Annotated in this window: 55 protein-coding genes (2 of these 55 only partly in view); 28 read left to right on the top strand and 27 right to left on the bottom strand. The window is 62.0% G+C overall.

Features of this window, described 5'->3' with window-relative positions; genetic code table 11:
• Positions 1-455, bottom strand: the 5' end (the start) of a protein-coding gene (hemE, locus tag VH564_RS20975) for a uroporphyrinogen decarboxylase (RefSeq protein WP_423341796.1). Its footprint begins 556 nt before the window's first position; the window shows 455 of its 1011 coding nt (coding positions 1-455); it begins with the start codon at positions 453-455; its stop codon lies beyond the left edge, outside the window.
• 425 nt (positions 456-880) lie between these two features.
• Here hemE and VH564_RS20970 point away from each other — a divergent pair, with 425 nt between their 5' ends.
• From VH564_RS20970 to dnaQ, 5 genes are read left to right on the top strand one after another with little or no spacing between them, the layout of a single operon-like run.
• A complete protein-coding gene (locus VH564_RS20970; RefSeq protein WP_423341795.1) occupies positions 881-1702 on the top strand; it encodes a pyruvate, water dikinase regulatory protein in 822 nt (273 codons plus the stop codon).
• A 34-nt stretch (positions 1703-1736) separates the two neighbouring features.
• A complete protein-coding gene (locus VH564_RS20965; protein WP_423341794.1) occupies positions 1737-2336 on the top strand; it encodes a Maf-like protein in 600 nt (199 codons plus the stop codon).
• The gene (locus VH564_RS20960) at positions 2329-3189 is read left to right on the top strand and encodes a shikimate dehydrogenase (protein ID WP_423341793.1); all 861 of its coding nucleotides are present in this window, start codon (positions 2329-2331) and stop codon (positions 3187-3189) included. Before VH564_RS20965 ends, VH564_RS20960 begins: the two co-directional genes overlap by 8 nt.
• Entirely contained in the window at positions 3186-3788 is a 603-nt protein-coding gene (gene coaE, locus VH564_RS20955; protein ID WP_423341792.1) for a dephospho-CoA kinase, read from the top strand. Before VH564_RS20960 ends, coaE begins: the two co-directional genes overlap by 4 nt.
• Before the next feature lies 1 nt (position 3789).
• The gene (gene dnaQ, locus VH564_RS20950) at positions 3790-4512 is read left to right on the top strand and encodes a DNA polymerase III subunit epsilon (RefSeq protein WP_423341791.1); all 723 of its coding nucleotides are present in this window, start codon (positions 3790-3792) and stop codon (positions 4510-4512) included.
• Positions 4513-4560: 48 nt separating this feature from the next.
• On the opposite strand, the gene secB is transcribed toward dnaQ, so the two are convergent.
• Both secB and VH564_RS20940 read right to left on the bottom strand, forming a co-directional pair.
• Complete coding sequence (secB, locus tag VH564_RS20945) at positions 4561-5037, bottom strand: protein-export chaperone SecB (protein WP_111222128.1); 477 nt, start codon at positions 5035-5037, stop codon at positions 4561-4563.
• A 91-nt stretch (positions 5038-5128) separates the two neighbouring features.
• Positions 5129-5638 carry an FxsA family protein gene (locus VH564_RS20940; protein WP_423341790.1) on the bottom strand — a complete coding sequence of 170 codons (510 nt, stop codon included), beginning with the start codon at positions 5636-5638 and terminating at the stop codon, positions 5129-5131.
• A gap of 143 nt (positions 5639-5781) precedes the next feature.
• Between VH564_RS20940 and VH564_RS20935 the strand changes: the two genes are divergently transcribed.
• From VH564_RS20935 to gyrB, 5 genes are all read left to right on the top strand, one after another.
• Entirely contained in the window at positions 5782-6483 is a 702-nt protein-coding gene (locus VH564_RS20935) for a Tim44/TimA family putative adaptor protein (RefSeq protein WP_423341789.1), read from the top strand.
• Positions 6480-7598, top strand: a complete 1119-nt coding sequence (locus VH564_RS20930; protein ID WP_423341788.1) for a murein transglycosylase A — start codon at positions 6480-6482, stop codon at positions 7596-7598. The genes VH564_RS20935 and VH564_RS20930 overlap by 4 nt, the downstream gene beginning before the upstream one ends.
• Positions 7598-8173, top strand: coding sequence for a Smr/MutS family protein (locus VH564_RS20925; RefSeq protein ID WP_423341787.1), 576 nt, complete (start codon positions 7598-7600; stop codon positions 8171-8173). The genes VH564_RS20930 and VH564_RS20925 overlap by 1 nt, the downstream gene beginning before the upstream one ends.
• Positions 8170-8535, top strand: coding sequence for a helix-turn-helix domain-containing protein (locus VH564_RS20920; protein ID WP_423341786.1), 366 nt, complete (start codon positions 8170-8172; stop codon positions 8533-8535). Before VH564_RS20925 ends, VH564_RS20920 begins: the two co-directional genes overlap by 4 nt.
• 144 nt (positions 8536-8679) lie before the next feature.
• Positions 8680-11115 (top strand): DNA topoisomerase (ATP-hydrolyzing) subunit B, encoded by a 2436-nt coding sequence (gyrB, locus tag VH564_RS20915; RefSeq protein ID WP_423341785.1) that lies wholly within the window; start codon positions 8680-8682, stop codon positions 11113-11115.
• 75 nt (positions 11116-11190) lie between these two features.
• Here gyrB and VH564_RS20910 read toward each other — a convergent pair whose 3' ends face one another.
• Entirely contained in the window at positions 11191-11790 is a 600-nt protein-coding gene (locus tag VH564_RS20910) for a nitroreductase family protein (protein WP_423341784.1), read from the bottom strand.
• A gap of 212 nt (positions 11791-12002) precedes the next feature.
• Here VH564_RS20910 and VH564_RS20905 point away from each other — a divergent pair, with 212 nt between their 5' ends.
• The 10 genes from VH564_RS20905 to VH564_RS20860 all read left to right on the top strand — a co-directional run bounded on the left by VH564_RS20905 (position 12003) and on the right by VH564_RS20860 (position 21994).
• Positions 12003-12956: a glutathione S-transferase family protein gene (locus VH564_RS20905; protein ID WP_423341783.1), complete on the top strand. Its 954-nt coding sequence runs from the start codon at positions 12003-12005 to the stop codon at positions 12954-12956.
• Between the two features lie 183 nt (positions 12957-13139).
• Positions 13140-13982 (top strand): fumarylacetoacetate hydrolase family protein, encoded by an 843-nt coding sequence (locus VH564_RS20900; protein ID WP_423341782.1) that lies wholly within the window; start codon positions 13140-13142, stop codon positions 13980-13982.
• A gap of 173 nt (positions 13983-14155) precedes the next feature.
• Positions 14156-15403, top strand: coding sequence for a polyhydroxyalkanoate depolymerase (locus VH564_RS20895; RefSeq protein WP_423341821.1), 1248 nt, complete (start codon positions 14156-14158; stop codon positions 15401-15403).
• A gap of 168 nt (positions 15404-15571) precedes the next feature.
• Positions 15572-16006: a DUF2852 domain-containing protein gene (locus VH564_RS20890; RefSeq protein WP_423341820.1), complete on the top strand. Its 435-nt coding sequence runs from the start codon at positions 15572-15574 to the stop codon at positions 16004-16006.
• 76 nt (positions 16007-16082) lie between these two features.
• Positions 16083-16844 (top strand): M48 family metallopeptidase, encoded by a 762-nt coding sequence (locus VH564_RS20885; RefSeq protein WP_423341781.1) that lies wholly within the window; start codon positions 16083-16085, stop codon positions 16842-16844.
• A gap of 76 nt (positions 16845-16920) precedes the next feature.
• On the top strand, positions 16921-17589 hold the full coding sequence (locus VH564_RS20880; protein WP_423341780.1) for a phosphoribosylanthranilate isomerase: 669 nt from the start codon (positions 16921-16923) through the stop codon (positions 17587-17589).
• Positions 17590-17600: 11 nt separating this feature from the next.
• A complete protein-coding gene (gene trpB / locus VH564_RS20875; RefSeq protein WP_423341819.1) occupies positions 17601-18812 on the top strand; it encodes a tryptophan synthase subunit beta in 1212 nt (403 codons plus the stop codon).
• A 1-nt stretch (position 18813) separates the two neighbouring features.
• Entirely contained in the window at positions 18814-19653 is an 840-nt protein-coding gene (gene trpA / locus VH564_RS20870) for a tryptophan synthase subunit alpha (protein WP_423341779.1), read from the top strand.
• Positions 19654-19701: 48 nt separating this feature from the next.
• Positions 19702-20610 carry an acetyl-CoA carboxylase, carboxyltransferase subunit beta gene (gene accD / locus VH564_RS20865; RefSeq protein ID WP_423341778.1) on the top strand — a complete coding sequence of 303 codons (909 nt, stop codon included), beginning with the start codon at positions 19702-19704 and terminating at the stop codon, positions 20608-20610.
• A 31-nt stretch (positions 20611-20641) separates the two neighbouring features.
• Positions 20642-21994: a bifunctional folylpolyglutamate synthase/dihydrofolate synthase gene (locus VH564_RS20860; RefSeq protein WP_423341777.1), complete on the top strand. Its 1353-nt coding sequence runs from the start codon at positions 20642-20644 to the stop codon at positions 21992-21994.
• A 49-nt stretch (positions 21995-22043) separates the two neighbouring features.
• Here the strand turns inward: VH564_RS20860 and trxA are convergent, their stop codons facing one another.
• From trxA to VH564_RS20800, 12 genes are all read right to left on the bottom strand, one after another.
• On the bottom strand, positions 22044-22364 hold the full coding sequence (gene trxA, locus VH564_RS20855; RefSeq protein WP_423341776.1) for a thioredoxin: 321 nt from the start codon (positions 22362-22364) through the stop codon (positions 22044-22046).
• A gap of 75 nt (positions 22365-22439) precedes the next feature.
• The gene (addA, locus tag VH564_RS20850) at positions 22440-25991 is read right to left on the bottom strand and encodes a double-strand break repair helicase AddA (RefSeq protein ID WP_423341775.1); all 3552 of its coding nucleotides are present in this window, start codon (positions 25989-25991) and stop codon (positions 22440-22442) included.
• On the bottom strand, positions 25984-29181 hold the full coding sequence (gene addB / locus VH564_RS20845) for a double-strand break repair protein AddB (protein ID WP_423341774.1): 3198 nt from the start codon (positions 29179-29181) through the stop codon (positions 25984-25986). The genes addA and addB overlap by 8 nt, the downstream gene beginning before the upstream one ends.
• Positions 29178-29915, bottom strand: a complete 738-nt coding sequence (locus VH564_RS20840) for a nucleotidyltransferase family protein (protein ID WP_423341773.1) — start codon at positions 29913-29915, stop codon at positions 29178-29180. The genes addB and VH564_RS20840 overlap by 4 nt, the downstream gene beginning before the upstream one ends.
• A gap of 12 nt (positions 29916-29927) precedes the next feature.
• Complete coding sequence (tsaE, locus tag VH564_RS20835) at positions 29928-31436, bottom strand: tRNA (adenosine(37)-N6)-threonylcarbamoyltransferase complex ATPase subunit type 1 TsaE (RefSeq protein ID WP_423341772.1); 1509 nt, start codon at positions 31434-31436, stop codon at positions 29928-29930.
• Between the two features lie 5 nt (positions 31437-31441).
• Positions 31442-34021 (bottom strand): ATP-binding protein, encoded by a 2580-nt coding sequence (locus tag VH564_RS20830; protein WP_423341771.1) that lies wholly within the window; start codon positions 34019-34021, stop codon positions 31442-31444.
• A gap of 203 nt (positions 34022-34224) precedes the next feature.
• Positions 34225-35625, bottom strand: coding sequence for an adenosylhomocysteinase (ahcY, locus tag VH564_RS20825; protein ID WP_423341770.1), 1401 nt, complete (start codon positions 35623-35625; stop codon positions 34225-34227).
• 165 nt (positions 35626-35790) lie between these two features.
• On the bottom strand, positions 35791-36066 hold the full coding sequence (locus VH564_RS20820; RefSeq protein ID WP_423341769.1) for an HPr family phosphocarrier protein: 276 nt from the start codon (positions 36064-36066) through the stop codon (positions 35791-35793).
• Between the two features lie 19 nt (positions 36067-36085).
• On the bottom strand, positions 36086-36487 hold the full coding sequence (locus VH564_RS20815; protein ID WP_423341768.1) for a PTS sugar transporter subunit IIA: 402 nt from the start codon (positions 36485-36487) through the stop codon (positions 36086-36088).
• 154 nt (positions 36488-36641) lie between these two features.
• Positions 36642-37088: an HPr kinase/phosphorylase gene (locus VH564_RS20810; RefSeq protein WP_423341767.1), complete on the bottom strand. Its 447-nt coding sequence runs from the start codon at positions 37086-37088 to the stop codon at positions 36642-36644.
• A complete protein-coding gene (locus VH564_RS20805; protein ID WP_423341766.1) occupies positions 37088-38875 on the bottom strand; it encodes a stimulus-sensing domain-containing protein in 1788 nt (595 codons plus the stop codon). Before VH564_RS20805 ends, VH564_RS20810 begins: the two co-directional genes overlap by 1 nt.
• 75 nt (positions 38876-38950) lie before the next feature.
• Positions 38951-39685 (bottom strand): response regulator transcription factor, encoded by a 735-nt coding sequence (locus VH564_RS20800; RefSeq protein WP_423341818.1) that lies wholly within the window; start codon positions 39683-39685, stop codon positions 38951-38953.
• A gap of 355 nt (positions 39686-40040) precedes the next feature.
• Between VH564_RS20800 and VH564_RS20795 the strand changes: the two genes are divergently transcribed.
• The 3 genes from VH564_RS20795 to VH564_RS20785 all read left to right on the top strand — a co-directional run bounded on the left by VH564_RS20795 (position 40041) and on the right by VH564_RS20785 (position 42878).
• Positions 40041-41651: a phosphoenolpyruvate carboxykinase gene (locus tag VH564_RS20795; protein WP_423341765.1), complete on the top strand. Its 1611-nt coding sequence runs from the start codon at positions 40041-40043 to the stop codon at positions 41649-41651.
• A gap of 117 nt (positions 41652-41768) precedes the next feature.
• On the top strand, positions 41769-42206 hold the full coding sequence (arfB, locus tag VH564_RS20790) for an alternative ribosome rescue aminoacyl-tRNA hydrolase ArfB (RefSeq protein ID WP_423341764.1): 438 nt from the start codon (positions 41769-41771) through the stop codon (positions 42204-42206).
• A gap of 63 nt (positions 42207-42269) precedes the next feature.
• Positions 42270-42878: an alpha-ketoglutarate-dependent dioxygenase AlkB family protein gene (locus VH564_RS20785; RefSeq protein WP_423341763.1), complete on the top strand. Its 609-nt coding sequence runs from the start codon at positions 42270-42272 to the stop codon at positions 42876-42878.
• 23 nt (positions 42879-42901) lie between these two features.
• Here VH564_RS20785 and coaA read toward each other — a convergent pair whose 3' ends face one another.
• The 7 genes from coaA to hisB are packed head-to-tail and all read right to left on the bottom strand — an operon-like array spanning position 42902 to position 47552.
• Entirely contained in the window at positions 42902-43897 is a 996-nt protein-coding gene (coaA, locus tag VH564_RS20780; RefSeq protein ID WP_423341762.1) for a type I pantothenate kinase, read from the bottom strand.
• Entirely contained in the window at positions 43894-44217 is a 324-nt protein-coding gene (locus tag VH564_RS20775; protein ID WP_423341761.1) for a phosphoribosyl-ATP diphosphatase, read from the bottom strand. The genes coaA and VH564_RS20775 overlap by 4 nt, the downstream gene beginning before the upstream one ends.
• Before the next feature lie 17 nt (positions 44218-44234).
• Positions 44235-45011 (bottom strand): imidazole glycerol phosphate synthase subunit HisF, encoded by a 777-nt coding sequence (gene hisF, locus VH564_RS20770; protein WP_423341760.1) that lies wholly within the window; start codon positions 45009-45011, stop codon positions 44235-44237.
• Complete coding sequence (hisA, locus tag VH564_RS20765) at positions 45008-45757, bottom strand: 1-(5-phosphoribosyl)-5-[(5-phosphoribosylamino)methylideneamino]imidazole-4-carboxamide isomerase (RefSeq protein ID WP_423341759.1); 750 nt, start codon at positions 45755-45757, stop codon at positions 45008-45010. The genes hisF and hisA overlap by 4 nt, the downstream gene beginning before the upstream one ends.
• Before the next feature lie 28 nt (positions 45758-45785).
• Positions 45786-46436, bottom strand: coding sequence for an imidazole glycerol phosphate synthase subunit HisH (hisH, locus tag VH564_RS20760; RefSeq protein WP_423341758.1), 651 nt, complete (start codon positions 46434-46436; stop codon positions 45786-45788).
• Positions 46437-46438: 2 nt separating this feature from the next.
• Positions 46439-46918 (bottom strand): DUF2628 domain-containing protein, encoded by a 480-nt coding sequence (locus VH564_RS20755; protein WP_423341757.1) that lies wholly within the window; start codon positions 46916-46918, stop codon positions 46439-46441.
• A gap of 25 nt (positions 46919-46943) precedes the next feature.
• A complete protein-coding gene (gene hisB / locus VH564_RS20750; RefSeq protein WP_423341756.1) occupies positions 46944-47552 on the bottom strand; it encodes an imidazoleglycerol-phosphate dehydratase HisB in 609 nt (202 codons plus the stop codon).
• 207 nt (positions 47553-47759) lie between these two features.
• Between hisB and hslV the strand changes: the two genes are divergently transcribed.
• From hslV to VH564_RS20730, 4 genes are all read left to right on the top strand, one after another.
• Positions 47760-48290, top strand: a complete 531-nt coding sequence (gene hslV / locus VH564_RS20745) for an ATP-dependent protease subunit HslV (protein WP_423341755.1) — start codon at positions 47760-47762, stop codon at positions 48288-48290.
• A 46-nt stretch (positions 48291-48336) separates the two neighbouring features.
• On the top strand, positions 48337-49644 hold the full coding sequence (gene hslU / locus VH564_RS20740; RefSeq protein WP_423341754.1) for an ATP-dependent protease ATPase subunit HslU: 1308 nt from the start codon (positions 48337-48339) through the stop codon (positions 49642-49644).
• Positions 49645-49807: 163 nt separating this feature from the next.
• Positions 49808-50176 carry a hypothetical protein gene (locus VH564_RS20735; protein ID WP_423341753.1) on the top strand — a complete coding sequence of 123 codons (369 nt, stop codon included), beginning with the start codon at positions 49808-49810 and terminating at the stop codon, positions 50174-50176.
• A 292-nt stretch (positions 50177-50468) separates the two neighbouring features.
• Positions 50469-51422 (top strand): DUF1402 family protein, encoded by a 954-nt coding sequence (locus VH564_RS20730; RefSeq protein WP_423341752.1) that lies wholly within the window; start codon positions 50469-50471, stop codon positions 51420-51422.
• A gap of 139 nt (positions 51423-51561) precedes the next feature.
• Here VH564_RS20730 and VH564_RS20725 read toward each other — a convergent pair whose 3' ends face one another.
• Positions 51562-52236 carry a L,D-transpeptidase gene (locus tag VH564_RS20725; protein ID WP_423341751.1) on the bottom strand — a complete coding sequence of 225 codons (675 nt, stop codon included), beginning with the start codon at positions 52234-52236 and terminating at the stop codon, positions 51562-51564.
• Between the two features lie 175 nt (positions 52237-52411).
• Here VH564_RS20725 and VH564_RS20720 point away from each other — a divergent pair, with 175 nt between their 5' ends.
• Positions 52412-52900: an MmcB family DNA repair protein gene (locus VH564_RS20720; protein ID WP_423341750.1), complete on the top strand. Its 489-nt coding sequence runs from the start codon at positions 52412-52414 to the stop codon at positions 52898-52900.
• A 7-nt stretch (positions 52901-52907) separates the two neighbouring features.
• Here the strand turns inward: VH564_RS20720 and VH564_RS20715 are convergent, their stop codons facing one another.
• The 3 genes from VH564_RS20715 to hrpB all read right to left on the bottom strand — a co-directional run.
• Positions 52908-53489 carry an ActR/PrrA/RegA family redox response regulator transcription factor gene (locus tag VH564_RS20715; RefSeq protein WP_423341749.1) on the bottom strand — a complete coding sequence of 194 codons (582 nt, stop codon included), beginning with the start codon at positions 53487-53489 and terminating at the stop codon, positions 52908-52910.
• 65 nt (positions 53490-53554) lie between these two features.
• Positions 53555-54865, bottom strand: a complete 1311-nt coding sequence (locus tag VH564_RS20710) for an ActS/PrrB/RegB family redox-sensitive histidine kinase (RefSeq protein WP_423341748.1) — start codon at positions 54863-54865, stop codon at positions 53555-53557.
• 25 nt (positions 54866-54890) lie between these two features.
• Positions 54891-56696, bottom strand: the 3' portion of a protein-coding gene (gene hrpB, locus VH564_RS20705) for an ATP-dependent helicase HrpB (protein WP_423341747.1). Its footprint extends 663 nt past the window's final position; only the last 1806 of its 2469 coding nucleotides appear in the window; its start codon lies beyond the right edge, outside the window — the gene reads right to left on this strand; its stop codon occupies positions 54891-54893.

The raw sequence follows: 56696 nt of genomic DNA, 5'->3' as shown, positions 1-56696 counted from the left end.
TCGGGCGTACCGTGTCCAGCGATCATGTAGGTCGCAACGGTCCAGGGCGCGCCACAGAAGCCGAGCAGCGTCGTTTGCGCAGGCAACTCGGCCCGCAGCCTCCGGACCGTCTCAAACACCGGCTGCAGATGCGCCAGCACGTCCTTGGGTTCCAGAGCCAGAATACCTGCTTCGTCGATCGGGTCCATCTGCGGTCCATGCCCTTCGGTGAACCGCACGTTCCTGTGCAAAGCATCGGGAATGACGAGGATGTCGGAAAACAGGATGGCAGCGTCAAAGCCGTATCGACGGATTGGCTGTAGTGTCACTTCAACAGCATGGTCCGGAGAATAACAGAGATCGAGAAAGCTTCCGGCCTCTGCCCTCGTGGCCTTGTATTCCGGGAGATAGCGACCCGCCTGCCGCATCAGCCAAACCGGCGGAGGTGTGAGCGTTTCTCCCGCCAACACTCTCATAATTGCCCTGCGATCTGCGGTCAAATGCCTCTTCCCTATAAAAATATATAAGATCTTCTTAAGGTTTCTATTTCTAAGAGTCGGTGACTATCAAGGATTATCAATCATCCACAAAAAGCCGGTTTCCGCTTCCTATCGCAATTTTGCCTGGAGGAAAATTGCGGCATCTTGACGTGATATGGGGAGATCATCGATTTCATCAATTGTCTCCGATGGTTATCGCGCTCGGATTTTTGGCTATCCTGTGGAAAAGCCCTGGATGACAACGGCTCAAGCCTGCTTTATCCCCAGTCTTCACAGACCCTCTTTTCAAGAGACGGCAAAATTCCGATTGTGGACAACTTGGCACTTATCCCAGCGCCTCCTCCCTCCCGGTGCATAAGTTTTTTTTCCTCCCCGGTTATCAACAGACGATGGAAAACAACGTGGAGAACAGAATAAATTTCTTTCATCTGCACCTCATATCTGACTCAACCGGAGAGACTCTCATCTCGGCCGGCCGCGCCGCCTCGGTGCAGTTCCAGGCGAGCCAGCCGATCGAGCATGTCTATCCGCTAATCCGCAATCGACGCCAACTTCTGCCGGTGTTGGAGGCGATCGATGCCGCACCAGGGATCGTTCTCTATACCATCGTCGACCGCGAGCTTGCCGATCTCATCGACGAGCGTTGCAAGGCAATGGGGGTTCCCTGCGTGGCGGTGCTAGAACCGGTCCTGAACGTCTTCCAGACCTATCTCGGTGCCGTCTCCCGCCGCCGCGTCGGCGCGCAGCACGTGATGAATGCCGACTACTTCGCCCGCATCGAGGCATTGAATTTTACGATGGACCATGATGATGGACAGATGCCGGATGATTATAATGACGCCGATGTCGTCCTTATCGGTATCAGTCGGACGTCGAAAACCCCGACCAGCATCTATCTTGCCAATCGCGGCATCAAGACCGCCAACATCCCGATCGTCTTTGGCGTACCGTTGCCACCCAGCCTGATTGCGGCGACCAAGCCACTGATCGTCGGGCTGATCGCCACCACCGACCGGATTTCCCAGGTCCGCGAGAACCGCATTCTCGGAAGCACACCGGGTTTCGATCGCGGTCACTACACCGATAGGGCAACGATCTCCGAGGAGCTGAAATATGCGCGTGCGCTGTGTGGGCGGCACAATTGGCCTGTCATCGACGTCACGCGCCGGTCGATCGAGGAAACGGCTGCCGCCATCGTTGCTCTCAGACCCAAGCTGCGCTAAGCGCGATCGACCGAAGCGATTGGAAGGATCTCTCATGACATCGCCGCTCATCCTCGCCTCGTCGAGTCCATTCCGCCGCATGCTGATGGAAAATGCCGGCCTGCGCTTCGAGGCAATCGCCGCCGCTATCGATGAGCGCGCCATCGAGGCCCCCTTGGAGGCATCCGGGGCCGGACCCGACGCTATCGCGCTCGTCCTCGCCAAGACCAAGGCGGTTTCCGTCAGTGAGGTAAACAGGGGAGCTCTGGTGATCGGGTCAGACCAGACGATGTCGCTGGGACCAAGGGTGTTCCACAAGCCCCGCGATGTCACCGAAGCAGAGAGCCATCTCCGGGCGCTTTCCGGCAAGACCCACCGTCTGAACAGTGCAATTGCCATCGCTCGTGATGGCGACATTCTCTGGGAACACCTGTCGCACGCCGAGCTGACGATGCGGGATCTCGAGCCGGAATTCATCCATAGGCATATCGGACGCGTCGGAGACAAGGCACTCACCAGTGTCGGCGCTTACCAGCTCGAGGGGGAGGGCATCCAACTGTTCTCGCGGATAGAAGGTGATTACTTCACCATATTGGGCCTTCCCATGCTGCCGCTGCTGGCCCAGTTGCGGGCGCTGGAGGCGATTGATGGATGATTCACGTGAAACAATGGCGCCCCGCGCCTTCGTCACAGGCTACCCCGTTAGCCATTCACGCTCGCCGCTGATCCATGGTCACTGGCTGAAAACCCTGGGTCTTGCCGGCAGCTACCGGGCGCATGCGGTAGCACCGGAGGATTTTACTGATTTCATCACCTCGCTGAAGGACGGCAGCTCCGGCTTCGTCGGCGGCAACGTCACCATCCCGCACAAAGAACTTGCCTTCAAGCTGGCCGACCGGCCGACTGAACTCGCTCAGGAGTTGGGCGCGGCCAATACTCTCTGGCTCGAAGACGGTGCGGTGATGGCGACCAACACTGACGGCCATGGCTTCGTTGCCAATCTCGACGCCCGCCACCCAGGCTGGGATAAAGCCGAGACCGCCGTCATTCTTGGCGCCGGCGGCGCCAGCCGCGCCATCATCCAGGCCGTCCGCGATCGCGGTATCGGCACGATCCATGTGGTCAACCGAACGGTGGAACGCGCCCGGGAACTCGCCGACCGCTTTGGAGATCGCGTGCACGCCCATCGCGACGTCGCGCTGCCCGATGTCATGCAGGGGGCGGGTGTCTTCATCAACACCACCTCCCTCGGCATGGACGGCGGTGCTGTCCCCAGGATCGATTTCTCGCCGCTCGCCAGCACAGCCCTTGTCACCGACATAGTCTATGTTCCGCTCCGCACGCCGATCCTCGCCCAGGCAGAGGAGCAGGGCTTTGCCACCGTCGACGGTCTCGGCATGCTGCTGCATCAGGCGGCACCGGGCTTCGAAAAATGGTTCGGCAGGCGCCCTGTCGTTGACGAGACGCTGCGTGCCCTTGTCATTGCCGACATGGATGCGCACCGATGATCCGCCTTGGCCTCACAGGTTCGATCGGCATGGGAAAGACAACGACGGCCGGATTGTTTGCCGCCGCCGGCATTCCCGTGAATGACGCCGACCAGGTGGTGCATGACCTCTATGCAGGGGATGCGGCCCCGCTCGTCGAGGCCGCGTTTCCCGGCACCGTCGTCGACGGTGTCGTCGATCGGCAGCGCCTGTCCCGGCATCTCGCCGCCCATCCCGCCGATTTCCAGAAACTGGAGGCGATCATCCATCCTCTGGTGAGAAGCCGCGAAGCCCGGTTTCTCGCAGACCAGTCCGAGGCTGGAGCCGATATTGTCGTTCTCGACATTCCCCTGCTGTTCGAGACGGGGGCTACGGACCGCGTTGACAAGGTCGCCGTGGTGACCTGCGATCCACAGGTTCAGCGCCAGAGGGTCCTTGCGCGGCCCGGCATGACGGAGGAGAAGTTCAATATGATTCTCTCTCGCCAGCTTCCTGATTCCGAAAAGCGGGCCAGGGCGGATTTCTTGATTGATACCGGCGATGGCATCGAGGCGGCTCGCAGCCAGGTCGGTGCGATCATCGCGGCGCTGAAGGCGCAAAAGACGGACGGGGCTCTCTGACATGCGTGAAATCATCTTCGATACCGAAACCACCGGTCTCGACAGCCGTACCGACCGCATCATCGAAATTGGCGGCATCGAGCTGTTCAACCATTTCCCGACGGGTCGGACCTTCCACATGTACGTCAACCCGGCTGGCCAGAAGGTCCATCCGGACGCCCTGGCGGTGCATGGCATCACCGACGAATTCCTGAAGGACAAGCCACCTTTCTCGGAAGTGGCCGAACCCATGCTCGAGTTTTTCGGCGATGCGAAGTGGATCGCGCACAATGCCAACTTCGACATGGGCTTTATCAACGCTGAGCTGGCACGGCTCAACAGGCCGCCGATCCTGCCCGACATGGTAATCGACACCCTGTCGCTGGCCCGCCGCAAAAACCCCATGGGCCCTAATTCGCTGGATGCGCTCTGCCGACGCTACGGCATCGACAACACCCATCGCACCAAGCACGGAGCTTTGCTCGACTCCGAATTGCTGGCGGAAGTCTATATCGAGATGATCGGCGGCCGTCAGACCGCACTCGGCCTTAGTGCCGACAGTGGCAGGGCACGCGGCTCGGACAGGCAGTCGGAAAACGAGGACACGGTCATCGCCGTATTGTCCCGGCCGTCGCCGTTGCCGAACCGGATAAGCGATGCGGAACGCGAGGCCCATCGGGCGCTGCTGACCCAGCTCGGTGAAAACAGCATCTGGCGGAAATACGGCTCCGTCCAGCAGCCATAAAAAATGCCCGGTCAAGCCGGGCATTTTCATAACAGAATGGATCGAGGCTCAGTTCGGGACGGAGCTTACCTGCGCGCGGGTCTGTTCCTCGGCGACGCGCTGGGTGAACATCGTCGCGAAATCGATGGGGTCGATGATCAGCGGCGGGAAGCCGCCGTTGCGCGTCACGTCGGCAATGATCTGACGGGCGAACGGGAACAGCAGGCGCGGGCATTCGATGAACAGCAGCGGCAGCATGTGCTCCTGCGGGAAACCGACGACACGGAAGACGCCGCCATAGACCAGCTCGGTATGGAACACGGTCTTTCCGTCATCCTTGGCATCGGCATTCAGCGTCAGCACGACGTCGAAGTCGGTATCCGACAGCGGGTTGGCATTGACGTTGACGTTGATGTTGATTTCCGGCGGCTTGTCGCGCGACTGCAGCGAGCGTGGCGCGCCGGGATTTTCGAAGGACAGATCCTTCGTGTACTGGGCAAGAACGGATAGGCTGGGGGCGGTCTCGCCGTTGATTTCGTCGGCCATGGCACTTCCTCGCGGCTCAAAATGGTGTCGCCATCTACCATTTCAGATCGGGGCTTACAACCCTTGCGGCCCGGCCTTCGCGGCGGGCTTCTCAGTCTTTCAAGCGCTTGGGGTCAGACCATGGCGAGTTCGGGTTAGGGCCGCGACGAAAATCATCGGCATGGAGGTCGACAACCGGCCCACTGCCGTTCGACTTTTCCGGCGGCGCGCCGCGCGAGCGGTTGAAGGCGGGTGACGAGGTCATGACGATGATGCGCCGACTGAGATATTTCCAGGCCAGGTCGCGCACGCCGGGGATGAAGAGCAGCAGGCCCAGTATGTCTGTGATGAAGCCCGGCACAAGCAGCAGGAAAGCGGCGATCACGACCATGACGCCGTGCACTAGATCGCGTCCTGGCACGCCGCCGTCGCGGCTTGCCAGGGACATCCGGCGCAGGATGCTCAGTCCCTGGGCCCGCAGCAGCACGGCACCGACAAGCACGCTGAGTATCACCAGCCCAAGGGTAGCCCAGATACCGATCGCCTTGCCGACCACCACGAAGCCGGCAATCTCGGCCAGCGGCAGCAATAGGATGAAGGCAGGAATAAGCGATTGGCGCATGGTTTCTCTCCAGGGGACAGGCGGCTCGAACGGCATTCGAAGGTAGCATGGCACAAAGATAAGGACCTGCTATTTGAATGATGGCACTATGCAGACTATATGGGTGTTGAAACTGCGAATGTGAACAGTGGTGCCGGAGCGATATGGGTTCGAATGACTTTGTGACGATTTTCTTTCTGGTCGCAGCGGTGCTGATCTTCCTTCAGCTGCGCAGCGTCCTTGGTCGCCGCACGGGAACGGAGAAACCTCCGCGTGATCTCTACTCACCGCGCGACGCGGCCACAGGCCCCGATTCTCCCGACTCCGGCAAGGTCGTGACGCTGCCGAAGCGCGATGCCGTCGACGACGAAAACCGTTTTGCGGCCGTCGATGCCTATGCCAAGCTAGAGACGCCGCTCAACGCCTCGCTCCGCGAAGTGGTCAAGATCGACCCGTCCTTCGACCCGAAGGAGTTCGTCAAGGGCGCCCGGATGGCCTACGAGATGATCGTCATGGCCTTTGCCGACGGCGACCGGAACGCGCTGAAGGGTCTGTTGTCGACGGAAGTCTACGAGGGTTTCGATGCTGCGATCAGCGAGCGTGAATCGCGCGGCGAAAGGGTCAAGTCCAGCTTCGTCGGCATCGACAAGAGCGACATCATGAATGCCGAGGTCAAGGACACGGAAGCGCTGGTGACGGTCCGCATCGTCAGCCAGATGATCTCTGCCACCTACGACAAGGCCGATGTTCTGGTCGATGGCGACGCCGAGCAGGTCACCGAGGTCAGCGATCTCTGGACCTTCGCCCGTGACACGCGCTCGCGCGATCCGAACTGGAAACTTGTGGCGACCGAATCTGAGCAATGAGTGTCCGATCCGACGAGTTTTTGCTGGAGCCGACGACCTTTGACGAACTGAAGGGCTGGGGGGATGACGATCCCTCCGGCCTTTTTGATGCGATGCGGGCCTGCCATCGGCATGTGACAGAGGCCAAACCCTACCGTACGGGTTCGCTCGGACTGACCACGACCGATCTGCTGCCGCTGCTGGAAGCGGCGCAGGACGTCATGCCGGAGAGCGCCGCCGATGCCCGTGCCTTTTTCGAGGCGCACTGCCGGCCGTTTCTTATCCGCCGCAGCGAAGACCGGCAGGGTTTCGTCACCGCCTTCTTCGAGCCGGAAATCGACGTGTCGGAGACGGCAGACTCGGTCTATCGCTATCCGTTCTATCGGCGCCCTGACGATCTGATCGATCTCGACGATACAAATCGCCCCGCAAACCTCGATCCCTCCTACATGTTCGCCCGTCTGCGGGACGGCATCATCGATGCGTATCCGGACCGCGGCGAGATCTCGGCAGGCTATCTGGATGGCAAGGGCCTGGAGATCGCCTGGGCAAAATCCAAGGTCGACGTCTTCTTCGTTCACGTCCAGGGTGCTGCGCGACTGCGCTACCCGGACGGTCGGCTGGGGCGCATCACCTATGCTGCCAAGGCCGGGCATCCTTTCTCGGCGGTCGGCCGGTTGCTGATCGATCGCGGCGAACTCGACCGCGCGACGATCTCGATGCAAACCATCCGGGACTGGCTCTATGCCCATCCCGACGAGGTCGACGCGGTCCTCGCGCACAATCGCTCGTACATTTTCTTCCGGGAGGCCGATGTCGCCGATCCGCAGGCGGGTCCGATTGCTGCGGCCAAGGTACCGCTGGTGGCGGGCCGGTCGCTGGCCGTCGACAGGCTGATCCACACCTTCGGGTCTCCGTTCTTCATCCGCGCGGAAGAACTCACCCATCTCGACGGCGGCAAGCCGTTCCAGCGGCTGATGCTGGCCCTCGACACCGGCTCGGCGATCGTCGGCCCGGCGCGCGGCGATATCTTCACGGGCTCCGGATACGATGCCGGCGAACTGGCGGGCACGGTTCGCCACGACGCTGATTTCCATATCCTGCTTCCCAAGGCCGCTGCCGCGAGGTTTGGCTGATGGCGAAGGATCGCAAGCTCAGCCCCGAGGAACGGGTTCTCTGGAGCAAGGTTGCCAAGAGCACCCGGCCGTTGCCGCAGCACATGGGCCAGATGAAGGCACTCGACCTGTTCCTCGCCGAACAGCAGGCCGCCGAAGAGGCGAGCCGCGAGCCACCGGTCAACCCGGCCAAAATTCCGATTTCCCACCAGCCGCTGCCCATGCCGCAGAAGCCGCAGCCATCGCTGAAGCAGCACCAGCCGCTGGAGCGCCCGGTCAAGCGCAAGATCGCCAAGGGCCGCCTGCCGCTCGAGGCCCGCATCGACCTGCACGGGCTCTATCAGGACGAGGCGCATGACCTACTGCTCGACTTCCTGGTCCGGGCGCATATGCGCGGGCTGCGCCATGTGCTCGTTATCACCGGCAAGGGCAGCTCGATGGGCAGCGAAGGCGCGCTCAAGCGGGCCGCGCCCCTTTGGTTCTCGAAGCCGGATTTCCGCTACCTGATCTCGTCCTATGAATCGGCCGCCCAGCATCATGGCGGCGAGGGTGCGCTCTATATCCGCCTCGCCCGTCGGCCCGGAGACGGCCCATGACGCCGTTCGGCGAAGCGGTCCGCAAGCTTCGGGAACGCAAGGGTGTGACGCAGAAGGAAATGGCGGCGGCGCTCGATGTGACGCCTTCCTACCTCTCGGCGCTGGAGCACGGCAAGCGCGGCCTGCCGACCTTTGCGCTGCTGCAGCGGATCGCCGGCTATTTCAATATCATCTGGGACGAGGCCGAGGAGTTGTTCATGCTGGCGCGCGGTTCTGACCCCCGTGTCGTCATCGACACCTCGGGAATGGAGCCCCATTACACGGCGCTCGCCAACCGGCTGGCCGGACAATTTCGCTTTCTCGATCGGGATGCTGTAGAAGCACTGGACGCCATCCTCGAGAGGGCTCGGAAATCCGGCTGAAATCAGCCGTAATCCCCTGCTTAATCCGTGGTTTCGAGGCCATATATTTGGCATTGACTATGAAATGCCCCTATAGTCCGGGGAGGTAAATCGATGATTCGCAAGGATCGTCGCGCCCTGCGATAACACGAAAGACTTCAAGACATGACCGATATTCCCGCGACCGAAAATGCCGCCAGTCCTGAGTATGGCGCAGACTCCATCAAGGTCCTGAAGGGCCTCGATGCTGTGCGCAAGCGCCCGGGCATGTATATCGGCGACACGGATGACGGCTCCGGCCTGCATCACATGGTCTATGAAGTGGTGGACAACGCCATCGACGAAGCGCTCGGCGGCCACGCCGACCTCGTCACGGTGACACTGAACCCCGATGGCTCGGTGACGGTGACCGACAACGGTCGCGGTATCCCGACGGATATCCACACCGGCGAGGGCATATCCGCTGCCGAAGTGATCATGACCCAGCTGCATGCCGGCGGCAAATTCGACCAGAACTCCTACAAGGTGTCCGGCGGTCTGCACGGCGTCGGCGTCTCCGTCGTCAACGCGCTGTCGGTCTGGCTCAAGCTGCGCATCAAGCGTCAGGGCAAGATCCATGAGATCAGCTTCAGCCACGGCGTTGCCGACGCTCCGCTGGTGACGCTCGGCGACAGCGGCGGCGAGACCGGCACGGAAGTGACCTTCCAGCCGAGCACCGAAACATTCACGATGATCGAATTCGATTTCGCCACGCTGGAGCACCGGCTGCGCGAACTCGCCTTCCTGAATTCCGGCGTCCGCATCCTCTTGACCGACAAGCGTCATTCCGACGTCAAGCAGGTCGAGATGCTCTATGACGGCGGCCTCGAAGCTTTCGTCGTCTACCTCGATCGCGCCAAGAAGCCGCTGGTCGACAAGCCCGTCGCCATCCGCGGCGAAAAGGACGGCATCGTCGTCGAAGTGGCGATGTGGTGGAACGACAGCTACCACGAAAACGTGCTGTGCTTCACCAACAACATCCCCCAGCGCGACGGCGGCACCCATATGGCCGGCTTCCGCGGCGCCCTGACCCGGCAGATCACGTCCTATGGCGAGACCTCGGGCATCAGCAAGCGCGAGAAAGTGACGCTGACGGCCGATGACTGCCGCGAGGGCCTGACGGCCGTTCTGTCGGTGAAAGTGCCGGACCCGAAGTTCTCCTCGCAGACCAAGGACAAGCTGGTTTCGTCAGAAGTCCGCCCTGTCGTCGAAAGCCTCGTCAACGAAGCGCTCGGCACCTGGCTCGAAGAACACCCGACCGAGGCCAAGATCCTGATCGGCAAGGTGGCCGAAGCCGCCATGGCCCGCGAAGCCGCCAAGAAGGCCCGCGAACTGACCCGCCGCAAGGGCGCCCTCGACATCGCCTCGCTTCCCGGCAAGCTCGCCGACTGCTCCGAGCGCGATCCGACCAAGTCCGAAGTCTTCCTCGTCGAAGGGGATTCCGCCGGCGGCTCAGCCAAGCAGGGTCGTTCGCGTGAAAACCAGGCCATCCTGCCGCTGCGTGGTAAAATCCTCAACGTCGAGCGCGCCCGTTTCGACAAGATGCTCGGCAGCCAGGAAATCGGCACGCTGATCATCGCGCTCGGTACCGGCATCGGTAAGGACGAGTTCAACGCCGACAAGCTGCGCTACCACAAGATCATCATCATGACGGACGCCGACGTCGACGGCGCCCATATCCGCACATTGCTGCTGACCTTCTTCTTCCGGCAGATGCCTGAGTTGATCGAGCGCGGCCATATCTACATCGCCCAGCCGCCGCTCTACAAAGTCTCGCGCGGCAAATCGATCCAGTACCTGAAGGACGAGAAGGCGCTGGAAGAATATCTGATCGGCCAGGGCCTCGACGATGCCAGCCTGCGGCTCGGCAGCGGCGAAGTTCGCTCCGGCCAGGACCTGCGCGAAGTCATCCAGGATGCGCTGCGCCTGCGGGCGCTGCTCGAAAACCTGCATTCGCGCTACAACCGCGCCGTCGTCGAGCAGGCGGCGATTGCCGGTGCGCTGAACGCCGACGTGGTCAGCGATCCCGTCCGGGCAGCAACCATCGTCGCCGAAGTGGCGCGGCGCCTCGATATCATCGCCGAGGAGACCGAACGCGGCTGGATCGGCGACATGACCTCCGAAGGCGGTCTGCGCCTGGAACGCACCGTGCGCGGCGTCAAGGAAGTCATCACCCTCGACATGGCGCTGATCGGATCGTCCGACGCTCGCCACATCGATCAGCTCGGCCCGCGCCTGAAGGAAATCTACGACGTGCCGCCGAAGCTCGTGCGCCGCGACGGCGAAACGGAAATTTCGGGCGCCCGCGCGCTGTTGGAAGCTGTCTTTGCCAGCGGCCGCAAGGGCCTGTCGATGCAGCGCTATAAGGGTCTTGGCGAGATGAATGCCGAGCAGCTCTGGGAAACGACGCTCGATCCGAACGTCCGCTCGCTGCTGCAGGTGCGCGTCAACGATGCCGTCGATGCCGACAGCCTGTTTGCCCGCCTGATGGGCGACGAAGTCGAGCCGCGCCGCGAGTTCATCCAGGACAACGCGCTCAACGTCGCCAACCTCGACATCTGAGGCTCGTCCAAATCCAGTCATGAAAAAGCCTGCGCCGCAAGATCTGCAGCGCGGGCTTTTCAATGGGCGGCGACCTTACTTGGCGACGAACTTGCCGTTGAAGGCGACTTCCGAAAGAGGCTTGCGCGGGCTTGGAACTTCGCGCTCGCGCAGGCCTTCCGGCAGCTGGCTCTTGTCGCCGATCTTGCCGATGGCAACGGCGCATTCGACGCGGAAGCCGTCCGGAATGCCGAGGGCGCCCGGAACCTTGTCAAAATGGACGCCGGTCATGCCGTGCGCTGCATAGCCGGAGAGATGCGCCTGCAGGGCGACATAGCCCGATGCGGTGCCGGCGTCGAAGGAATGGCTGTAGATCGGCTTCTGGTCATCCGAGCCGAGTTCGCCGGAGTGGGTGCGCGAGACGATAAACAACAGCGCGGCGGCCGACTTCACCCAGCCCTGGTTGAAGTCGATCAGCAGGCTCATGAAGGTATCCCACTGCTCCGAGCCGCGCAGCGCATAGACGAAACGCCAGGGCTGGTGGTTGTAGGAAGAAGCAGCCCAGTGGCCAGCCTCGAGGATCGTCAGGAGATCGGCTTCGGGCATCGTTTCGTTGCTGAAGGCGCGGGGAGACCAACGATCGAGGAAAAGCGGTTCGATCGGATAGTTGGATTCGCGGCTGTTGCTGCTGGTCATGATGTTCTCTCTCGAAACGGTCGGCACTTCGGGTAAGTGCGTCCTTGTTTGGGCAGAATGCCTGACGAGGTATAGCGTGCGAACCGTTATAGTCCAGATCATAGCCGCTTCCGATCGCTCTCCGTGGGTGACGGTCTGTTTCAACAATGTGTGATTTCTCTTTCGGATAGAGCGGCTAGAACAGGGTTCTCGCGCGCGTGGAGGAGAAGGCGATGCTGATCGATGGTAAGTGGACGGAAGACTGGCAGCCTGTGCAGGCAAAGGATGAAAAGGGCGGCTTCGTTCGCCAGACGTCGAGCTTCCGCAACTGGGTGACGCCTGATGGCAGCGCCGGCCCGACAGGCACCGATGGTTTTGCCGCGCAGGCCGGTCGCTACCATCTCTATGTGGCGTTGATCTGCCCCTGGGCGTCGCGCACGCTGATCGGCCGCGTGCTGAAGGGCCTGGAGACTGTCATCGATATCTCGGTGGTCGAGCCGGCCCTCACCAAGCAAGGCTGGCAGTTTGGCGATTATCCCGGCGCCACCGACGATCCGGTCAACGGCGCCCGTTACATGCACGAGATCTACACCCGCGCCGATCCGCACTTTACCGGACGGGCAACGGTGCCCGTCCTCTGGGACAAGCAGACCGGGACCATCGTCAACAACGAGTCCTCCGACATCCTCAGGATGATGAACGACGGCTTCGGTGACCTCGCATCCAATTCGATCGATCTTTATCCGGCAAACCGCCGAGAAGAGATCGACGCCTTCAACGCCCGCATCTATCCCGCACTCAACAACGGCGTCTATCGTACGGGCTTTGCCACCACGCAGGTCGCCTACGAAGAGGGATTTGCCGACGTATTCGGCTGCCTCGACTGGGTGGAGGCGGAACTTGACGGAAAACCTTTCCTGTTTGCCGACCACCCGACCGAAGCCGATATCCGCCTATTCGTCACGCTCGTGCGCTTCGATGTCGCCTATCACGGCATCTTCAAATGCAATCTCCGCCGCCTGTCGGATTATGCCAACCTGAGCGCTTTCTGCCGGCGCATGCTCGACTGGCCGGGTATCGCCGAGACCGTCAGTTTCGACCACATCAAACGCGGCTACTATTCGATCGAGACCCTGAACCCAACCCGGATCGTGCCGCTTGGACCTGCTCTCGAGGAGCTGTTCTAAGCGCATTTTAGAGTGAATATTCTCGTCGGATGTATGGGATATCCGACATGAAAATCTGTAGGATGTTGCCAAGGGAAAGGGTCGGCGTAGAGTCACACCGAAATCCTCGGATGACACAGGTGAATGTTTCGTTCATATGTGGCTGAGCACCATTGCGAAGAGAATGGCAGGAAGGACAAGACCATGAAACTGATGCGCGTCGGCGAGCCCGGCAAGGAAAAGCCGGCCCTTCTGGACAAGGAAGGCAAGATTCGCGATCTCTCTGCCCACGTCGCCGACATCGGCGGCGCGGCAATCCATCCCGACAGCCTCGCCAAACTGGCGGCGATCGACCCTTCCAGCCTGCCCGAGCTGGCGGCCGGCCGGATCGGCGCCTGCGTTGCGGGCACGGGCAAGTTCATCTGCATCGGCCTCAATTTCTCCGACCATGCTGCCGAGACCGGCGCCACCGTGCCGCCTGAGCCGATCATCTTCATGAAAGCCAGCTCCGCCATCGTCGGCCCTAACGATACCGTGCTTATCCCCCGCGGATCGGAAAAGACCGATTGGGAAGTCGAGTTGGGTGTCGTCATCGGCAAGACGGCGAAATATGTCAGCGAAGCTGACGCACTGGATTACATTGCCGGCTATTGTGTCTCGCATGACGTCTCCGAGCGTGCCTTCCAGACGGAACGCGCCGGCCAATGGACCAAGGGCAAGTCCTGCGACACATTCGGCCCGATCGGCCCCTGGCTGGTGACCAAGGACGAGGTCGCCGACCCGCAGAACCTCGGCATGTGGCTGAAGGTCAACGGCAAGACGATGCAGGATGGCTCAACGAAGACCATGGTCTACGGCGTCGCCTACCTGGTCTCCTACCTCAGCCAGTTCATGTCGCTGCATCCGGGCGATGTCATCTCGACAGGAACGCCTCCCGGGGTCGGCATGGGCATGAAGCCACCGCAATACCTCAAGCCGGGTGACGTCGTAGAACTCGGTATCGAAGGTCTCGGCGACCAGCGCCAGACGTTCCAGGCCGATCGCTAAGATCAACCAAGGCCACAGTCCTATGCCGGAGATCATTTCTCCGGCATTTTATGTTTTTTGGAGCAGTAACTGTGTCTGGCTCCAACAAAAGATGCTAATGAAACAGGCAATACCGACCTGGGCGCTCACGAGCGTGCTGTCTTTCGGCCTCAGTCGAAAAGGTAATGCCGATCATGTTCTATCACCTCTATGAACTGAACCATGCGGTCATGGTACCGTTCCGCGCAGCCGCCGGGATGATGCGCCAGGCTTACGACAATCCGCTCAACCCGCTGGCCGAAACGCCCTTCGGCAGGACCATCGCCGCCAGCCTAGAGGTTTTCGAGCGCAGCACGCGCCGGTATGGCAAGCCGGAGTTCGGGTTGAAGCAGACCCTCATCGATGGCAAGGCCGTGAAGGCAGAGGAAAATATCGTCTGGCAGAAGCCTTTCTGCCGCTTGATCCATTTCAAAAGGGCATTGCCAGAAGGCCATCCGCCAGACCCGCGGATCCTGATCGTCGCGCCGATGTCGGGCCACTACGCGACGCTGCTGCGCGGCACGGTCGAGGCCCTACTCCCCGCCGCCGAAGTCTACATCACCGACTGGACGGATGCCCGCATGGTGCCGATGGAAGAAGGGGATTTCGATCTAGACGATTACATCGACTATATCATCGCCATGCTGCACCACCTCGGGCATGACACCCATGTGGTCGCCGTTTGCCAGCCATCCGTGCCTGTCCTGGCGGCCGCAGCGCTGATGGAGGAGGCCGGCGATCCGATGTCGCCATCCTCGATGACGTTGATGGGCGGTCCGATCGACACCCGCATCAATCCGACTGGGGTCAACAAGCTCGCAATGGACAAGCCGATCGAGTGGTTTGCCGAGAATGTGGTGATGAATGTTCCCTGGCCGCTGCCGGGCTTCGGCCGACCGGTCTATCCGGGCTTTCTGCAGCTCTCCGGCTTCATGTCGATGAACCTAGACAGGCACGTCATCGCCCAGAAGGATTTCTTCATGCACCTCGTCAAGAATGACGGGGAGCCGGAAAAACACCGCGAATTCTACGACGAATACCTGGCCGTCATGGACCTCACCTCGCAGTTCTACCTGCAGACGGTCGAGGAGGTCTTCATGAAGCATTCTTTGCCGAAGGGGGAGTTGCACCATCGGGGCCACCGCGTCGACCCATCCGCCATCCGCAAGGTGGCGCTGTTGACGGTCGAGGGCGAAAACGACGACATCTCCGGCGTCGGCCAGACTGAGGCGGCCCAAACCATCTGCAGCAATATTCCGGATGCCATGCGCATGCATTACCTGCAGCCCGATGTCGGCCACTACGGTGTCTTCAACGGCTCACGCTTCCGCCGCGAGATAGCGCCGCGCATTCTGGCATTTGCGAAAACCCATTCCCGCGGTGCCGGGCCGACTGGGGTCTGATAAAAGGCTGAAAGTTGGCCGGAGACCGGCGAAACCGTGATTTCGTATCGTCAAGGCAGCCCAAGGGTCGAATTCCCGGCGGTCTGTATTGAAGCTGCACGCAGCCATTCCCACATCGATTCCAGCGGTTCCGGCATTCAGCCGGCCGCATTATCGAGGTACCTCACGATGAATCAGTCTGCATTGATTCGGCCGGAGTGGACACCGGCAACCATCGCGCTCATGGTTCTCGGCTTTGTGGTCTTCTGGCCGCTGGGTCTTGCCATGCTCGCCTATATCCTTTTCGGCGAACGCCTGAGAGGCTTCAAGAGAGACATCAACCAAGCCACCGATGGCATGTTCTGCGGCTTCCGCCGCAACAGCCGCCGTTATCGCCAGCACTTCAACAGCGACAATGTCGTCTTCGACGACTGGCGGCAGGCCGAGCTCGACCGTCTCGAGCAGGAACGCCGCAAGCTGGATGAAATGCGCGCCGAGTTCGATAGCTATGTGCGCGAATTGCGCCGTGCCAAGGACCAGGAAGAGTTCGACCGTTTCATGCGCGAACGCAACGCGGTGAAACGCCCGGGCGAAGGTCAGGGGCCCGAGTTCCAGACCCCCTGATCGACAGATCAACCGGCATCGCGAGATGCCGGTTTTTCTTTGCCAGACGTCGCCTCGAATCATATAAGTGGAGCCGATGTTTCCGCTTCTTTCAAAAGCCCGCAGATCAGTTCGGACACCGCCGGCGCCGGAAACGCGTACGCTCGACCTCAACGGCCGGCTGATGCCCCTTACCATCCGCAAGAACGAGCGCGCCACGCGCATCACGCTGCGCATCGAGCCCGGCGGGCGGGCGCTGAAGATGACGGTGCCGCACGGTGTGCCTTCGCGCGAAATCAATGCTTTCCTCGACCGTCACCAGGGATGGCTGATCACCAAGCTCGCGAAATTCGAGCTCGATACCAAGCTTGGCGAAGGCAGCGAGATCCTGATCCGCGGTATCCCCCACCAGATCGAGCACTCCGGGAGCCTGCGCGGGATCACCGAGGCCTTGCATCTCGACGGCGAGCGCATCCTGCGGGTCAGCGGCCTGCCGGAGCATGCGGGGCGGCGGATCGCTACCTTCCTCAAAAAGGAAGCTCGAACCGATCTCGAGCGGCTGGTGAAGCTGCACGCGGCCACGATCGGCGCAAAGGTCGCGTCGATCACCATGAAGGACACACGCAGTCGCTGGGGCTCCTGCTCCTCGCAAGGCAATCTGAGCTTTTCCTGGCGCATCCTGATGGCGCCGCCTGAAGTCATCGATTACCTCGCCGCCCATGAGGTGGCGCATTTGAAGGAAATGAATCACGGACCGCGTTTCTGGACCCTCTGCAAAAAGCTGTGCCCGCACATGGAAGATGCGAAATCCTGGCTGAAGCGACATGGAAGCCAGCTGCACGCCATTGATTTCAGTTAGCCCCACAGGCGTCCGAAATGCCGCACTCCTTGCGAAGAGGCTCGACTCTTCAGCCATTTCGTGTCACTTGCCTGCCATGAAACCCGATATCAAGATTTGCGGATTGAAGACGGCCGAGACGGTCGATCGCGCTGTCGAGCGCGGCGCCACCCACATCGGTTTCATCTTCTTCGAAAAAAGCCCGCGCTATATCGAGCCCGATCTGGCCGGAGCGCTGGCCGATCGCGTGCGCGGTAAGGCTTTGATTGTCGCCGTCGTCGTCGATCCCGACAATGACGACCTCGACGAGATCATGGCGCTGGTTCGCCCAGACATATTGCAGCTGCACGGCCACGAGAGCCCGGAGCGGGTGCTGACCATCAAGGCGCTCTATAATGTGATCGTCATGAAGGCCTTTTCCGTTCGCGATGCGGAAGATCTGCGCCGCGTCGAGGCCTATATCGGCATTGCCGATCGCTTCCTGTTCGACGCCAAGGCACCGAAGGGATCGGAACTGCCGGGCGGAAACGGCGTTGCTTTCGATTGGAGCCTGATGGCCTGGCTTGACGGCCGCGTGGATTACATGCTTTCCGGTGGCCTGAACAAGGACAATGTCGCCCTTGCGCTCGCCTCGACCAAGGCATCCGGTATTGATATCTCGTCGGGTGTGGAGACGGCACCGGGCGTGAAGGATCTGACGATGATCGACGAATTTTTCGACGCCGTTGCCGCAGCGCGCATGCCGGCAACAGCCTCAGGGAGCTGACAGTGAACGAGATGCCAAACGTGAATTCCTACCGAGCCGGACCCGATGAAGACGGCCGCTTCGGTATCTTCGGCGGACGCTTCGTCGCCGAGACGCTGATGCCGTTGATCCTCGACCTGCAGGCCGAATGGGAAAATGCCAAGACCGATCCGACCTTCAAGGCCGAGCTCGACTATCTCAACACCCATTATATCGGTCGCCCGAGCCCGCTCTATTTTGCCGAGCGCCTGACCGCCGAGCTTGGCGGCGCGAAGATCTATTTCAAGCGCGACGAGCTCAACCACACCGGTTCGCACAAGATCAACAATTGCATCGGCCAGATCCTTTTGGCCAAGCGCATGGGCAAGACCCGTATCATCGCCGAGACCGGCGCCGGACAGCATGGCGTGGCCTCCGCCACCGTCGCCGCCCGTTTCGGTCTGCCCTGCGTGGTCTACATGGGCGCCACCGACGTTGAGCGCCAGGCACCGAACGTGTTCCGCATGAAGCTGCTCGGCGCCGAGGTCGTGCCGGTGTCCTCCGGTCACGGCACCCTGAAGGACGCCATGAACGAGGCGCTGCGCGACTGGGTCACCAATGTCGACGACACCTACTACATGATCGGCACTGCAGCCGGCCCGCACCCCTATCCGGAAATGGTCCGCGATTTCCAGTCTGTGATGGGCAAGGAAGCCAAGGAACAGATGATGGCCGCCGAAGGCCGCCTGCCGGACATGCTGGTCGCAGCCGTCGGTGGCGGATCAAACGCCATCGGTCTCTTCCATCCGTTCCTCGACGATCCGAGCGTCAAGATCGTCGGCGTCGAAGCCGGCGGCAAGGGCCTTGAGGGTGAGGAGCACTGCGCCTCGCTGACCGCCGGTTCGCCAGGCGTCCTGCACGGCAACCGCACCTACCTGCTTCAGGACCGCGACGGCCAGATCAAGGAAGGCCATTCGATCTCGGCCGGCCTCGATTATCCCGGCATCGGCCCCGAACATTCCTGGCTGAAGGACATGGGTCGCGTCGAATACGTGCCAATCATGGACACAGAGGCGCTCGCCGCCTTCCAGATGCTGACCCGCCTCGAGGGCATCATCCCGGCGCTCGAGCCGGCCCATGCCCTGGCCGAGGTCATCAAGCGCGCTCCGAAAATGGACAAGGACCAGATCATCGTGATGAATCTCTGTGGCCGCGGCGACAAGGACATCTTCACGGTCGGCAAAATTCTAGGCGTGGAGCTCTGACATGACCGCACGTATGGACAAACGCTTCGCAGACCTGAAAGCCGAGGGCCGTCCGGCGCTCGTCACCTATTTCATGGCCGGCGATCCCGACTACGATACGTCGCTCGGCATCATGAAGGCCCTGCCGGAAGCCGGCTCCGACGTCATCGAACTCGGCATGCCCTTTTCCGACCCTATGGCCGATGGTCCGGCCATCCAGATGGCTGGCCAGCGTGCGCTGAAAGCCGGGCAGACGCTGAAGAAGACGCTGCAGCTCGCCGCAGACTTCCGCAAGACAGATGACACAACGCCGATCGTGCTGATGGGCTATTACAATCCCATCTACATTTACGGTGTCGAACAGTTCCTCGACGACGCGCTGGCATCCGGCATTGACGGCCTGATCGTCGTCGACCTGCCGCCCGAGATGGACGACGAACTCTGCATCCCGGCGATCCGTAAGGGCGTCAACTTCATCCGCCTGGCAACCCCGACCACCGATGACAAGCGCCTGCCGATGGTGCTGCGCAACACCTCCGGCTTCGTCTACTATGTTTCGATGAACGGCATCACCGGGTCCGCCATGGCTGATCCGAGCATGGTCTCGGCTGCGGTTCGCCGCATCAAGAGCCATACCGACCTGCCGGTCTGCGTCGGCTTCGGCGTCAAGACTGCAGAGCACGCCAAGGTCATCGGCGCTGCCGCCGATGGCGTCGTGGTCGGCACCGCGATCGTCAATCAGGTCGCCAATTCGCTGACCAAGGATGGCAAGGCAACCGCCGATACCGTACAGGCGGTGGCGACCCTCGTCCGTGGTCTATCAACCGGAACCCGTTCGGCGCGCCTTGTTGCTGCCGAATAGTGTCCCCACATTGGCTTCGGTCAATTCAGTCATTCAGGAGACGTCGATTTGAACTGGATCACGAATTACGTTCGCCCGCGGATCAATTCCATGCTGGGCCGTCGCGACGATATCGCTGAAAATCTCTGGATCAAATGCCCGGAGACCGGCGAAATGGTCTTTCACAAGGATCTGGAAGACAACAAATGGGTCATTCCCGCTTCCGGCTTCCATATGAAGATGCCGGCCAAGGCGCGTCTGCTCGACCTGTTCGACAATGGCGAATATGAAGCGCTGGTGCAGCCTAAGGTCGCCCAGGACCCGCTGAAATTCCGCGATTCCAAGAAATACAGCGATCGCCTCAAGGACAGCCGCGTCAAGACAGAGCAGGAAGACACGATTCTTGCCGGTGTCGGAAAGCTGCAGGGCCTGAAGATCGTTGCCGTCGTGCACGAGTTCAATTTCATGGGCGGCTCTCTCGGCCTTGCTGCGGGTGAAGCGATCGTCAAGGCATTCGAACGCGCCATCGCCGAGAAATGCCCGCTCGTTATGTTCCCGGCCTCCGGTGGGGCGCGCATGCAGGAAGGCATCCTGTCGCTGATGCAGCTGCCGCGCACGACCGTTGCCGTCGACATGCTGAAGGAAGCCGGCCAGCCCTATATCGTCGTGCTGACCAACCCGACCACGGGCGGCGTTACCGCTTCCTACGCTATGCTGGGCGACGTCCATCTGGCCGAACCGGGCGCCGAGATCTGCTTTGCCGGCAAGCGCGTTATCGAGCAGACGATCCGCGAAAAACTGCCGGAAGGCTTCCAGACCTCGGAATATCTGCTTGAGCATGGCATGGTCGACATGGTCATCAAGCGCCATGACATCCCTGAGATGCTGGCCCGGCTTCTGAAGATCCTGACCAAACAGCCGGCAAGCGCTTCGGCCCATCAGGGCGAAGTCATGCTGCCGATGGCCGCCCACGCCTGAGCGACGGGCGGCCGAACAGCGGAGGTGCGCAATGAGCTCCATGGATCAATCGACCACAAGTGAGGCAGAACGGGAGATAGACAAGCTCCTCGGTCTGCATCCCAAGGGGTTCGACCTCTCGCTCGAGCGCATCACCGGGCTGCTGGAGATTCTCGGCAATCCGCAGAAGAAACTGCCGCCGGTGATCCATGTCGCCGGCACCAACGGCAAGGGCTCCGTCACCGCCTTCTGCCGCGCGCTTCTCGAGGCGGGCGGCAAGAGCGTCCACGTCCATACCTCGCCGCATCTGGTCAACTGGCACGAACGCTACCGCATCGGCGTCAAGGGCGGCCGTGGCCAGCTGGTGGATGATGCCGTCTTCGCAGAGGCGCTGCGTCGCGTTGCCGATGCCAATGCCGGCCAGAAGATCACCGTCTTCGAAATCCTGACCGCGGTGACGTTCCTGCTGTTTTCGGAGCATCCGGCCGATGCGGCGATTATCGAGGTTGGCCTCGGCGGCCGTTTCGATGCCACCAACGTCATCTCCGATCCCGCCGTCTCCGTCATCATGCCGATCTCGCTCGATCACCAGCCCTATCTCGGTGATAGGGTCGAGCTGATCGCCGCCGAAAAGGCGGGTATCATGAAGCGCGGCATTCCTGTCGTCATCGGTCACCAGCAATATGACGCGGCGCTTGACGTGCTGACGACGACGGCCGAGCGTTTGCATTGCCCAACGGCCGTGTTCGGCCAGGATTTTTCGGCCCATGAGGAATATGGGCGGCTCGTCTACCAGGACGAATTCGGTCTTGCCGATCTGTCCTTGCCGCGATTGCCTGGGCGCCATCAGCATGCCAATGCCGCCGCCGCGATCCGCGCCGTCAAGGCAGCCGGTTTCATCGTCACCGATGCGATGATGGAGAAGGCGATGACCACGGTCGAATGGCCGGGCCGTCTGCAACGCCTGACGGAGGGCAAGCTTTTTGCCCGGGCGCCTGCTGGCGCGGAAATATGGGTAGATGGCGGCCACAATCCCGGCGCCGGCGAGGTGATTGCCGAGGCGATCGCCAATTTCGAGGAACGCCAGCCCCGGCCGCTGTTCCTGATCACCGGCATGATCAACACCAAGGACCCGATCGGTTACTTCAAGGCCTTTGCGGGCCTTGCGGAAAAGGTCTTCTGCGTGCCGATCAAGCACAGCGATGCGATGATCGACCCGGTCATCCTCGCCCACGCTGCTTACGATGCTGGACTGGTGGCGGAGCCAATGTCGTCAGTGGGCGAAGCACTGGATTCGATCGCCGCCAGCCTGCAGCCCGATAGTCTGCCGCCGCGAATCCTGATTGGCGGTTCACTCTATCTTGTCGGCGATGTGCTTGCCGACAACGGTACACCACCAAAATAGCAAAAAGCCCGGCATGCCGGGCTTTTCGATGTCTAACGAATGAATAGTATCAGGCGGCGTTGGAAATCCAGCTCGACAAGGCCGACTTCGGTGCGGCACCGACCTTGATGTCAGCAACTTCGCCGGCCTTGAACAGCGCCAGCGTCGGGATCGAGCGCACGCCAAACTTGGCGGCAAGCTCGGGATTCTCGTCGATGTTGAGCTTAACCACCTTGACCTTGCCGGCCATCTCGACGGAAATTTCCTCGAGGCTTGGCGCGATCATCTTGCATGGTCCGCACCATTCAGCCCAGAAATCAACGACGACGGGTTCTGCGGAATCCAGAACTTCCGACTGGAAATTCGAGTTATCGACCTTCACGGTAGCCATAAAAATGCTCCTTAACGGGATTTATTGTTGAACCACATGTGATGGTGCGGTGCCAAAGTTTCAAGCATTGGTATTTCACTTTGTCTTGAGTTCGGCAAGCGCCGATCGGAGGACTTGCTCCGTCAGGGTGTGGACTGTGGCGTCTTCCGAGTAGACCAGAACGCAGTCGATGCGCTTGCCCAGATAGAGCGGCGCCAGGATCTCGCGGTAGATTGCCAGCTGTGCCTTGTGGGCAAAAGGAATGGCCTCCAGCGTCGCCGGCGGTACGCGGTTGGTCTTGTAATCGAGGATGACGACGCGGTCCTCCAGGACGGCCAAACGGTCGACGCGCCCGGAAACAGCATAGGATTGCTCGCCCAACTGCAGCGTGCCCATGATCGAGACTTCGGCCTGGGCGTGGCTGGTGAAAACACCCTGCAGCGCGTCATGCGCGATCAAGGCCAGTACGGAACTCACCAGGGCTTGCCGTTCCTCGGCTGGCCAGTAGCGCGTCGTGCGCTCGGCATAGCGTTGTGCAGCAGCGCTGCGCTCCTGCGGCGGGATATCCGGGAGCATCTGCAGCATCCGGTGCACAAGCCGGCCCTTCTCGAGTGCGCGATCGGAGGCACCCTTGTCGCCGAACAGCTTGGAGGCGACCGTAAGATTGCCGGCTTCGTCATCGATGATGGTGCCGGCGCCCGAAGGGCTCAATGGCCTTGGCAGGTGGCGCGGTGCGGGCAGGGGCCGCGACAAAGCGGCTGGAAGTGCGGCCCGGTCGGCCTTCGCCTCGGTCGCAGCTGTCTGTTCGAAGACCTGCGCAGCGCCGCCGACCCGCCAGCGCAATCCCGTCCATTCCCCATCCGGACCTGAAAAAGTGGCTTCGCTACAGCGCTCGGCATGTTGTCCAAGCGCAGTTGCGATCATGGTGTGCCAGATATCCGGGTTCTGACGAACGCCGCGATAGCCGCAGATGATGAGCCGGTCGGCGGCCCGCGTCATGCCGACATAAAGCAGGCGCCGATACTCTTCCTCCGCCTGACCTTGAATGCGGGCGGCATCTGCCTGGGTCAGCGAGTTGCCGAGCGCGCTCAGAGGCAGCCAGGCCGGCATCGGCACCTCGTCGCCCCGCCCCTCGAGCATCCGAAGCTTCGGCAAATGGCTCGATGTAAAGGATTTCGAGCCGCCATCGACCAGGAAGACGATTGGCGCCTCCAGCCCCTTGGCAGCGTGCACCGTCATGATCCGGACTTCGTTGCGCCCCTTATCCTGCTCGCGCTTGACGACGGGCGCTTCCAGTTCGAGCGTCGAGATGAAGGCCTGCAGGCCGGGCAGCCCGGAGGTCTCGTGGTCGAGTGCGAAGGTCAGGAACTCGTCGAGGATATCGCTGACCTCGGTTCCAAGGCGTGCCAGGAACTGGCGCCTGCCCCCGTGGCTGCCAAGGATACGGGCGAAGAGGTCATGGACCGAATAGGTCTTCGACAGGGCCATGAACAGCCTTAGCCGCTCGACGGCCGCCATGCAGGTCTCGTTGCCATCCGCGGCGAATGCCTGCAGATGGCGCCAGACGCTGGTGCCCTCGCTGCGCAACGCCGCCACCATGAAGACGTCGTCCTCGGAGAGGTTGAACAACGGGCTCTTCAGCACCGCCGCCAGCGACAGGTCGTCTTCCGGCAACAGCAGGAAGCGCCCGAGCGCCAGCAGATCCTGGATGGCGATGTGGCTGGTCAGCACCAGTCGGTCGGCGCCGGCCACGGGAATGTTGCCGCGCTTCTTCAAGGCGCGGGTCAGCGCGTTGACGAAGGCGTCGCGCTTGCGCACCAGAACCAGGATGTCGCCGGCTTCGATAACCCGGCTTTTTCCTTGGTGGATGATCGTTTCATGGCCGACCAGCCTGTCCATGACATCGGCCATGCGCCGCGCCAGGATTGCTGCCGGCGCGCTTTCCGGCGTCGCATCGAAGGGTGCCGTCCAGTCCTCTTCCCGGGCGGCGGGCTCCGGCGCGATCATGTGCCAGAGGTCGACTTCGCCGGGATGGCCGATGCGGCTCGACCGGTGGACGACGGCCTCGTCGGTGGCGCTGAGGCCCCGCGCATTGTCCGGCGTTGAGAAGACATGGTCGACGGCCGACAGCACGTCCGATGTGGAGCGGAAGGACAGCGGCAGCCGCACCGGCGAAAATGCCTGACCGCTGGCAAGAACGCGCCGCCGCGTGCGGTCGCTTTCCTCGGAAAAACGCTCCGGCCGTGCACCCTGGAAGGAATAGATCGACTGCTTTTCGTCGCCGACGGCAAATAGCGTCCTCAGGGTCGGCCGGGCACTGGCGCCGGAGAAAAAATCTTCCGCCAGAGACTGGATAACGCTCCATTGGATCGGGCTTGTGTCCTGCGCCTCATCGACGAGAATATGGTCAATGCCCTGGTCCAGCTTGTAATGGATCCACGGTCCGACGCCGCTTCGTGTCAGGAGTTCGGCGGTGCGGGTGATCAGGTCCTCGAAATCCAGCTGGCTGCGCTGTTTCTTCAGCTCCGCGTAGTCCTCGTTGAGCCGGTCTGCGAGCGTCAGTGCTGCTCGCGTCGCCCGGTACATGCGCATGCGCTTCAGTCTGTCCCGGCAGGCGCTCACATGGTCCCGGGCGCTGGCAATGGCATTGGTAAGGTCAGGCGCCTCGGCCAGCATTGCCTTGACGACAAACTGCCCGTCGGCCTTCGGCTCGCCTTTGGCGGTCAGCATCACCTTTTCGAGAATGCTGGCGCGCTCCATCGGATCGATCTCGCGCATCGCCAATCTGAGACCGTAGGCGACTTCCAGCGCCTTGCTGCCCCCCTTGCTGTCAGCAAGCTCGAGGTATCGGTCGAGCGTCGCGCCCGAGAGACCCGGCAACGGCCAGAACTGATGGGCAATGCCAGTTTCGGTCTCCTCGGCGGAGAGCCCGAGCCGTTGTCGCATCACGGCATCGAGACCGCCGCGCTGTGCCGCGTCGAGCGCGAAGCGGCGGATGGCATTGCGATGGGCGATGATCTCGCCGAGCAGCGTCTCCAGCCCGGATTCATCGCCGAGATCGAGCACATAGGCAAAAGCCTCGGCCAGGTCGGCATCCTCCTCAGGCGTGGTTGCGGTCAGCAGCGAGCGCCGCGCGTCGGCGAGCAATGTGGTGGCGGCGCGGTCATCCAGCACCGAGAAATGACCGGCGACATTGGCTTCGAGCGGAAACTGATGCAGCAGCGCTTCGCAAAAGGCATGGATCGTCTGGATCTTCAGACCGCCCGGCGTCTCCAGCGCCTTGGCAAAAAGCCGCCTTGCCTCGGCCAGTTTGAAGACATCGGGCACTGCCCCCTCGACATCGGTGATACGTTTGGTGAGCGCCTCATCGGACAGCGTCGCCCATTCGGCCAGCCGGTCGAAGACGCGGTTCGACATCTCGGATGCCGCCGCCTTGGTGTAGGTCAGGCAGAGGATGGCCGACGGCCGCGCCCCGGCGAGCAGCAGCCGGATCACACGCTGCGTCAGGACGTGGGTCTTGCCGGAGCCGGCATTGGCCGAAACCCAGGCTGACCGGGTCGGATCTGAGGCCAGCGATTGCTGCACCGTCGTCCAGCCGATCCAGGTGCCGGCATCGTCGCCGGTGGGAAGCTCCGCCAGTTCACTCATCGTCGGCAGCCTCCTCCGCCTCGGCCGTCGACCATTCCGATACGCGCGCAAGATGATCGTAATCGCCGCCGAATTCCTGTTGCTGGGCGGGGATCAGTCGCGACGCAAACCCCTTCTCGCCGGAGCGCAGCAGAAGCACGAACTGGCTGAGCTGCTCAATGGACTCGTGCCCGAGGTCCAGCGCCGACTTGGGTTGGGTCCGGGCGCTGGCCTTTGCAAGTTCGTTGTTCACCTGGTCTTCCTTGAACCGATCGCCGGGCCGAAGCCGGACATAAAGCAGGTTATCGGGGCTCAGCGAACCGATATCGCGAAAGCCGCCGGCCTGCAGGGCATAGGCCTCGAGAGCCAGCTGCGGATCGAGCAGGGCCCGAGCCTGCTGGGGCGTCGGGTTGAACCCGGTCTTGTAGTCGATGATGTCGGCGGCTTTGCCCCCCTTCAGATCGATGCGGTCGGCAACGCCGGTGAGGCGGATACCCGCGCTGTCAAGATCGACAGCGGCGCGTACCTCGGTGAATGTTTGTCGGATCTGCGGCTGCCGGTCCTTTTCCCAATTCAGGAAGGCCCGCGCCACCTCGCGAAAGCGCGGTCGCCAGACGGCATCGATATGCGGCGGCAACTGTTCCGCGTCGAAAAGCTCGGTGAGGATGCGTTCCATCGCCCGCAATGCATCCGGTGCCGAGGCGAGATGTCCCTCGCGCGTGAAACGGTCGACGATGCGATGGTAGAGCGTACCGCGCTCGGCCGCACCCGGGTCGCTGTTGAAGGGATTGATGGGATCGAGACGGAGAATCCGCCGCGCATAGATGGCGTAGGGATCGCGCCGCAGCCGCCCGACTTCGCTGAAGGAATAGCTTTTTGGTTGCAGCGCGGCGGGCGGCTTCGGTGCCGGGCGCTGCGCGGGATCCTGGCGTTCGCCGGCATCGATCAGCGCCGCCCAGTCGCGGAAGCGGTCGCCGCGGCTCTTCAGTTCGGCCGCAAAGTCCTTGCCACCGAGCGCCATCAGCCGCTGCAGCCAGCGCGAAGCAACCGTCGGCGTCGACCCCTGCCGCAGCGCCCGCGCGTAGATCAGATCCGTCGTGCCGTTCGCCATCTCGAAGTCGTGGGCCAGCTGGCCGATGCGGCGCTCTGGCGGTTCGAGGCCGATCTCGGTCTTCATGCTGCGCGAGACGAAGGGATTGTTAGCCGTCTGTCCCGGCCAGGAGCCCTCGTTGAGACCGCCGAGGATGAGCGTATCGACGCTCTGCAGCCGAGCTTCCAGCGTCCCGAAGATGAACAGGCGGGGGTGGCTGAGCGCGCGTGGCTTGACGGCCTGGCCGGCCGACAGCGCCATCATGATGTCGATCCACTGCGGTCCATCGGCTTCCATCTGGCCGTCGGTTGCCATGACTTCGCGCAGCACGGTCGCCAATGCATCGCCTGCCTCAGCCGACCAGAGCGCGGAGAGATCGCCGTTTTCGTCGGCGACAACGGCTTCGAGCGCGCGCCCGGTCCGCTCCGCCCATTCCGACAGGGTAAAGCTGGTCGTCAGCCGCCGATCCTCCGGCCGCCGCCGAACCAGCGCTGAGGCCAGCGGCTCGGTTGCCTCAGTGACGCAGCGGGCAAGGCGGGCCGCTAGTTCGCCGGCTTCAGGCGGCAGGCTGTCGCGCCATTCAGGCGCATAGCGATTGTTCTCCTGCTCAACCAGCCGCTGTTGCAGCAGCGGTTCGAGCGAATTGATGTCGACTTCGCCGACACCACCGCGCAGTGCCAGCAGTTCCAGCCCGCCGACGGCCTGATCCAACGTCGCGCGATCGAGCCCGAAGCGCGCCAGGGGATGCTTGAGCAGGCTGACGATGGCGACCGGATCGCCAGGTCTCAGCGTCGCCTCGAGCAGAAGCGTCAGCAGACTGCCCTGCGGGGTTGAAGAGAGCGGTGTCCCGGCCGAATCGTCGGCGATGATGCCGAAGCGTGCGAGTTCGGCTGTCACCCGCCGTGCCAGATTGCGGTCGGGCGTGATCAGCGCCGCCTGGCTCTCCTTGCCGTCGCGACCCGGCTTCTCCAAAGCCAGCCGCAGCGCGATTGCGATTGCCGTGGCCTCCTCCCGCTCGCTTGCCGCCTCGATCAGCGAAACATCGGCAAATACCTCGCGGATAGCGCCTGAAGGCAGTGTCTTCTGCCACTCACCCCAGCCACTCGTCGCCGTGGCCGGCGCAAGCGCGCGGGACAGCACCTCGGCACGACGTTGCAACATCGGGGACGCGGTCTCGATCGTCTCGACCTCGTCCCGCTCGACATTCAGCTGCCTCAGCAGTTGCGCCAAGCCATATTGCGGATGGCTGCGGCTTGCCGGATCGACGCGGTCGGAGAGGCTAGGCAAAGGTGCGACCGTCGCCCAGTCTTCATTGGACATCGTCGTGTCGAGGCCCGGCAGCACGATGACGCCCTGCGGCAGGGCGGCCACGGCGGCAATGAGTTCGGCAGTCGCCGGGACAGAGCCTGTCGAGCCTGCGATGATAATTGGGCCAGTGGGCTGAGCGGTGGCGAGCCGCTTGGCTTCGGCCCGCAGGATGGCATTGCGGTGCCGCGCCGGGGACGATCGGCCGAGCTCGTCGAGCCGGGCGGGCCAGAAGGCGCTGGCGATCTGGAGAAACTCCGCCGTCAGTTGCCACCACAGCGCATGATCCTGCGCATCGAGCTTGGCGAGGTCCGCCCAGTCGCGATCCTCGGTCTCGATCGAATCGATCAGCTCCGCCAGGTTTCGGGCCAGCCAGATAGCATCGGCCGGGCTTGCCGGCGCCACCAGCGGTGAATCCGAATGGATATCGCGGACGATCTGCGGCAGCTTGTTGCGCCAGGCAAGGATCAGCCGCGCCAGCTCCAACAGCCGTGCCGTGTTGGACAGGGGTTGCAGCAGGTCGGCGGTGGCAGGCAGATTCTCGTCAAAATAGCCGCTGTCGTCATCGGTTTCGCCGAGCGGCCGGATAACCGGAAGGATAGCCGACTGTCCACCGAGCAGATCGACGAAAGCCGATCGTAGAACACGCGCCGCGCGCCGCGTCGGAAGATAGATCGTCACCTTGGCGAGAGACAGGGGGTCGGCGGCATCGTGGCGATAATGATCCGTCAGCCTGCCATCGCAAAGCGCTGCAGCGAGCGTCGCCAGGAATGGCAATCCGGCCGGGATCGTCAGGATGCGCTGGCGGCTCCTCATGTCATCTCGCTTCGTGCCACTCGGCGGATCGTTTCGTCTGCGGCATCGATGGCGTCGGGCGTGCCGACCGTCAGCCACTCGCCATCGAGGATCAGCCCGTAAAGCCGACCGTTAGCGATAGCGCGGTCGAAATAGATGTTGAGGTTGAAGGCATCGTCCGGCGCGTCGTCGAACAATCCCGGTTTCAACACGATGGCGCCGGCATAGACGACGGGCGCGGGCGCCCCTTCGCTATAGCGTGTCAGCCGGCCGTCGGCTGCCAAGGAAAAATCCTTCTTGCCGTTATGGCCTGTGGTCCGATCCAGTTCCACGCAGAGGAGCGCCATATCCATAGTTTCAGCATCGAAGAAATCCGCCAACCGCGCAAGGTTGGTCGGCCGGCCCGCCGTTTCGCCGATCCAGAAGAGATCCGCATTCATGACGAAGACCGGATCGCGGTCGAGCAGCTTCAGGCCCTTCGCAAGCCCTCCACCGGAGTTCATCAGTGCCTGCGTCTCGTCGGAGACGACGATCTCAAGGGCCTTGTAGGAGTGGAGATGCGCCAGCATCTGGTCGGCATGGTGGTGGACGTTGACGACGGCTTTTTCGACCCCCGCAGCCGCAAGCAGGTCCAGCCCGTAGTCGAGCATCGCCTTGCCGCCGATCTTCACCAGCGGCTTAGGAATGCGATCGGTGATCGGGCGCATGCGGGTGCCAAGGCCCGCCGCCAGTACCATGGCCTGTTTGATGGTCATCTGATCCGGAACTTATGATTCGATTGCGCCTATACCAGCCCTTGCGCACCATTCGCGCAAGGGGGCAAGCGCTTCGTGCTCGAATGCAGTCTCCAGATAGGCGAGGGTGCGCGGCATATGCTTGAGATAGCCCGCCTTTCCGTCCCGCTGCTTCAACCGCACCCAAAGGCCGGCGAGCTTGCAATTGCGCTGCGCCGACATGATGGCCCAGCTCTTCAGAAACATCTGTTCGTCGAAGCCAGGCTGATCGCGGCGGAGGGCCAGATAGTCGTCCATCAACTGCCGGAAGAGTGGTGGCTCCACGGTGACGCGGGCGTCCTGAACCAGCGACGCAAGATCATAAGCGGTCGGCCCGATCATCGCATCCTGAAAGTCGATCAGTCCGACACGGCGAATGCCCGCCTCCGCGCCGCGCCAGATGATGTTGGGAGAGTGCAGGTCGCGCAGCAGCAGGCTCTTTTCCGCCTGATTCAATTGATCGATGAGCCAGTCCCAGATCGAAAGATAGTCGTCGCGTTCGGCATCGCTGGCGGGCTCTCCGCGCTTCCATGGTAAATACCAGTCGAGCAGCAACCGCGCTTCCATCCGCATCGCGGTGCGATCGAAATCCGGGATGTGATGCACATGGCTCGGCGTCACCGGGATATCCTGCGGAATATTCATCCCATGAAGCTTGGCAAGGCAGGCAACAGCCGCGCGATAGCGTTCCGGCATCGGCTCACCATCGGCATCGAGGACGCCGTCCGCGCCGAGGTCCTCGATCAGCAGAATCCCCTGCTCGTAGTCGACGCTGAAGATATCAGGCGCCAAAAATCCGTTTTCGCGCAGCAGGATGGCGATGGCGACGAAAGGATAGGCGTCTTCGGCCAGATGAGCCACCTTGGGATAGGGCTTTCCATCGAGGACGGCAGGCCCCTCGGGACGGCGCGGCCAGTCCATCAGGATAACGCGGCTGCCACCGTCGGCGGGATAGATCGCCTCGTAGGCGCGCATCGATGCATCGCCCGTCAGAAAACGACGCTCGGCTCCCCGATAGCCATTGCGGTCGAGGAACTCCCGGATCGCTAGCACGCGCCGAATGCGGTCGGCCTGCATTGCCGGCGCTGTCATAATTGCGCGCCGACCGACGCCCTCCGTTTCCAGCCGCAACGTGATCCGCCCGACCGGTAGTTCGGCATCGGCCATTTCAGGCCACTCGACCAGGCAGATACCGTTTTCAAGCGCCTCGTCGAAGCCCAGTTCGACGAGTTCGCTGGGGTCTCCCAAACGGTAGAGATCGAAATGCGAGACGGGGATGCGAAGCGGATAGGACTGCACCAGTGTGAAGGTCGGGCTCGGCACCTCCAGGCCTTCGTCATCTGCCATCGCCCGCAGAAAGGCGCGCGCCAGCGCCGACTTGCCGGCGCCTAGATCGCCGCTTAGCGCCAGGCAGTCGCCGACGCCCAGGGCAAGCGCCAGATCCTCGCCGAGCTGACGGGTGGCGGCATCATCCTGGAGAAAAACCGAGATTTGGGCGTCCATCGCCGTCACTGGGCTGCGGCGATCGATTGCGCTGCGTCGGCCGAAGGAATGCGGCAGGTCACGATGGTGCCCTTGCCGGGCTGGCTATCGATCGACACCTGGCCGCTGTGCAGGCTGACGAAGCTTTCGACGATGGACAGGCCGAGGCCCGCACCGCTGCGCTTGCCGCCCTTGCCGCCCGAGGCAAAGCGCTTGAACACCGTGCGCATCATCTCCTCGGGAATACCGGGGCCATGATCGGCGACGGAGAACAGGAAGTCGCTCCCTTCGCGTGCGCATGTCAACGAGATGACGGAGCCCTCAGGTGCGAAATTGGCTGCATTGTTGAGCAGCTTCAACAGGATCTGCTTGAGCCGCTGCTGGTCGGCGACGACACTTCCGAGCTGCGCCGGCACGATTATTTCCAGGGCGACGCCACTTTCCTGCAGCCGGTCGGCGATCTGCAGCGACACGTCATCGAGGAGATCGTCGAGCAGGACGTTGGTGTAGTTCAGCCGCATGATGCCGGCGTCGACGGTCGCAAGATCGAGGATGTCGTTGACGAGCGTCAGCAACACCGACGAGGAGGTGGCGATATGGTCGATATATTCCGCCTGCCGCTCGCTGAGAGGCCCGATGCCGGGTGTCTTCAGGAGGTCGGTGAAGCCGATGATGTTGGTGAGCGGCGAGCGCAGCTCGTAGGAAACGTGCTGGACGAAATCGTTCTTCAGTTCGTCGGCCTTGCGCAAGGCCTCGTTCTTCTCCGTCAACGCCCGCTCGGCGCGCACGCTGTCGGTCATGTTGACGAAGGTGAGCATGGTCTGGGCGTTGGGAAGCGGCGTCACAGCATAGTCGAGCACCAGGCCTGAGAACAGCTCAAGCGTCCCTTGCGACGAGGGCCGCTCATCGTTGAAGCTGGTGATCTGCTCGGCAAAGGACTTCCAGCCGTCCGCCCGGTCGTAGGAGGCAAGGCAGGCATCGGCGACCATCCGGATATGAACGCCCGGCTTGGCTTCAGCCTCGCTGATGCCCCAAAGCGCGCGAAAGGCTGGATTGGAAAGCCGCATGCGGCCATCCGGGCCGAACACCGCCACGCCTTCGGAGAGGTGATCGATGGTCTCGCCCTGGACTTTGACAAGCGTGTTGTAGCGGGTCTCGAGATCGACCTGCTCTGTCAGGTTCTCGAACACCCAGGTGGCGCCGCCCTGCGGATGGGCCGTGGCGAAGACCCGAAGGATCTGGCCGTTCGGCAAGTGCCAGAGGTCGGACTGCGTATCGAGCGCGCGATAGACGGAAAGCACGCTGTCTTTCCAGGACTTCCAGTTCAGCGGTTCCGGCAGCTTCTTCGCTGCACGCAGGCGGTCGAGCAACTCGCTGTTGTCGGGCTTGGATTCCAGGAAGGCGATGTCGAGTTCCCAGAGCTGGACGAAGGCCTGATTGTAGAATTGCAGATGGCGATTGCCGTCGAAGATGGCCACCGGCGTTGCCAGATGGTCGAGCGTCTCGGCGTGGCTTTTCAAGGTCCGCTGCAACTCGGCGCGGACAGCTTCCGCTTCCGAAACATCGATCGCCATGCCGGCCGAGCCGCTGCGGGCGCGCACGTCGACGACGTCGAAAAAGGTGCGATTGCCGCGCACGACGGTAGAAATCTTGTCGTGGAACGGCGAGTCCGGTGTTGCCGTGGCGCGGATTCGCTCGCGGGCGATGGTGTTCAGGAACTCGCGGCCCTCGCGAATGGCTTCTTCCGGCGAGATGGCTTCGACGGCTTCGCCATAGGCATGATTGACCCAGGTGAGCTTGCCGTCCGGATCTCGCTGCCAGACAGGAAGGTCGATGGCGTCAAGCAGGTTCTGGAAGGCGGAAATCGATGTCAGCAGCCGGTCGCGTTCGATCTTGATGTCGGCCAGTTCGGCGCGGAGGTTGTTGAGCGCGACGAAGCGCACGAAGGCGCGGCCGCCCGAGATCCGTCCCTGCGCTTCGAGAATTTCGTCGCGGTTGGTCTCGACCACCATGTCGAAGCCTTGGCCGTTGCTGCGCAGCTTGTCGATCGCCTTGTCGAGATCGCCGGCGGACCAGGATTTCAGCCAGCGACCGAAGGCGAGAAAGTCCGAGTCTTGCGGCGCCCCGGTTTCGACCGGCAACTGGCCCAGAAGTTCAGGGCGTGTGTTCGGGCCGTCCCAGATGACGATGCGGCGGTTTTTGTCGGCAATCAGCGCCTGGTACCGGGAAATACGCTGGTTGGCGTCGGAGAGTGCCGTGCGAATTTCCCGGCTCTCGCTTTCAAGACTGCCGCGCTGGCGCACCAGCCACAATGTGGACAGCAGCGCGGCCGAAACGACGCCGATCACCACCGAGAAGGTGACCATTTCCGAGGATGTAAATAATCTCGCCGCAGCCGGCATCCGCGCTTGAGCGAGCGCCGGGCCCGCAAGCGCTGCTACCGCCGTACCGGAAGCGAGATAGGCAAAGATGTTTGCGAAGCGCTGCACCTTGCGTGGCGCGCGCTGGCGATGAAAATCAGTCGTCCGCGTTCCGGCTTGTGCTGCAAGGTCCGGGACGCATGACCGCGCGTCGGCCCGCTCTGGCAGGCTTTCGTTCATTTCCATTCGCGGTCTGTCTCCGTCCTGTAATGTGCCGCATCTCGACAAGACATCCCATTTCCGCAGGGTCCCGAAGCTCGGTTCACTGCGAATCAAGTCCTAAAAGGATACAGTTTTAACGATTCCGCGAAAAGAGTCCGGCCCAAAAAATAAGCCGCAGCATTTGTCAATGCTGCGGCCACAAGATGTTGTGGATATGTTGAGCTACATTAGTACCTGTAGTGGTCAGCCTTGAACGGCCCCTGCGCAGGGACGCCGATATAGGCAGCCTGTTCGGTCGAAAGTTCCGTCAGCTTGACGCCGAGCTTGGCGAGATGCAGGCGGGCGACCTTTTCGTCGAGGTGCTTGGGCAGAACGTAGACGTCGTTCTTGTATTCGCCGGGCTTGGTGAACAGCTCGATCTGGGCCAGCGTCTGGTTGGTGAAGGAGGCCGACATCACGAAGGACGGATGGCCCGTCGCGTTGCCGAGGTTGAGCAGGCGACCTTCCGACAACAGGATCATACGGTTGCCCTTCGGGAACTCGATCATGTCGACCTGCGGCTTGATGTTCGTCCACTTCAGGTTCTTCAGCGAAGCGACCTGGATCTCGTTGTCGAAGTGACCGATGTTGCCGACGATCGCCATGTCCTTCATCTCGCGCATGTGCTCGATGCGGATGACGTCCTTGTTGCCGGTCGTGGTGATGAAGATGTCGGCCGAGGAGACGACGTCTTCGAGCGTGACGACTTCAAAGCCGTCCATGGCGGCCTGCAGGGCGCAGATCGGATCGACTTCCGTGACCTTGACGCGGGCGCCGGCGCCGAGCAGCGAGGCTGCCGAGCCCTTGCCGACATCGCCGTAACCGCAGACGACGGCGACCTTGCCGGCCATCATCACGTCGGTGCCGCGGCGGATGCCGTCAACAAGCGATTCCTTGCAGCCGTACTTGTTGTCGAACTTCGACTTGGTGACGCTGTCGTTGACGTTGATCGCCGGGAAGGGCAGCAGGCCCTTCTGGCTGAGTTCGTACAGGCGGTGCACGCCGGTGGTGGTTTCTTCGGTGACGCCCTTGATGGCATCGCGCTGCTTGGTGAACCAGCCGGGCGAAGCGGCGAGGCGCTTCTTGATCTGCGCCATCAGGATCACTTCTTCTTCGGATGTCGGGTTCGACAGCACATCCTCACCGGCTTCGGCGCGGGCGCCGAGCAGGATGTACATGGTGGCATCGCCACCGTCATCGAGGATCATGTTGGAGAAGCCGCCGTCGGTCCACTGGAAGATCTTGTCGGTGTAGGTCCAGTAGTCTTCGAGCGACTCGCCCTTGATGGCGAAGACAGGAACGCCGGACGCGGCAATCGCGGCAGCGGCATGGTCCTGGGTCGAGAAGATGTTGCAGGACGCCCAGCGAACGTCGGCGCCAAGCTTGACCAGCGTCTCGATCAGCACGGCCGTCTGGATGGTCATGTGCAGCGAACCGGTGATGCGCGCGCCCTTCAGCGGCTGCGATGCGCCGAATTCTTCGCGGCAGGACATCAGGCCAGGCATTTCGGTTTCGGCGATGTCGATTTCCTTGCGACCGTAGTCGGCAAGCGCGATATCGGCGACGACGTAGTCCTTGTCAGTGCTCATTGATGTCTCCAGCCTGGACAGGGCATCGGACCACCGACGTCGGTGGCGGATGCGTTTAGGGATTCTTGGGCGCGAGCGCGCCGACAGTGATCCCGTCTAGCAGGCGGAGCGGCAAAATGCAACCAGCATATAAAGAAGTCTTTATGTCTTTATATCAGTTACGGTTTACATTTCCTCGCCGAATTTGTTGGCAATGAGGGCATCGAGAGCATCGAGAGCTTCTTTCGCCTGGTTGCCGCTGGCCGTGACGAACACGCTGCAACCGGGGCTGGCCGCCAGCATCATCAGGCCCATGATCGAATTGCCGCCGACGGTGGTACCATCCCGGGAAACGGTAACGGCGGCATCGAAGGCTTCGACCGTCTGCACGAATTTCGCCGAAGCGCGGGCGTGAAGTCCACGTTTGTTGATGATGAGAAGTTCGCGTGAATGCGATGTCATGGGCGGGATAGCCGTTCCGTCACTTGCCGCTCAAGACGCGGCTGGCCACATTGATGTATTTCCGTCCGGCTTCCGATGCTTCGATCAGCGCCTTTTCCATGTTGTTATCGCCGCGCACACCGGCCAGCTTGATCAGCATTGGCAGGTTGACGCCGGCGATGACTTCCGTGTGGCCGCTGTTCATGACCGAGATCGCGAGGTTCGACGGGGTGCCGCCGAACATGTCGGTGAGGATGATCACGCCGTGGCCGTCGTCGGCCCCTGAAACGGCCTGGATAATGTCCTGCCGCCTGCGGTCCATGTCGTCTTCCGGACCGATCGAGACAGTTTCGATGAATTTCTGCGGACCAACGACATGCTCGACGGCATGACGAAACTCTTCAGCCAGCTTGCCATGAGTGACAAGCACAAGTCCGATCATGATATTACTGCTCCCATCGCATAAGCAAACAGGTGGCCCTTATCGCAACGCAGCAATCGCGTCCACCGGTGGGGGCTCATCTTGGCCATGAAAAGCCGAAGTGCAAGCGTAAAATGCATCGATTGGGCCTCATTCCGGCGCGCAAGTCGCCATTTCAGAAGTGAGTTGGATGCCGAGCCATAATAATGGCGAGCGGGTTTATACTTGCCGAAGACAGGCGGATGACGGGCAAAGATACACCTTCCGCGACGTCGATTTGTTCATCGTCGGGCGGCAGTCGCTCGGCTGTCGCAAGGTTAACAGGCAGCACTGCCAGGTGCAGCGGCGCCGACGAGATACTAGCGACACGCAACAGCCCGGTGCCGCGGATCTCGATCAGGCCCGCGATCGCTGGAGGACATTCAGCGAGCAGGCTATCGGATCGGCGCGAGATCAGAACGCGGTCGTCGGCGACAAGCGCAGCTGTTATCCCGAGTTGGCGGGCGGATGCGAGGCAGGCAAAGGCGAGGGCAGACTTGCCGACGCCCGATGGGCCGAGAAACAGAAGGCCGGTCTTTCCAACAACGATCGCAGTCCCGTGGATGTTGGCAGGGTCTGGCATCACGCGCTTGCCTCGGCCGGCAAAGACAGGATGAATCGGGCGCCGATCGACTGGCCGCTGTCGCCATCGACGATGTTTTCGGCCCTCAGCGAGCCGTTGTGCGCCTCGGCGATTTGGCGGCTGATAGACAGACCGAGGCCGGAGTTCTGACCGAACCCTTCCGCCTCCGGTCGGTCGGTGTAGAAGCGCTCGAAAATCCGATCGATATCTTCGGCCTGGATTCCGGGACCATTGTCTTCGATATGAACCAGGCAGCGTGTCCGCGTGCGGGACAGGCGCACACTGATCTTGCCGCCATCGGCCGGCACGAAGGAACGGGCGTTCTCGATGAGGTTGGTGATGATCTGGCTGATGCGCAACTCGTGGCCATTGATCAGGAAGCGCGTTTTGGTGCCCGGTTTGCGGTCGACGATATAGTCGATTTCAACGGCCTTCTTGCTGTGGCGAACCTGTTGCGAGAGATCCACCATGTCGCGCAACAGCACTTCCATGTCGATCTGCTCGGCATCGCTGCGCGCAAGCTCGGCATCGAGCCGCGAGGCATCAGAGATATCGCTGATCAGGCGATCCAGACGGCGCACGTCGTGCTGGATGACATCCATCAGCCGTTTCTTCGAATCCTCGTTGCGGGCAAGCGGCAGCGTTTCGACGGCGCTGCGCAATGACGTCAGAGGGTTTTTGAGCTCATGGCTGACGTCGGCTGCAAAACTTTCGATCGCGTCGATGCGGTCATAAAGGGCCGTGGTCATTTCGCGAAGCGCGATCGACAGATTGCCGATCTCGTCCTGGCGCGCAGAAAAGTCAGGAATTTCCTCGCGGACCTTGGAACCGCGCCTGACGCGGATAGCAGCCGCCGAAAGTCGCCGCAACGGGTTGGCGATGGTCGATGAAAGAAGCAGCGACAGCGCGACATTGACCAGGGTGGCGACGCCGAAGACGCGCATGATCGCCAGTCTCTCTGCATGGACGATCTTGTCGATGTCGCCTGCCTGGGTCGACAGCAGCAGCACGCCAAGCACGGCGCGGGCGCGCTGGATCGGCACGGCGACCGAGACGATCAACTCACCCTTTTCCGTGCTGCGAACGACGGCGCCGCGCACGCCGGTGAGGGCGTTCATGACCTCAGGGTAGATCGAGCCATCGCCGCCGGGCGCTTCCTTGTAGACCGGCAGGTTGGAAGGCTGCAGCATCTTGTTGAGCAGGCCGCTGAACCAGTCGGACCAGCTCTGGACCTCGTCGTCGACCGGCGGCAGGTCGTAGCGCAGCACTTGGCCGCGCGAGTAGAGATGGCGGGAATCCAGCAGCAGATTGGCGTCGGCGTCAAAAATGCGCGCGCGTGTGCGTGTCGGCGAGATCAGTCGCCGCAGCACGGGCGCCACCTTTTCCGGATCGATCGGAAATTCCAGATCATCGTCGTTCGGCACCGGGGTGATGCTCTGGCCAGCCTGCAGCTCGAGCAGCTTCTCCGGATCGATGGTGATCGAGTTGGTGTCGACGGAGGCGGAGGCCGAGACAGCGCCGGCGATGATCTCGCCCTGTGTCAGCAGGCTCTCGACGCGCGCATCGATCAGCCCCTCGCGGAACTGGTTGAGATAGAGGATGCCGCCGACCAGCACCAACAGCGCTGCCAGGTTGAAGAACAGGATGCGGCGTGTGAGGCTTGAAAAAAGGGCGTTGCCGAAGATCCGGCGGATAAGCGTGAAAGGATGCGTCCAGCGGCTGCCGCCGCGGGCACCATCCAGGCCATCCGTGTCGTCGCTATGCTTCTGCTGCACCAGCTGTGCCAAGCCATGGACCTTTCGAAGGATGCTTCCGGCATTGCTGCCGGAGCGCCCTCAATTACCCGCCATCGATGTCTCGCGTCAGGCCGCTTCGCGGAAGCGATAGCCCACTCCGTAGAGGGTTTCAATCATATCGAAGTCGGTGTCGACCATCTTGAATTTCTTGCGCAGGCGCTTGATGTGGCTGTCGATGGTGCGATCGTCGACATAGACCTGCTCGTCATAGGCCGCATCCATGAGGGCATCGCGGCTTTTGACCACGCCCGGACGCTGCGCCAGCGAATGCAGGATCAGGAATTCCGTCACCGTCAGCGTCACAGGCTCGCCCTTCCAGGTGCAGGTATGGCGCTCCTGGTCCATGACAAGCTGGCCGCGCTCGAGCGAGCGCGCCTGCGGCACGGCGCCGGCCTTCGGAGCAGCGCCGTTGTTGCTGGCGGCAGCCGAGGCTTCGCGGCTCGATGCCCGACGCAGCACTGCCTTGACGCGCTCGACGAGCAGGCGCTGTGAAAACGGCTTGGTGATAAAATCGTCGGCACCCATCTTCAGGCCGAACAATTCGTCGATCTCTTCGTCCTTGGATGTCAGGAAGATCACCGGGATATCGGATTTCTGCCGCAGACGGCGAAGAAGCTCCATGCCATCCATGCGCGGCATCTTGATATCGAAGATCGCCAGCTGCGGCGGCCGCGCCAGAAGCCCGTCCAGTGCCGAGGCGCCGTCGGTGTAGGTCTCGACCTTGTATCCTTCAGCTTCCAGTGCGATTGACACGGAAGTGAGGATATTGCGGTCGTCGTCCACGAGCGCGATTGTCAGCATAGCATTGGTCTCCGTCATCGAAACGCATCTCCCGGAATTGGACCCCGACCCAGGCGGTCGGCCGAAGATTTCGGCTCAAACCAGGCGCGCTTATGAGGGATAAAGGTGGAACAAATTGTGGCAGAGATAAAGGGTGATAATTTTTATGCTGTGGATGACAACACCGAAGGTTGCGCCACAAGAACTGGCTCTGAGGAGAATTCAAACGATTTAAAAATTCGTCGACAAATTTAAATCGATTAAATATATGAAATCATTATCATTTTTAGATTTATAGCTATTGCGTGACGGTTTTTTTAGCTCTACGCTTTTCCTTGTTTAACGGCGCGAGGCCGCAGCAAGGGGAACGTAAGCAATGCAGGTCTTCGGAGAACACAACCGGGCAATTGGCCTCGAAACGATCGGATTGGGCAACGTCGAGAGCGTCCGGTACAATCTTCCAGAAGCACGATTGTATGAAGAAGCGATCCGGCGCGGCGAGGCGGAGCTGACGGCTCATGGGGCTTTGCGCGCGATCACTGGCCAACATACCGGACGATCGCCAAAGGATAAGTTCGTGGTTCGCGACGAAACCACTGAAGATCAAATCTGGTGGGACAACAACAAGCCGATGTCGCCGGAGCATTTTTCGCGGCTGCATCACGACATGCTGACCCATGCCGAGGGTCTGTCCTTGTTCGTCCAGGACCTCGTCGGAGGCGCCGATAGCGACTACGCCTTGCCGACGCGAGTGGTGACAGAATTCGCCTGGCACTCGCTGTTCATCCGCAACCTGCTGATCCGCCCGGATCGCGCTCATCTCAACGCGTTCGTCCCGAAGCTGACGATTATCGACCTGCCGAGTTTCCGCGCTGACCCGGAACGTCACGGATGCCGCAGCGAGACGGTAATCGCTTGCGACTTTGCCAAAGGCCTGGTGCTGATCGGCGGCACGTCTTACGCGGGGGAGATGAAGAAGGCCGCCTTCACGGTGCTCAACTATCTGCTGCCTGCCCGTCACGTGATGCCGATGCACTGCTCGGCAAATGTCGGGCCGGATGGCGACGCGGCAATCTTCTTCGGTCTGTCCGGCACCGGCAAGACGACCTTGTCGGCCGATCCCAGCCGGACGCTGATCGGCGACGACGAACATGGCTGGGGCGAAAATGGCATCTTCAATTTCGAAGGCGGCTGCTATGCCAAGACAATTCGTCTCTCGGCGGAGGCTGAGCCGGAAATCTACGCCACCACCCGTCGCTTCGGCACCGTGCTAGAAAATGTGGTTCTCGACGCCGAGGGCGTGCCGGATCTGGATGATGGCTCGCTGACTGAAAACACCCGCAGCGCCTATCCGCTCCATTTCATTCCGAACGCCTCGGAAAGCGGGATGACCGGCCATCCGCAGACGATCATCATGCTGACAGCCGATGCCTTCGGTGTAATGCCGCCCATCGCAAAGCTGACGCCAGACCAGGCCATGTACCACTTCCTCTCTGGCTACACCGCTAAGGTGGCTGGAACAGAAAAGGGTGTCACCGAGCCGGAGGCAACCTTCTCGACCTGCTTCGGCGCCCCCTTCATGCCCCGCCACCCGGCGGAATACGGCAATCTCCTCAAGGCGTTGATCGGTCGGCACGGGGTCGATTGCTGGCTGGTTAACACCGGCTGGACAGGTGGCGCCTATGGCGCCGGCCGGCGCATGCCGATCAAAGCGACGCGGGCGCTGCTGGCGGCGGCGCTGCAGGGCAATCTCGACAAGGTCGGCTTCCGCACCGATCCGAACTTCGGCTTTGCTGTCCCCATCTCGGTCGACGGCGTGGAGGGCGGCATTCTCGATCCGCGGTCCACATGGGCCGATGCCGAGGCCTACGACGTCCAGGCGGCCAGGCTCGTGCAGATGTTCATCACCAACTTCACGAAGTTCGAGGCCCATGTCGATGGTGGGGTCCGCGACGCGGCGCCCGGAATTCGGATTGCCGCCGAATAGGCTCAAATAGCGGATGATTCACGTGAAACCCGGCATTTCGTTGCCGGGTTTCACTTTTGCTTTTGCCACTGTTTTCAAGCGCCCTTCAATATGGGATAGACGGCCTTGGAGATTTCTATGGCCAGCGACGCGCTTTACATCAATGACCGGATCACCATTGCCGGCTGGGAGCTGACCGAGCAGTTCGTCTTGGCGGGCGGCCCCGGCGGCCAGAACGTCAACAAGGTCTCGACGGCCGTCCAGCTTTTTTTCACCCTGGCCAGCTCGCCTTCGCTGAACGAACGCGTCAAAACGAATGTCGTGAAGCTGGCCGGTCGGCGGCTGTCGAAGGACGGTGTCCTGATGATAGAGGCGAGCCGCTTCCGCAGCCAGGATCGAAACCGCGAGGACGCCCGCGAGCGCCTGAAGGAGTTGATCCTTGAGGCCGCCCTGCCGCCGCCGCCGCCGCGTCGAAAGACCAGGCCGACAAAAGGCTCCGTCGAAAGGCGCCTGAAAGCCAAATCCGGCCGTTCCGAAGTGAAAAAATTACGTGGCAAGGCAGACGGTGGCGATTGATCGGATGTTTGCCCGGCGCAGGCGCACTATATCTCCCAGAATTCACTCGCGGATAATTGCCCCATGATGCTGTCGAACGGAATTCGCCATCTGCCGGGCTATCTCGATCGCGCCGCGCAGGAGGCGTTGGTCGAGGATATCAGGGGCGTCGTTGCCGCAGCGCCGCTTTTCGTGCCCGCCATGCCCCGAACCGGCAAGCCGATGTCGGTGCGGATGACCAACTGTGGGCCACTGGGCTGGGTCACCGATAAGGAGCGCGGTTATCGCTATCAGTCCACCCACCCGCTCACCGGCGAGCTATGGCCAGCCATACCGCCGCAGCTTCTGACGATCTGGAATGAAATAGCCGGCTATGAAAAGCCCCCTGAGGCCTGTCTCGTCAATTTCTATGCCGACGATGCAAAAATGGGTCTCCATCAGGACAAGGACGAGAAGGATCTGGGCGCGCCTGTCGTGTCCATCTCGCTTGGCAACAGCTGTCTTTTTCGGATTGGCGGCAACGACAGGGCCGACAAGACGTCCTCGTTAAAGCTTGCCAGCGGCGATATCGTCATCCTCGGCGGTGATGGCAGGCTGTGTTTCCACGGCGTCGACCGCATCTACCCCGGCACGTCGACCCTGCTGAAAAGCGGTGGCCGCATAAATCTCACCTTAAGGCGCGTCGGGAAATAATATCGGTTCGGTCGGCGCAAACCTCAGAGCTTCCGTAGAGCCACCCGCTCGACCAGATGATCACCGCCCTTGCGCAGGATCAGGTCGGCGCGGGGACGCGTCGGGAGGATGTTTTGGCGCAGGTTCCGCAGATTGATGTTCTTCCACAGGCCCTCGGCCGTCAGCAGCGCTTCTTCCTCGGGCATCGAGGCATAGCGGTGGAAGAACGAGTTGGGATCCCGGAAGGCGGTTTCGCGCAGCCGCATGAAGCGACGCACATACCACTTACGCACCAAAGTCTCGTCGGCATCGATGTAGATCGAAAAATCGAAGAAATCCGAGACCATCGGCACGATCTTGCCATCGGCCGGCAGATGACGCGACTGAAGCACATTGATGCCCTCGAAGATCAGGATATCAGGACGATCAACGATCTGCTGTTCGTTCGGCAACACGTCATAGACCAGGTGCGAGTAACAGGGCGCCGGCACGTTGGGCCTGCCCGCCTTGATCGCCGAGAGAAAGCGGAGCAGCGCGCCGGTGTCGTAGCTGTCGGGAAAGCCCTTGCGTTGCATCAGGTTGCGACGCTGCAGTTCGGCGTTGGGATGCAGAAAGCCGTCTGTGGTGATCAAATCCACCTTGGGGCTGGATGGCCAGCGCCCAAGCAGTTCCTTGAGGACACGGGCCGTCGTCGACTTGCCGACGGCGACCGATCCGGCGATGCCGATGACGAAAGGCGTCTTTGCCACATCGGACATGCTGAGGAAGCGGTTTCGCTGCTCGAACAGGATCTGCGACGCCTCGACATGGGCCGAGAGCAGCCGCGACAGGGACAGATAAATCCGCCGCACCTCATCGAGATCGATGGGGTCACCCATCGATCGCAGACGATCGACTTCATCGGCCGTCAGGGTGAGGGGCGTGTCTGCCCGAAAATTCGACCATTCCTCGGATGAAAAGAAGTGATAGGGCGAATAGGCATTGGCCTGGAAGTGGTCCAGCGTTTCTGGCGGCGGTGTCGGCTTGGCGATAAAGGTCATTGGCTCTGTCGACTGGCCTTTTCCTTGAGACCGGATTGTACCGTACGCCGCTCGAGTTCGCCGAGCACGTCCTTCAGCGGGATGTCGGCGATCTTCAGCACCACCATCAGATGGTAAAGCAGATCGGCGGCCTCGTCGGTGAGGTTCTTCCGATCGTTCAAAACAGCGGCCATGACCGCCTCGATGGCTTCTTCGCCGAGCTTCTTGGCGGCCTTGGCCTGGCCGCCGGCAACCAGCTTGGCTGTCCAGGATTCGTCCGTGCCCGCCCTGGCGCGCTGATCGACGATCTTTTCCAGATCCGAAAGGGAAAACTCGCTCATCTTGCCTCGTTCATCGGTCAGTCCAGCCGCATGGCAATGCCACGCCCGGACATATAGCGCTTTGCTTCGCCAATCGAATAGGTGCCGAAGTGAAAAATGGAGGCTGCCAGCACCGCATTGGCGTGGCCCTCGGTGACGCCATTGACCAGGTCGTCCAGAGTGCCGACGCCGCCGGATGCGACGACCGGTACACGGACCAGATCCGCGATCGTCCGTGTGAGTTCGAGGTCGTAGCCGCTCTTGGTGCCGTCGCGATCCATCGAGGTGATCAGCAATTCTCCAGCGCCCAGCGACACCATCCGCTCGGCGAATTCGACCGCGTTGATGCCCGTCGCCTGCCGTCCGCCATGGGTAAAGATCTCCCAGCGATTGTTTTCGCCAGCTGCCGATACCTTCTTGGCATCGATGGACACGACAATGCACTGGTTGCCGAACTTGTCGGCAGCTTCGGCGACGAAATCGGGATTTTTGACCGCCGCCGAGTTGATCGACACCTTGTCGGCGCCGCAGAGCAGCAGCCTGCGGATGTCGCTGAGCGCGCGGACGCCACCGCCCACCGTAACCGGCATGAAGCATTGTTCGGCAGTCCGGGCCACGACATCGAAAATCGTGTCGCGGTCGTCCGAGGAGGCCGTGATGTCGAGGAAGCAGAGCTCGTCGGCACCCGCCGCGTCATAGGCCTTGGCCGCCTCGACAGGATCGCCGGCGTCGATCAGGTCGACGAAGTTGACGCCCTTGACGACACGGCCATCCTTGACGTCGAGGCAGGGGATGATCCGGGCCTTGAGGGTCATTGCGCCATCTCCTTGTCCCGGAAAGCCTTGATCAACGTCAGCGCTTCCGTCGGATCTATCCGGCCGTCATAGAGTGCGCGGCCCGAAATCGCGCCTGCAAGCTTACGGGCATCCGGCTGAAGCATCCGCCTGACGTCTTCGATCGAGGCCAGGCCTCCGGAGGCGATGACCGGAATGGACACGGCTTCGGCCAGTTCCAGCGTCGAGGCCCAGTTGATGCCGGCGAGAATGCCGTCGCGATCGATGTCGGTGTAGATGATCGCCGCCACGCCGGCGCCCTCGAATTTGCGTGCCAGTTCCACGATGCCGAGCTCAGAGGCTTCCGCCCAGCCCTCGACGGCCACCTTTCCGCCCTTGGCGTCGATGCCAACGGCAACGCGGCCGGGGAATTTCCGGCAGGCCTCGATGACCAGTGCCGGGTCACGGACGGCAACGGTCCCGAGAATGACGCGGGCAAGGCCGCGTGAAAGCCAGCTTTCGATGTGGTCGAGCGTGCGGATGCCGCCGCCTAGCTGCACCGGATTGCGGGTTGCCGAAAGGATTGCATCGACAGCGGCACCGTTGACGCTCGTCCCGGCGAAAGCGCCGTTGAGATCCACCACATGGAGCCATTCGAACCCCTGATCCTCGAATGCTTTCGCCTGCGCGCCGGGGTCGGGATTGTACACCGTGGCCTGCTCCATGTCGCCGAGCTTCAGCCGCACGCACTGGCCGTCCTTGAGGTCGATGGCGGGAAAAAGGATCATGTCTTCAATCCGTTGGAGAAGCGGGGCATCAGGGTTTCCAGCGCAGGAAATTGGCGATCAGGGCAAGGCCGAGTTTCTGGCTCTTCTCGGGATGGAATTGCGCGCCAACGAGATTGTCGCGGCCGACGAAGGCCGTCATGGCGCCGCCATAGTTCGTGGTGGCAATGACGTCGTCGGGGTTGCTGGCGGCCAGATGATAGGAGTGTACGAAGTAGGCATGCAGGCCGTCGGCGCCAGTCGGGATGTCTGCGAACAGCGGATGCGGGCGGTGGAGATCGAGCGTATTCCAGCCGATCTGCGGAATTTTCAGCGACGGATCGTTCGGCGTCATCTCTATGACGTCGCCGCTGATCCATCCCAAACCCCGCGTGGTGGTCTTCTCGAGCCCGCGCGACGACATCAGCTGCATGCCGACGCAAATGCCGATGAACGGCCGCGCGTCGCGCTCGACCACTTGTGTCAGTGCTTCCGACATGCCGTCCACGGCATCGAGGCCGCGGCGGCAATCGGCATAGGCGCCGACCCCCGGCAGGACGATACGGTCGGCGGAGGCAACCCGGTCTGCCTTGTCGGTAAGCTCGATCTCGGCATCAATGCCGATTTCGCGGGCCGCGCGCTCGAAAGCCTTGGTCGCCGAGCGAAGATTACCGGACCCGTAATCGATAATGGCAACGCGCATGCTCAACGTCCTCCGTCATAGCCGATCAGGCCAAGCACGGCAGCCGAGTGGCCGCTGCCTGCCTTCACGACATGGATATCCCGTTCAACGGGTCGTATATCCGCCGAGTTGCTGTCGGCAATCTCGCTGAAATAGATGTCTTCCGCTTCCGCCAGATCGCGCGCCGACACCAGCCCATCTGTGACGAACCCGCGCGCTAGAAGGCTGCGCGCAAACAGCATCGGCCCCTCGACGGCAGTCAGGATGCTGATTGCCAGCAAAAGCGCAAATCCGGCGGACCATTGCGAGCGGACGCCCATCAGTTCAAGCGCAAGCCCCTGCAGCATCAAGGCGCCGATGCCACAAAGCCAAAGGCGGTGGCAGAGCAACCAGATTCCGGGAAACAGGAAGGCGATCAGCGAGAAGCCGTCACGGATAAACCGCGTCTTCTCGTGGTCGCTGCCTGGCCCGGTCTCGGGCGTCAGAACGATGAAACTGGCCATGACGGCCCTCCGCTGAAGTTTTCGCTCAGGCGAGCGTGCCCTTGGTGGAGGGAACCCGGCCAGCCTGGCGTGGATCGATCTCGGTCGCTGTCCGGAGCGCCCGAGCGACGGCCTTGAAGCAAGTCTCCGCGATGTGATGATTGTTGGCGCCGTAGTGATTGAGGATATGCAGGGTTATGCCGGCGTTCTGCGCCAGTGCCTGAAAGAATTCACGGACGAGTTCCGTATCGAACCGTCCGATCTTCGGCGCGCTGAACTGGACATTCCAGACGAGGAACGGCCGACCGGAGAGATCGACGGCGGCCTTGGTCATGGTTTCGTCCATGGCAAGATCGATCGAGGCATAGCGGGTAATGCCGCGCCGGTCGCCGAGCGCCTTGGCAATGGCCTGGCCGATCGCGATGCCGGTGTCCTCGACGGCGTGATGGTCATCGACATGGAGATCGCCCTTGGTCTCGATTTCCATGTCGATCAGCGAGTGACGCGACAGCTGGTCGAGCATGTGATCGAAAAACCCGACGCCGGTCGAGATCTTCGACGTTCCGGTGCCGTCGAGATTGACGGTGACCGAAACCGAGGTCTCGTTCGTCGCGCGGGAAATGCTTGCCGTGCGGCTTGCTGCGGTGTCTGCCATGACCTGCTCCATCGATAATGGCCGTCCATATCAGCCGGATGCGCAAATATCCAGAAGTTCGTCGTGACAGGCGCGCCTTTGCTGCAGACGGGCGAAGAACGATAAGGGCTGATATTTGCAATCGTCAAAAGCCCACTTACATAGGCTTCAACAGGGCCGATGCGCGGCCCGCTGAAACGCCCGTAACCCGGGCAAGCAGGTGTTTTGATGACAACGATTATTACCGTCCGAAAGGGCAACCAGGTGGTCATGGCGGGAGATGGACAGGTCAGTCTCGGCCAGACCGTCATGAAGGGCAATGCGCGCAAGGTGCGGCGCATCGGCAAGGACGGCGAGGTCATTGCCGGCTTCGCAGGCGCCACCGCCGATGCCTTCACGCTACTCGATCGTCTTGAAAAGAAGCTGGAGCAATATCCGGGGCAGCTGATGCGCGCTGCCGTTGAACTCGCCAAGGACTGGCGGACCGACAAGTATCTGCGCAATCTGGAAGCGATGATGCTGGTCGCCGACAAGACGACGACGCTGGCCCTGACAGGCAACGGCGACGTATTGGAGCCCGAGCATGGCACCGTGGCCATCGGCTCCGGCGGAAACTATGCCTTTGCCGCAGCCCGCGCGCTGATGGATTCGGATAAGTCCGCTGACGAGATCGCTCGCCGCGCACTCGATATCGCCGCCGACATCTGCGTCTATACCAACCACAATATTATCGTTGAAACGATCGCGTCCGACGCTTGAGCCTCCTCTGCGGATCGTCTTCTAGCCCTGATGGGAAACCAGAATAATGACAAATTTTTCTCCCCGCGAAATCGTCTCCGAGCTCGACCGCTATATCATTGGCCAGCATGAGGCTAAGCGCGCAGTAGCGATTGCGCTACGCAATCGCTGGCGCCGCCAGCAGCTGGCACCCGACCTGCGCGACGAAGTCATGCCGAAGAACATCCTGATGATCGGCCCGACCGGTGTCGGCAAGACGGAAATCTCCCGTCGCCTCGCCAAGCTCGCCGGCGCGCCGTTCATCAAGGTCGAAGCCACGAAGTTCACCGAAGTCGGCTATGTCGGCCGCGATGTCGAGCAGATCATCCGTGATCTGGTCGAGGTCGGCATCGGCCTGGTGCGCGAAAAGATGCGGGCCGAGGTCGAATCCAAGGCGCATATGAGCGCGGAAGAGCGCGTGCTCGACGCCCTCGTCGGTGCCACGGCCTCGCCGGCCACCCGCGAAAGCTTCCGCAGGAAGCTGCGCGACGGCGAACTCGACGACAAGGAAATCGACATCGAGATCGCCGATACCGCCTCGGCCGGCTCCGGTTTCGAGATCCCCGGGATGCCCGGCGCCAATATTGGTGTTCTCAACCTGTCGGAAATGTTCGGCAAGGCCATGGGCAACAAGACCAAGAAGGTCCGCACCACGGTCAAGGCCTCCTATGCCGACCTCATCCGCGACGAATCGGACAAGCTGGTCGACAACGAGGTGGTACAGCGCGAAGCCGTGCGTTCGGCCGAAAATGACGGCATCGTCTTCCTCGACGAAATCGACAAGATTGCCACCCGCGAAGGCGGCATCGGTGCCGGTGTGTCCCGCGAGGGCGTGCAGCGCGACCTGCTTCCGCTGGTCGAAGGTACGACGGTCGCGACCAAATATGGGCCTGTGAAAACCGACCATATTCTGTTCATCGCTTCCGGCGCCTTCCATGTCTCCAAGCCCTCGGATCTGCTGCCGGAGCTGCAGGGCCGCCTGCCGATTCGCGTCGAGCTGAAGCCGCTGAGCAAGGACGACATGCGCCGCATCCTGACGGAAACAGAGGCAAGTCTCATTCGCCAGTACAAGGCGCTGATGGAAACCGAAGGCTTTTCGCTGGATTTCACCGACGACGCTCTCGATACGCTCGCCGATGTCGCGGTTCATCTGAACTCGTCCGTCGAGAACATCGGCGCCCGTCGCCTGCAGACGGTGATGGAACGCGTGCTGGACGACATCTCCTATAATGCACCGGATCGAGGCGGTGCCTCGCTCACCATCGACGCCGCCTATGTGCAGAAGCATGTCGGCGACCTCGCCGCCAATACAGACCTGTCTCGCTACATTCTGTAGCGCCGGTCGCGGGTCCGGTCCTTCGCTTGCGGGGACCGGACCTTGGCTCCGCCATGAACACGGTATTCATCGGCCATTAAGCCAAATTAAATATAATCCGCTTTATCAGATGGCTCTGATTTTGGGCAAAAAGCCCGGTCCTTGAGCCTTCATGGAGGTGGCAATGTTTAAAAAGACCGTTTTATCGATGCTGGTTCTGGCAACCGTCGCCGGGGGTGCGCTGAGCACCGCGAGCACTGCCGAAGCCCAATACCGCCGGCCGCCGCAGGACGATGGCTGGGATCGCGGGCCGCCTCCACCGCAGCGTCGCCATCACCACAACAACAACGGCGGCATCATTGCCGGCGGCATCGCAGCCGGCGTGCTCGGCGGACTGATTGGCGGTGCCTTGGTCAACAGCGGCGATAGCGGCTACGGCTACGCACCCCCTCCACCTCCGCCCCCACGGCCGCGTTGCTGGTTCGAGGATCGTCAGGTCGACAACCAGTACGACGACGGCTGGCATCGCGAACAGGTCCGCGTCTGCAACTAGCTCTGCGTCTTCGTAGGCGCAGTCGCGCGTATCCAGATCAAATTTGTAAATCGAGGGACGTGATCTGCCGCAGGCAGGTCGCGTCCCTTGGTTCTGTCATTTCCGCTGGCCTTCGCTCGGCCGTGACGTTATTCGCGGCATTTTGCACCATCACCCCTCGACACCGGCCCGTTAACTTTTTAGGTGATGGTCACTTTCCTTTGGCGGGAAGCGTCGGGTCGGCATCATTCGGCCAAGATTGTCATCCACGCCACGGCGAAACACCGATGAACCTTCGACGGGGCAGCCAATCGTGCGACGCATTCTCATTTCACTTCTGGTTGCGGTTCTGGGCTTCAGCGCAATCCCGGCGAAAGCAGCCGGCGTCCTGACAGTGCCACCCGGAAACCGCAACGCGGAACAGCCTGCCATACCCGGCGCGTCGGTCCGTCGCACCAAAGGCACAGATTCCAGCTTCGAACGAAAATATCAGAAGATCCGCCATCTCCTCGCCACCGACAACAAGCTGATGTCGAAGATCAAGTCGGTGTCGAGCGCCTATGGTATCAATCCGATCCATGTGGTCGGTGCACTGGTCGGCGAGCACACTTACAATGTCGATGCCTATGACGGTCTGCAGGCCTACTACGTCAAGGCGGCCTCTTATGCCGGCGAAAGCTTCAAGTTTGCTTATAATGGCGAGAAGGTCGACGATTTCGTCGCCCGGCCGCAGTTTGCCAAATGCAGCGGCAAGAGCGACAGCTATAGCCTCTGGACCTGCCGCGAAGATGTCTGGGACGATAGCTTCAAAGGCAAGACGGTCGACGGCAAATCTTTCCCGAACAACCGCTTCAGCGCAGTATTTTTCCAGCCGTTCTACGCCGGCCAGACCTTCGGCCTCGGCCAGATCAATCCGCTGACGGCATTGATGCTGTCTGACCTGGTCTCCCGGACGTCGGGCATTCCGAAGCTGGACGAGCGTAAGGCCGGCGACGTCTATAACGCCATCATGGATCCCGATATTTCACTGGCCTTCGTGGCTGCTGCGGCTCGACGGTCGATCGATGATTACCGCTCGATCGCCGGCATGGACATATCAGGCAATCCGGGCATCACCGCCACGCTTTATAATGTGGGCAATTCGCGCCAGCGCGCTGCGGCCCTTGCAGCGCGCAACCGGGGCGTCAGTCAGCCCGTTTGGCCGGAGGAAAACTATTACGGCTGGCTGATCAACGACAAGCTGGATGATCTGAAGTCCCTGCTGTAAGAGACGCCTCCCGCATCGAAGGCACAGGCTGACCGCCGCTCTGGCAGAACGCCAGCATCTGCTGCTCAATTGGTTTCCGCTGAATGCAAAAAGGCCGTCGGATTTTCATCCGACGGCCTTTGTATGAAGCGCTTTCCGTTTACTGGATCACGACCACCTTGGTCGTGTGGCCCGGCAGAACGCGGCTGTAGAGGTCGATGACATCCTGGTTGATCAGGCGGATGCAGCCGGAAGAGGCTGCGGTGCCGATCGACGCCCATTCCGGCGTGCCATGCAGGCGGAACAGCGTGTCCTGGCCCTTGTCGTTGTAAAGGTACATGGCGCGGGCACCCAGCGGGTTCTCGAGGCCTGGGTTCATGCCGCCTTCGACGAACTTGGCGATTTCCGGACGACGCTCGGCCATTTCCTTTGGCGGGTGCCAGTTCGGCCATTCCTGCTTCCAGGCAACGTAGGCATTGCCCGACCATGCAAAGCCGGCCTTGCCGACGCTGATGCCGTAGCGCATCGCCTGACCATCAGGCATGACGTAGTAGAGATGACGCTCGCGGGTGTTGACGATGATCGTCCCCGGCGCTTCCGTCGTCTGATAGCTGATGATCTGGCGGCGGAACTCCGGCTTGACCTTCTGGATCGGGATTGCCGGCAGCGAGAAGCCGGAGTCCTGCGTGACGCCATAGTCGCCGTCAAAGGTCTTCAGGGTTTCGACCGAGGAACTGGCGGAGGTGATCGGCGCTGCGAGCGCGGTAGAGGAATAGCCGGCCGCGGCGAACGTCGCGACAAGGCCCAGTACGGTCATTGCATTGCGGAGGCGCATGGGAGTCTCTCAGGTATGTGTTCGGAAATCAGGGTTCTGCCAACCATCTGTGGCGAAGGTTTATTTTCGATAGGGCTGCAATGCAAGCAAACGCGCCGGACAAATCCCCGTGTAGAGGGCGAATTAGAATGCCATGGTTTTTTTGCAACAAAACATGGTTTAGACTGGCCTCATCATGACGATTCTCAGCCTATACAATAACAATCCGTTAATAGACGGCCGCCAGTCCGAGCGGGCGATGCTGGTGCGCAAGGGTGCGCAGCGACTGCTGCACGAGATGCGGCACGCGGTGCTGCCGGAATTGACGCTTGCCGGTGGACGGCGCGCCGATCTCGTCAGCCTGAGCGAAAAGGGCGAGATCTGGATCATCGAGATCAAGTCGTCGATCGAGGACTTTCGCGTCGACCGCAAGTGGCCGGAGTACAGGCTGCAATGCGATCGCCTGTTTTTCGCCACCCATAAGGATGTGCCGCTAGAGATCTTCCCGGAGGAGTGCGGTCTTATTCTCTCCGATGGCTACGGCGCCCATATGGTCCGCGAAGCGCCCGAACATCGGCTACCGCCAACGACGCGCCGTGCTGTCACGCTGAATTTCTCGCGTGTGGCGGCGCAAAGGCTGTTGATGGCCGAATGGGCAACGGGGCGACCGCTGCCAACAGAGTAATCGAACGCTATTTCGGAGCCCGCTTGGCGAGGATCCGCTGCAGGGTCCGTCGGTGCATGTTGAGGCGCCGCGCCGTTTCGGAGACGTTGCGCTCGCACATCTCATAGACGCGCTGAATATGCTCCCAACGCACCCGGTCGGCCGACATCGGGTTTTCCGGCACGTCGGCCTTGGCGCCGGGGCGCTGCGTCAGCGCCGCATAGACATCGTCTGCATCGGCAGGCTTGGACAGATAATCGACGGCGCCGAGCTTCACCGCCGTCACGGCCGTGGCGATGTTGCCATAACCCGTCAGAACAATGACACGTGTGTCGTCGCGGCGCTGGCGTATGGCCTCGATGACGTCGAGGCCATTGCCGTCTCCGAGCCTCAGATCGATCACCGCGTATTTCGGTGGATGCGCCTTCGACTTCGTCACGCCTTCCGCGACGCTATCGGCGGTCTCGACCTGGAATCCCCGCGTTTCCATGGCCCTGGCCAGGCGTCGCAAGAAGGGGCCATCGTCATCGACAATCAGCAAGCTCGCATCGGGGCCGATATGCTCGTCAGTGAGAGGAAGCGTCTGATAGTCGTGGTCTGGCTCTGTCATTAGGCGATCCCGGCGGTGTGCCGCCTGCGTTTTTCTGCGTCGATGTCAGTAATAAGCCTCTCGGATCAGTTTGTCGAATTGCTGTCTATCAAAAGCCGCGGCCATTCGACGCGAACCCGCGCACCCGGCGTTTCCGCCTCGCGGTTGCCGAATGTCAGCGTAGCGCCTGATCGCTCCAGCAGCGTCTTGGCGATAAACAGACCAAGCCCCAGTCCGCCGGCCGTGTCTTCCCGCTGCCGCGTCGTCACATAGGGCTCGCCGATCCGCGTCAGGATGTCCGGCGCATAGCCGTCGCCGTCGTCCTCAATGGTGATCGCCAGGGTCTCCGCATCGAAGGCGACCGTCACCGTGACGGTTTCGCGGGCATAATCGACGGCGTTCTCCACGAGGTTGCCGAGCCCGTACATGATGCCGGCGTTCCGGTTCAAAACGGGCTCCCCCGCGCGCGGCGTTTCCTCGACCAGCGACAGGCGAATGCCGAATTCGCGGTGCGGCGCCAGGATCTCCTCCATCATCGAGGACAGCGTCAGGTACCGCATATGCGCTTCGTTCTCCGCCGACAGGGTGGTGATCCGCCGCAGGATGTCGCGGCAGCGCTCGCTCTGGCTGCGCAGCAGCGCCACGTCCTCCCGGTAGCGCTCGTCCTTGCCGAGTTCGCGCTCCATCTCTTTGGCGACGATGCTGATCGTTGCCAGCGGCGTGCCAAGTTCGTGGGCCGCCGCCGCCGCCAATCCATCCAGCTGCGACAGGTGTTTTTCCCGCTGCAGCACCAGCTCTGTGGCGGCAAGCGCATTGGCCAGCTGACTTGCCTCCATCGACACGCGATAGGCATAGAAGGCGGCAAAAGCCATGGTCGATGCGATCGAGCACCAGACGCCGAGCTGCATGACTTCGTTGATGGCGATCGTCGTCCCATCGTGCCAGGGCAGGGGAAAGGGGGAGAAGGCAAGCGAGGTGATCGCCACCATGGCAGCCAGGATCAGCGTCATGCTGTAGCGGATCGGCTGCGAGGCAAAGGATATGATGACCGGCACGCAGACCAGGATCGAAAAGGGATTGGCAAGCCCGCCGGTAATGAACAGCAATCCGCATAGCTGCAGCAGGTCGAGACCGAGCAGGGCAAAGGTTGCCGGCGGCTCCAGCCGGTGGGTCGGCGGATAGCGCAGCGTCAGGAACAGGTTGATCCAGGCAAGGCAGGCGATCAGCACGCAGCAGGGCAGGAGCGGCAAGGGGAATTGCAGCCAGAAGGCGACGATAGCCACTGTCGCCGCCTGGCCGCCGACCGCCAGCCAGCGAAGGCGCACCAGGGTCTGCAGTCGCACGCGTCGGCTGGTGTGGAGATTGCCGGCGCGCAGCGTGTCGCTTTCGACTGTCATGTCTCGTCCTTGCAATTGCTGGTGTTCAAGTCCCACGCGGCTTGACCCGCGTTGTCGGTGCCGCCGATGCCGGATCTTCCGGCCAGGGATGGCGGGGATAGCGGCCGCGCATGTCGGCCCGCACATCCTTCCACGAGCCGGCCCAGAAACCCGGCAGGTCGCGCGTCGTCTGGATCGGCCGATGCGCCGGCGAGGTAAGCTCGAGCACCAGCGGCAACCGGCCGCCGCCGATGGCCGGATGCTGCCTGAGCCCGAACAGCTCCTGTACGCGAATGGTCATCAGCGGTTCCGGACCATCATACTGGATCGGATGCCGCTGCCCCGTCGGCGCTTCGAAATGCGTCGGCGCCATGCGCCCGAGCTCCCGTTGCAACTCGTGCGGCAGCAGCGACATCAGCCCGTTCGACAATCCACCGGGGGCGATATCGGCAAGCCCGCGAGCCTCGCCCTGGAACGGCACGAACCATTCGTCCATCCGCGCCAGCAGTGCCTCGTCGCTCATATCAGGCCAGGGCAGCCCGATCGTCCGGTGTAGAAAGCCGATCCGGTAGCGCAGCTGCGCAGCCTCCTTGGAAAACGGGACGACCGCAAGCCCGAGATCGCGGATCCCCTCGGCCAGTGCGGCCGCCACCTGCGGGCCGGAGGGGCGTGGCAGCGGCGTCTCATCAAGCACGATGGCGCCCAGCCGCGTCACCCGGCGCGCCCGCACCTGCCGGCTCGTTCGGTCGAACAGGCATTGGTCTTCGGTCTCGACGCTGTCAGGCAGTTCAGCCTCGACGAGGTCGCGGGAGATCTCGGCTGCGGCCTGGATCCGTCCCTGTGCGGCCCGCCCCGTGAGGTCTGCAATGACGAGCATCGTCGCGCCCGATAGCCGTTCCGTCGCTGGCAATTCCGCACCCCGGCCATTGGCCATGACGAAGCGGCCCCGGCCACCGCGTTGCAGCGCGATCCGGTCGGGAAAGGCATGCAGCAGCAGGGCGCCGGCCAGCACAGGCTCCCCGGCACCTCCCTTGCCGCCGCCGGCTGTCGATGCCAGCCGCGCTGCCAGCCGCCGCGCGGCCTCGGCCCTCTCTCCCTTCTCACCACGGAACCGCCGTAGCCGCTCCTCGAGGTCGGTGCTTGGCCCGCCCAGCCCCTGTTCGGTCAAAAGCACGGCCAGCAGTGCCGCCGCCTGCGCTTGTCCGGCGTCTGCCGCCGAAATCACCATCGCGGCCAGCCGTGGCGGCAGCGCCATCGCCCGCATCAGCCGGCCCCGCGCCGTCAGCCCGTTGCCCTGGTCAAGCCCGCCTAACTGGCGCAGGAGCGTCCGCGCCTCCGCAAGCGTTGCGGCCGGCGGCTGGTCGACAAAGGCAAGGCTGCCTGGGTCCTCGACGCCCCAATGGGCCAGATCGAGCGCCAGGCTCGAAAGATCGCTGGAAAGGATCTGCGGCGGCGTGAAGGCCGGCAGCGCCGCCGTCTGGCCGGGATGCCAGAGGCGGATCGCCATGCCCGGCTCGGTACGGCCGGCGCGGCCGGCGCGCTGGTCGGCCGAGGCGCGCGACACCCGCACGGTTTCGAGCCGGGTGATGCCGGTTGCCGGTTCGAAGACGCCAAGCCGCTGCAGGCCGCTGTCGATGACGATGCGCACGCCGTCGATGGTGATCGAGGTCTCGGCGATCGATGTCGCCAGCACGATCTTGCGGGTTCCGGGCGCCGATGGCCGGATCGCCGCATCCTGCTCCCTTTGGCTGAGATTGCCGAACAGCGGCGCCACCAGCGTCTCCAGGCCGAAGCGCCCCTCCAACCGCTCGGCCGTGCGGGTGATCTCGGCCTGTCCCGGCAGGAAGGCAAG

This window comes from Rhizobium sp. HT1-10, assembly GCF_049472505.1.
Taxonomy (GTDB): domain Bacteria; phylum Pseudomonadota; class Alphaproteobacteria; order Rhizobiales; family Rhizobiaceae; genus Rhizobium.
Note: the sequence above shows the minus strand (reverse complement) of the source record. Positions and strands in the feature narration are given on the sequence as shown.

Excerpts from the sequence above, each read along its gene's own strand:
- VH564_RS20965 (WP_423341794.1), top strand. The coding sequence starts at position 1,737 with ATGACATCGCCGCTCATCCTCGCCTCGTCGAGTCCATTCCGCCGCATG.
- VH564_RS20960 (WP_423341793.1), top strand. The coding sequence starts at position 2,329 with ATGGATGATTCACGTGAAACAATGGCGCCCCGCGCCTTCGTCACAGGC.
- coaE (WP_423341792.1), top strand. The coding sequence starts at position 3,186 with ATGATCCGCCTTGGCCTCACAGGTTCGATCGGCATGGGAAAGACAACG.
- dnaQ (WP_423341791.1), top strand. The coding sequence starts at position 3,790 with ATGCGTGAAATCATCTTCGATACCGAAACCACCGGTCTCGACAGCCGT.
- secB (WP_111222128.1), bottom strand. The coding sequence starts at position 5,037 with ATGGCCGACGAAATCAACGGCGAGACCGCCCCCAGCCTATCCGTTCTT.
- VH564_RS20940 (WP_423341790.1), bottom strand. The coding sequence starts at position 5,638 with ATGCGCCAATCGCTTATTCCTGCCTTCATCCTATTGCTGCCGCTGGCC.
- VH564_RS20935 (WP_423341789.1), top strand. The coding sequence starts at position 5,782 with ATGGGTTCGAATGACTTTGTGACGATTTTCTTTCTGGTCGCAGCGGTG.
- VH564_RS20930 (WP_423341788.1), top strand. The coding sequence starts at position 6,480 with ATGAGTGTCCGATCCGACGAGTTTTTGCTGGAGCCGACGACCTTTGAC.
- VH564_RS20925 (WP_423341787.1), top strand. The coding sequence starts at position 7,598 with ATGGCGAAGGATCGCAAGCTCAGCCCCGAGGAACGGGTTCTCTGGAGC.
- VH564_RS20920 (WP_423341786.1), top strand. The coding sequence starts at position 8,170 with ATGACGCCGTTCGGCGAAGCGGTCCGCAAGCTTCGGGAACGCAAGGGT.
- gyrB (WP_423341785.1), top strand. The coding sequence starts at position 8,680 with ATGACCGATATTCCCGCGACCGAAAATGCCGCCAGTCCTGAGTATGGC.
- VH564_RS20910 (WP_423341784.1), bottom strand. The coding sequence starts at position 11,790 with ATGACCAGCAGCAACAGCCGCGAATCCAACTATCCGATCGAACCGCTT.
- VH564_RS20905 (WP_423341783.1), top strand. The coding sequence starts at position 12,003 with ATGCTGATCGATGGTAAGTGGACGGAAGACTGGCAGCCTGTGCAGGCA.
- VH564_RS20900 (WP_423341782.1), top strand. The coding sequence starts at position 13,140 with ATGAAACTGATGCGCGTCGGCGAGCCCGGCAAGGAAAAGCCGGCCCTT.
- VH564_RS20895 (WP_423341821.1), top strand. The coding sequence starts at position 14,156 with ATGTTCTATCACCTCTATGAACTGAACCATGCGGTCATGGTACCGTTC.
- VH564_RS20890 (WP_423341820.1), top strand. The coding sequence starts at position 15,572 with ATGAATCAGTCTGCATTGATTCGGCCGGAGTGGACACCGGCAACCATC.
- VH564_RS20885 (WP_423341781.1), top strand. The coding sequence starts at position 16,083 with ATGTTTCCGCTTCTTTCAAAAGCCCGCAGATCAGTTCGGACACCGCCG.
- VH564_RS20880 (WP_423341780.1), top strand. The coding sequence starts at position 16,921 with ATGAAACCCGATATCAAGATTTGCGGATTGAAGACGGCCGAGACGGTC.
- trpB (WP_423341819.1), top strand. The coding sequence starts at position 17,601 with ATGCCAAACGTGAATTCCTACCGAGCCGGACCCGATGAAGACGGCCGC.
- trpA (WP_423341779.1), top strand. The coding sequence starts at position 18,814 with ATGACCGCACGTATGGACAAACGCTTCGCAGACCTGAAAGCCGAGGGC.
- VH564_RS20860 (WP_423341777.1), top strand. The coding sequence starts at position 20,642 with ATGAGCTCCATGGATCAATCGACCACAAGTGAGGCAGAACGGGAGATA.
- trxA (WP_423341776.1), bottom strand. The coding sequence starts at position 22,364 with ATGGCTACCGTGAAGGTCGATAACTCGAATTTCCAGTCGGAAGTTCTG.
- addA (WP_423341775.1), bottom strand. The coding sequence starts at position 25,991 with ATGAGTGAACTGGCGGAGCTTCCCACCGGCGACGATGCCGGCACCTGG.
- addB (WP_423341774.1), bottom strand. The coding sequence starts at position 29,181 with ATGAGGAGCCGCCAGCGCATCCTGACGATCCCGGCCGGATTGCCATTC.
- VH564_RS20840 (WP_423341773.1), bottom strand. The coding sequence starts at position 29,915 with ATGACCATCAAACAGGCCATGGTACTGGCGGCGGGCCTTGGCACCCGC.
- tsaE (WP_423341772.1), bottom strand. The coding sequence starts at position 31,436 with ATGGACGCCCAAATCTCGGTTTTTCTCCAGGATGATGCCGCCACCCGT.
- VH564_RS20830 (WP_423341771.1), bottom strand. The coding sequence starts at position 34,021 with ATGGAAATGAACGAAAGCCTGCCAGAGCGGGCCGACGCGCGGTCATGC.
- ahcY (WP_423341770.1), bottom strand. The coding sequence starts at position 35,625 with ATGAGCACTGACAAGGACTACGTCGTCGCCGATATCGCGCTTGCCGAC.
- VH564_RS20820 (WP_423341769.1), bottom strand. The coding sequence starts at position 36,066 with ATGACATCGCATTCACGCGAACTTCTCATCATCAACAAACGTGGACTT.
- VH564_RS20815 (WP_423341768.1), bottom strand. The coding sequence starts at position 36,487 with ATGATCGGACTTGTGCTTGTCACTCATGGCAAGCTGGCTGAAGAGTTT.
- VH564_RS20810 (WP_423341767.1), bottom strand. The coding sequence starts at position 37,088 with ATGCCAGACCCTGCCAACATCCACGGGACTGCGATCGTTGTTGGAAAG.
- VH564_RS20800 (WP_423341818.1), bottom strand. The coding sequence starts at position 39,685 with ATGCTGACAATCGCGCTCGTGGACGACGACCGCAATATCCTCACTTCC.
- VH564_RS20795 (WP_423341765.1), top strand. The coding sequence starts at position 40,041 with ATGCAGGTCTTCGGAGAACACAACCGGGCAATTGGCCTCGAAACGATC.
- arfB (WP_423341764.1), top strand. The coding sequence starts at position 41,769 with ATGGCCAGCGACGCGCTTTACATCAATGACCGGATCACCATTGCCGGC.
- VH564_RS20785 (WP_423341763.1), top strand. The coding sequence starts at position 42,270 with ATGATGCTGTCGAACGGAATTCGCCATCTGCCGGGCTATCTCGATCGC.
- coaA (WP_423341762.1), bottom strand. The coding sequence starts at position 43,897 with ATGACCTTTATCGCCAAGCCGACACCGCCGCCAGAAACGCTGGACCAC.
- VH564_RS20775 (WP_423341761.1), bottom strand. The coding sequence starts at position 44,217 with ATGAGCGAGTTTTCCCTTTCGGATCTGGAAAAGATCGTCGATCAGCGC.
- hisF (WP_423341760.1), bottom strand. The coding sequence starts at position 45,011 with ATGACCCTCAAGGCCCGGATCATCCCCTGCCTCGACGTCAAGGATGGC.
- hisA (WP_423341759.1), bottom strand. The coding sequence starts at position 45,757 with ATGATCCTTTTTCCCGCCATCGACCTCAAGGACGGCCAGTGCGTGCGG.
- hisH (WP_423341758.1), bottom strand. The coding sequence starts at position 46,436 with ATGCGCGTTGCCATTATCGATTACGGGTCCGGTAATCTTCGCTCGGCG.
- VH564_RS20755 (WP_423341757.1), bottom strand. The coding sequence starts at position 46,918 with ATGGCCAGTTTCATCGTTCTGACGCCCGAGACCGGGCCAGGCAGCGAC.
- hisB (WP_423341756.1), bottom strand. The coding sequence starts at position 47,552 with ATGGCAGACACCGCAGCAAGCCGCACGGCAAGCATTTCCCGCGCGACG.
- hslV (WP_423341755.1), top strand. The coding sequence starts at position 47,760 with ATGACAACGATTATTACCGTCCGAAAGGGCAACCAGGTGGTCATGGCG.
- hslU (WP_423341754.1), top strand. The coding sequence starts at position 48,337 with ATGACAAATTTTTCTCCCCGCGAAATCGTCTCCGAGCTCGACCGCTAT.
- VH564_RS20735 (WP_423341753.1), top strand. The coding sequence starts at position 49,808 with ATGTTTAAAAAGACCGTTTTATCGATGCTGGTTCTGGCAACCGTCGCC.
- VH564_RS20725 (WP_423341751.1), bottom strand. The coding sequence starts at position 52,236 with ATGCGCCTCCGCAATGCAATGACCGTACTGGGCCTTGTCGCGACGTTC.
- VH564_RS20720 (WP_423341750.1), top strand. The coding sequence starts at position 52,412 with ATGACGATTCTCAGCCTATACAATAACAATCCGTTAATAGACGGCCGC.
- VH564_RS20715 (WP_423341749.1), bottom strand. The coding sequence starts at position 53,489 with ATGACAGAGCCAGACCACGACTATCAGACGCTTCCTCTCACTGACGAG.
- VH564_RS20710 (WP_423341748.1), bottom strand. The coding sequence starts at position 54,865 with ATGACAGTCGAAAGCGACACGCTGCGCGCCGGCAATCTCCACACCAGC.